Annotated in this window: 47 protein-coding genes, 1 tRNA gene and 1 pseudogene (1 of these 49 running past the window's edge); 25 read left to right on the forward strand and 24 right to left on the reverse strand. The window is 64.5% G+C overall.

The features are described from left to right. Positions 1-2: 2 nt before the first annotated feature. The 5 genes from cmaX to HU772_RS08035 all read left to right on the forward strand — a co-directional run bounded on the left by cmaX (position 3) and on the right by HU772_RS08035 (position 4,082). The gene (gene cmaX, locus HU772_RS08015) at positions 3-998 is read left to right on the forward strand and encodes a divalent cation transporter CmaX (RefSeq protein ID WP_186661899.1); all 996 of its coding nucleotides are present in this window, start codon (positions 3-5) and stop codon (positions 996-998) included. 168 nt (positions 999-1,166) lie between these two features. Beyond that, a complete protein-coding gene (locus HU772_RS08020; protein ID WP_186661898.1) occupies positions 1,167-1,430 on the forward strand; it encodes a CrfX protein in 264 nt (87 codons plus the stop codon). A 2-nt stretch (positions 1,431-1,432) separates the two neighbouring features. Beyond that, a complete protein-coding gene (locus HU772_RS08025; protein WP_186661897.1) occupies positions 1,433-2,257 on the forward strand; it encodes a mechanosensitive ion channel family protein in 825 nt (274 codons plus the stop codon). Between the two features lie 113 nt (positions 2,258-2,370). After that, the gene (sigX, locus tag HU772_RS08030) at positions 2,371-2,937 is read left to right on the forward strand and encodes an RNA polymerase sigma factor SigX (protein WP_036986838.1); all 567 of its coding nucleotides are present in this window, start codon (positions 2,371-2,373) and stop codon (positions 2,935-2,937) included. 110 nt (positions 2,938-3,047) lie between these two features. Continuing rightward, a complete protein-coding gene (locus HU772_RS08035) occupies positions 3,048-4,082 on the forward strand; it encodes an OmpA family protein (protein WP_186661896.1) in 1,035 nt (344 codons plus the stop codon). Between the two features lie 219 nt (positions 4,083-4,301). On the opposite strand, the gene HU772_RS08040 is transcribed toward HU772_RS08035, so the two are convergent. From HU772_RS08040 to HU772_RS08055, 4 genes are all read right to left on the reverse strand, one after another. Further along, positions 4,302-5,972, reverse strand: coding sequence for a bifunctional protein-serine/threonine kinase/phosphatase (locus HU772_RS08040; RefSeq protein ID WP_186661895.1), 1,671 nt, complete (start codon positions 5,970-5,972; stop codon positions 4,302-4,304). Further along, positions 5,972-7,183 carry a nitrate/nitrite transporter gene (locus HU772_RS08045; RefSeq protein ID WP_186661894.1) on the reverse strand — a complete coding sequence of 404 codons (1,212 nt, stop codon included), beginning with the start codon at positions 7,181-7,183 and terminating at the stop codon, positions 5,972-5,974. The genes HU772_RS08040 and HU772_RS08045 overlap by 1 nt, the downstream gene beginning before the upstream one ends. Before the next feature lie 237 nt (positions 7,184-7,420). Then, complete coding sequence (locus HU772_RS08050; RefSeq protein WP_186661893.1) at positions 7,421-7,996, reverse strand: ANTAR domain-containing response regulator; 576 nt, start codon at positions 7,994-7,996, stop codon at positions 7,421-7,423. Positions 7,997-8,006: 10 nt separating this feature from the next. Beyond that, positions 8,007-9,221 carry a CmpA/NrtA family ABC transporter substrate-binding protein gene (locus HU772_RS08055; protein ID WP_186661892.1) on the reverse strand — a complete coding sequence of 405 codons (1,215 nt, stop codon included), beginning with the start codon at positions 9,219-9,221 and terminating at the stop codon, positions 8,007-8,009. Positions 9,222-9,348: 127 nt separating this feature from the next. Between HU772_RS08055 and HU772_RS08060 the strand changes: the two genes are divergently transcribed. After that, the gene (locus tag HU772_RS08060; RefSeq protein ID WP_186661891.1) at positions 9,349-10,374 is read left to right on the forward strand and encodes a quinone-dependent dihydroorotate dehydrogenase; all 1,026 of its coding nucleotides are present in this window, start codon (positions 9,349-9,351) and stop codon (positions 10,372-10,374) included. Positions 10,375-10,471: 97 nt separating this feature from the next. On the opposite strand, the gene rmf is transcribed toward HU772_RS08060, so the two are convergent. Beyond that, complete coding sequence (gene rmf / locus HU772_RS08065; protein ID WP_003248687.1) at positions 10,472-10,687, reverse strand: ribosome modulation factor; 216 nt, start codon at positions 10,685-10,687, stop codon at positions 10,472-10,474. Positions 10,688-11,236: 549 nt separating this feature from the next. On the opposite strand from rmf, the gene rlmKL reads away from it, so the two are divergent. Continuing rightward, on the forward strand, positions 11,237-13,435 hold the full coding sequence (rlmKL, locus tag HU772_RS08070) for a bifunctional 23S rRNA (guanine(2069)-N(7))-methyltransferase RlmK/23S rRNA (guanine(2445)-N(2))-methyltransferase RlmL (protein ID WP_186661890.1): 2,199 nt from the start codon (positions 11,237-11,239) through the stop codon (positions 13,433-13,435). Between the two features lie 95 nt (positions 13,436-13,530). Continuing rightward, positions 13,531-15,927, forward strand: a complete 2,397-nt coding sequence (locus tag HU772_RS08075) for a sensor domain-containing diguanylate cyclase (protein ID WP_186661888.1) — start codon at positions 13,531-13,533, stop codon at positions 15,925-15,927. A 215-nt stretch (positions 15,928-16,142) separates the two neighbouring features. Here the strand turns inward: HU772_RS08075 and dacB are convergent, their stop codons facing one another. Further along, a complete protein-coding gene (gene dacB / locus HU772_RS08080) occupies positions 16,143-17,606 on the reverse strand; it encodes a D-alanyl-D-alanine carboxypeptidase/D-alanyl-D-alanine endopeptidase (RefSeq protein ID WP_186661887.1) in 1,464 nt (487 codons plus the stop codon). Positions 17,607-17,790: 184 nt separating this feature from the next. On the opposite strand from dacB, the gene HU772_RS08085 reads away from it, so the two are divergent. Further along, positions 17,791-18,135, forward strand: coding sequence for a YggL family protein (locus HU772_RS08085; RefSeq protein ID WP_186661886.1), 345 nt, complete (start codon positions 17,791-17,793; stop codon positions 18,133-18,135). Between the two features lie 22 nt (positions 18,136-18,157). On the opposite strand, the gene HU772_RS08090 is transcribed toward HU772_RS08085, so the two are convergent. From HU772_RS08090 to HU772_RS08115, 6 genes are all read right to left on the reverse strand, one after another. Beyond that, positions 18,158-21,796 (reverse strand): transporter substrate-binding domain-containing protein, encoded by a 3,639-nt coding sequence (locus HU772_RS08090; RefSeq protein ID WP_186661885.1) that lies wholly within the window; start codon positions 21,794-21,796, stop codon positions 18,158-18,160. A 7-nt stretch (positions 21,797-21,803) separates the two neighbouring features. After that, a complete protein-coding gene (locus HU772_RS08095) occupies positions 21,804-22,424 on the reverse strand; it encodes a response regulator transcription factor (RefSeq protein ID WP_186661884.1) in 621 nt (206 codons plus the stop codon). 278 nt (positions 22,425-22,702) lie between these two features. Next, on the reverse strand, positions 22,703-24,034 hold the full coding sequence (locus HU772_RS08100) for a deoxyguanosinetriphosphate triphosphohydrolase (protein ID WP_186661883.1): 1,332 nt from the start codon (positions 24,032-24,034) through the stop codon (positions 22,703-22,705). A 77-nt stretch (positions 24,035-24,111) separates the two neighbouring features. Further along, on the reverse strand, positions 24,112-24,438 hold the full coding sequence (locus HU772_RS08105; protein WP_186661882.1) for a hypothetical protein: 327 nt from the start codon (positions 24,436-24,438) through the stop codon (positions 24,112-24,114). Then, complete coding sequence (locus HU772_RS08110) at positions 24,435-24,809, reverse strand: phage holin family protein (protein ID WP_186661880.1); 375 nt, start codon at positions 24,807-24,809, stop codon at positions 24,435-24,437. Before HU772_RS08110 ends, HU772_RS08105 begins: the two co-directional genes overlap by 4 nt. A gap of 9 nt (positions 24,810-24,818) precedes the next feature. Further along, positions 24,819-25,130, reverse strand: a complete 312-nt coding sequence (locus HU772_RS08115; RefSeq protein WP_186661879.1) for an ElaB/YgaM/YqjD family protein — start codon at positions 25,128-25,130, stop codon at positions 24,819-24,821. 293 nt (positions 25,131-25,423) lie between these two features. Between HU772_RS08115 and HU772_RS08120 the strand changes: the two genes are divergently transcribed. The 4 genes from HU772_RS08120 to HU772_RS08135 all read left to right on the forward strand — a co-directional run bounded on the left by HU772_RS08120 (position 25,424) and on the right by HU772_RS08135 (position 28,252). After that, complete coding sequence (locus tag HU772_RS08120; RefSeq protein ID WP_186661877.1) at positions 25,424-26,632, forward strand: ammonium transporter; 1,209 nt, start codon at positions 25,424-25,426, stop codon at positions 26,630-26,632. Between the two features lie 72 nt (positions 26,633-26,704). Beyond that, entirely contained in the window at positions 26,705-26,941 is a 237-nt protein-coding gene (locus tag HU772_RS08125) for a glutaredoxin family protein (protein ID WP_134693163.1), read from the forward strand. Positions 26,942-27,008: 67 nt separating this feature from the next. Next, positions 27,009-27,317 carry a transcriptional regulator gene (locus tag HU772_RS08130; protein ID WP_186661874.1) on the forward strand — a complete coding sequence of 103 codons (309 nt, stop codon included), beginning with the start codon at positions 27,009-27,011 and terminating at the stop codon, positions 27,315-27,317. A 50-nt stretch (positions 27,318-27,367) separates the two neighbouring features. Beyond that, a complete protein-coding gene (locus HU772_RS08135; RefSeq protein ID WP_186661911.1) occupies positions 27,368-28,252 on the forward strand; it encodes a pseudouridine synthase in 885 nt (294 codons plus the stop codon). 106 nt (positions 28,253-28,358) lie between these two features. Here HU772_RS08135 and HU772_RS08140 read toward each other — a convergent pair whose 3' ends face one another. The 3 genes from HU772_RS08140 to acnA form a co-directional block, all read right to left on the reverse strand. After that, a complete protein-coding gene (locus HU772_RS08140; protein WP_186661873.1) occupies positions 28,359-29,924 on the reverse strand; it encodes a methyl-accepting chemotaxis protein in 1,566 nt (521 codons plus the stop codon). Between the two features lie 195 nt (positions 29,925-30,119). After that, on the reverse strand, positions 30,120-30,896 hold the full coding sequence (locus HU772_RS08145) for a CPBP family intramembrane glutamic endopeptidase (protein WP_186661871.1): 777 nt from the start codon (positions 30,894-30,896) through the stop codon (positions 30,120-30,122). 228 nt (positions 30,897-31,124) lie between these two features. Next, positions 31,125-33,866: an aconitate hydratase AcnA gene (gene acnA, locus HU772_RS08150; RefSeq protein ID WP_186661869.1), complete on the reverse strand. Its 2,742-nt coding sequence runs from the start codon at positions 33,864-33,866 to the stop codon at positions 31,125-31,127. 219 nt (positions 33,867-34,085) lie between these two features. Between acnA and rlmM the strand changes: the two genes are divergently transcribed. From rlmM to pdxB, 3 genes are all read left to right on the forward strand, one after another. After that, on the forward strand, positions 34,086-35,144 hold the full coding sequence (gene rlmM, locus HU772_RS08155) for a 23S rRNA (cytidine(2498)-2'-O)-methyltransferase RlmM (protein ID WP_186661868.1): 1,059 nt from the start codon (positions 34,086-34,088) through the stop codon (positions 35,142-35,144). A gap of 87 nt (positions 35,145-35,231) precedes the next feature. Next, complete coding sequence (tusA, locus tag HU772_RS08160; RefSeq protein ID WP_186661867.1) at positions 35,232-35,474, forward strand: sulfurtransferase TusA; 243 nt, start codon at positions 35,232-35,234, stop codon at positions 35,472-35,474. 46 nt (positions 35,475-35,520) lie between these two features. Next, a complete protein-coding gene (gene pdxB / locus HU772_RS08165; protein WP_186661866.1) occupies positions 35,521-36,663 on the forward strand; it encodes a 4-phosphoerythronate dehydrogenase PdxB in 1,143 nt (380 codons plus the stop codon). A 105-nt stretch (positions 36,664-36,768) separates the two neighbouring features. Here the strand turns inward: pdxB and HU772_RS08170 are convergent, their stop codons facing one another. After that, positions 36,769-36,936 carry a PA1571 family protein gene (locus HU772_RS08170; RefSeq protein WP_186661865.1) on the reverse strand — a complete coding sequence of 56 codons (168 nt, stop codon included), beginning with the start codon at positions 36,934-36,936 and terminating at the stop codon, positions 36,769-36,771. A 250-nt stretch (positions 36,937-37,186) separates the two neighbouring features. Between HU772_RS08170 and HU772_RS08175 the strand changes: the two genes are divergently transcribed. The 4 genes and pseudogenes from HU772_RS08175 (at position 37,187) to mqo (ending at position 43,679) form a co-directional block, all read left to right on the forward strand. Next, complete coding sequence (locus tag HU772_RS08175) at positions 37,187-38,950, forward strand: ABC transporter transmembrane domain-containing protein (RefSeq protein WP_186661864.1); 1,764 nt, start codon at positions 37,187-37,189, stop codon at positions 38,948-38,950. An 875-nt stretch (positions 38,951-39,825) separates the two neighbouring features. Further along, a pseudogene (locus HU772_RS25215) lies at positions 39,826-39,936 on the forward strand (hypothetical protein); the annotation flags it as partial. Positions 39,937-40,164: 228 nt separating this feature from the next. Beyond that, positions 40,165-40,869 (forward strand): methyl-accepting chemotaxis protein, encoded by a 705-nt coding sequence (locus tag HU772_RS25220; protein ID WP_437182429.1) that lies wholly within the window; start codon positions 40,165-40,167, stop codon positions 40,867-40,869. 1,241 nt (positions 40,870-42,110) lie between these two features. Further along, positions 42,111-43,679, forward strand: a complete 1,569-nt coding sequence (gene mqo, locus HU772_RS08185; RefSeq protein ID WP_186659786.1) for a malate dehydrogenase (quinone) — start codon at positions 42,111-42,113, stop codon at positions 43,677-43,679. Positions 43,680-43,867: 188 nt separating this feature from the next. Here the strand turns inward: mqo and HU772_RS08190 are convergent. Beyond that, positions 43,868-43,944 (reverse strand) — tRNA-Pro (locus tag HU772_RS08190). A gap of 81 nt (positions 43,945-44,025) precedes the next feature. Further along, positions 44,026-44,247, reverse strand: a complete 222-nt coding sequence (locus HU772_RS08195) for a YgdI/YgdR family lipoprotein (RefSeq protein ID WP_166888784.1) — start codon at positions 44,245-44,247, stop codon at positions 44,026-44,028. Between the two features lie 178 nt (positions 44,248-44,425). On the opposite strand from HU772_RS08195, the gene moaB reads away from it, so the two are divergent. Both moaB and HU772_RS08205 read left to right on the forward strand, forming a co-directional pair. Then, a complete protein-coding gene (gene moaB, locus HU772_RS08200) occupies positions 44,426-44,965 on the forward strand; it encodes a molybdenum cofactor biosynthesis protein B (RefSeq protein WP_186659787.1) in 540 nt (179 codons plus the stop codon). Positions 44,966-44,981: 16 nt separating this feature from the next. After that, positions 44,982-46,169: a molybdopterin molybdotransferase MoeA gene (locus HU772_RS08205; protein WP_186659960.1), complete on the forward strand. Its 1,188-nt coding sequence runs from the start codon at positions 44,982-44,984 to the stop codon at positions 46,167-46,169. On the opposite strand, the gene HU772_RS08210 is transcribed toward HU772_RS08205, so the two are convergent. Further along, positions 46,158-47,393 (reverse strand): glycosyltransferase family 4 protein, encoded by a 1,236-nt coding sequence (locus HU772_RS08210; protein ID WP_186659788.1) that lies wholly within the window; start codon positions 47,391-47,393, stop codon positions 46,158-46,160. The genes HU772_RS08205 and HU772_RS08210 overlap by 12 nt on opposite strands. Before the next feature lie 63 nt (positions 47,394-47,456). Beyond that, complete coding sequence (locus HU772_RS08215; RefSeq protein ID WP_186659789.1) at positions 47,457-48,911, reverse strand: mannose-1-phosphate guanylyltransferase/mannose-6-phosphate isomerase; 1,455 nt, start codon at positions 48,909-48,911, stop codon at positions 47,457-47,459. Between the two features lie 272 nt (positions 48,912-49,183). Here HU772_RS08215 and yegS point away from each other — a divergent pair, with 272 nt between their 5' ends. Further along, positions 49,184-50,071, forward strand: a complete 888-nt coding sequence (yegS, locus tag HU772_RS08220) for a lipid kinase YegS (protein ID WP_186659790.1) — start codon at positions 49,184-49,186, stop codon at positions 50,069-50,071. Here the strand turns inward: yegS and HU772_RS08225 are convergent. The 3 genes from HU772_RS08225 to HU772_RS08235 form a co-directional block, all read right to left on the reverse strand. Continuing rightward, on the reverse strand, positions 50,055-50,714 hold the full coding sequence (locus tag HU772_RS08225) for a response regulator (RefSeq protein WP_186659791.1): 660 nt from the start codon (positions 50,712-50,714) through the stop codon (positions 50,055-50,057). The two genes, yegS and HU772_RS08225, sit on opposite strands and share 17 nt — an antisense overlap. Continuing rightward, positions 50,704-51,600 (reverse strand): sensor histidine kinase, encoded by an 897-nt coding sequence (locus tag HU772_RS08230; RefSeq protein WP_186659793.1) that lies wholly within the window; start codon positions 51,598-51,600, stop codon positions 50,704-50,706. The genes HU772_RS08225 and HU772_RS08230 overlap by 11 nt, the downstream gene beginning before the upstream one ends. A gap of 366 nt (positions 51,601-51,966) precedes the next feature. After that, a complete protein-coding gene (locus HU772_RS08235; RefSeq protein ID WP_186659795.1) occupies positions 51,967-52,479 on the reverse strand; it encodes a histidine kinase in 513 nt (170 codons plus the stop codon). 337 nt (positions 52,480-52,816) lie between these two features. Here HU772_RS08235 and HU772_RS08240 point away from each other — a divergent pair, with 337 nt between their 5' ends. Next, a complete protein-coding gene (locus HU772_RS08240; RefSeq protein WP_186659797.1) occupies positions 52,817-53,752 on the forward strand; it encodes a chemotaxis protein CheV in 936 nt (311 codons plus the stop codon). A 55-nt stretch (positions 53,753-53,807) separates the two neighbouring features. After that, positions 53,808-54,611 carry an MOSC domain-containing protein gene (locus HU772_RS08245; protein ID WP_186659799.1) on the forward strand — a complete coding sequence of 268 codons (804 nt, stop codon included), beginning with the start codon at positions 53,808-53,810 and terminating at the stop codon, positions 54,609-54,611. Between the two features lie 117 nt (positions 54,612-54,728). Here HU772_RS08245 and HU772_RS08250 read toward each other — a convergent pair whose 3' ends face one another. Next, on the reverse strand, positions 54,729-56,431 hold the 3' portion of the coding sequence (locus HU772_RS08250) for a transglycosylase SLT domain-containing protein (RefSeq protein ID WP_186659801.1). The gene runs 226 nt beyond the window's last position; the window shows 1,703 of its 1,929 coding nt (coding positions 227-1,929); its start codon lies beyond the right edge, outside the window — the gene reads right to left on this strand; the stop codon is at positions 54,729-54,731.

Genomic DNA, 56,431 nt, shown 5'->3' on the forward strand with positions numbered 1-56,431 from the left:
TGATGTTCGAGGAAGACAACGCGCAATGGGGGCTGGTGCATGCCCTGGTGCTCGACGGCAAGGGCGGCGCGCGTTCGATCGCCCGTACCGAGCTGGATGGCTTGCAGCTGCAGGCCGACGAAAGCCTGTGGTTGCACTGGGATCGCAGCCATCCGCAGACCCGCACCTGGCTGCTGCATGACAGTGGCCTGAGCGAGTTCGCCTGCGAACTGCTGCTGGAGGAAAACACCCGTCCGCGCCTGTTGCAGATGGCCAACGAGCAGATGCTGCTGTTCCTGCGCGGAGTCAACCTCAACCCCGGCGCCGAGCCAGAAGACATGGTTTCGGTGCGTATTTTCGCCGAGGCGCGCCGGGTCATTTCCCTGCGCCTGCGGCCCCTGCGCGCCAGTGACGAGATTCTCCAGCAGCTCGATGAAGGCCGCGGGCCGAAATCGGCTGCCGAATTGCTGTTGCTGATGGGCGAACTGCTCACCGAAAAGGTCCAGGCGCTGGTCAGCGACCTGTCGGAAGCGGTGGATATAGAAGAAGAGAAGGTAGAATCCGACGAACGGTATACCCCAGAACAAGGCAGCCTGCAGCAGATCCGCCGCCGCGCCGCCGGCTTGCGTCGTTTTCTCGCCCCGCAGCGTGACATCTATGCCCAGCTGTCGCGTAACAAGTGCAGCTGGTTTGCCGATCCCGACAGCGATTACTGGAACGAGCTGAACAACAGCCTGATCCGCTACCTCGAAGAACTCGAACTGGCTCGTGAGCGCGCTGCGCTGGTGCTGGAAAGCGAGGACCGGCGCCGCAGCGAGCGGATGAACCGGACCATGTACCGCTTCGGCATCATCACTTGCATCTTCCTGCCCATGAGCTTCATCACCGGGCTGCTGGGCATCAACGTCGGTGGTATTCCAGGGTCGAACAGCCCCTATGGCTTCCTGTTCGCCAGCCTGATCGTGCTGGGTTTGGCGGTGGGGCAGTGGTTGCTGTTCCGGCGGTTGCGATGGGTGTGAAATCGAGGGGGGCGCTGCGCAGTCCATCGCGACACAAGGCCGCTCCCACAGGGATCGCGCTTGCCTGTGCGAGTGGCCTGCTGAGGCAATTTGAAACATTCGTCCCAGTGGCAGGTGTGACCCATCGTCGCCAGCCCTCGTCTTTGACTCACATTGCGCGAGGTGCCCATGCACGATCCGTTTGAAGAATCCTTGCGCGACCTGCTCAAGGCGTCGCCGTCCGGCGAGGACCGGGATGACGCCGCCTGCCTGGGTCGCGTGCTGAAAACCGCCAACCGCCAGGTTGGCGCGGGTGATCTGTTCAGCTTGCTTGGCCGTTGGAGCCAGGCGCTGCTGATCGCCGTGAACAATGGCTCGGCGCATGTCGCGCCGGTGCGCCGCAACTCTACCCGCAAACCTGCCGCCGGCAGCAACGCAGATAAGGCCGATTGAATATGGAACTCGATCTCTGGACCCAGAGCCTGGTCACCGCCATGACAGCCCTTTGGACCAAGGTGGCGAACTTCATCCCCAACCTGTTCGGCGCGCTGGTCGTGGTGCTGCTTGGTTTCGTCGTGGCCAAGCTGCTCGACACCTTGCTGTCCAAGGTGCTGGCCAAGTTCGGCCTGGACCGCCTGATGAGCGGCACCGGGCTGACCAAGATGCTCGCCCGGGTCGGCATCCAGGTGCCGATCTCGACCCTGATCGGCAAGATCGTCTACTGGTTCGTGCTGTTGATTTTCCTGGTTTCGGCCGCGGAATCCCTGGGCCTTGAGCGAGTCTCTGCGACCCTCGACATGCTCGCCCTGTACCTGCCCAAGGTGTTCGGCGCGGCGCTGGTGCTGCTGGCCGGCGTATTGCTGGCGCAGTTGGCCAATGGCCTGGTGCGCGGCGCCGCCGAGGGGATCGGCCTGGAGTACGCCGCTGGCGTTGGGCGCATTGTCCAGGGCCTGGTGATCATCATCAGCATCTCGGTGGCGATCAGCCAGCTGGAGGTCAAGACCGACCTGCTGAACCACGTGATCGTCATCGGTTTGATTACCGTTGGTCTGGCCGTTGCCTTGGCCATGGGCCTGGGTAGCCGGGAAATCGCCGGGCAGATTCTGGCCGGGATCTATGTCCGCGAACTCTACCAAGTCGGCCAGCAGGTGCGCATTGGCGAGGTCGAAGGGCACATCGAGGAGATCGGGACGGTCAAGACGACCGTGCTGACCGATGATGGCGAATTGGTGTCGCTGTCTAATCGCGAGCTGCTCGAGCAGCGCGTGAATAGCCGCTAACCGCACAAAAGCTGTTAATGTATGCCGCCGCGAAAATCGGCCCACGGGGCCGAGCGGCGACATTGACCTGACTGTCGGCCAGATCCGTTTTGAATAAAGTTCATTCGCCGCCCATGCGCTATGACCCCCGAGAGCTCACCGACGAGGAGTTGGTGGCGCGTTCGCATGAGGAGCTGTTTCACGTTACCCGCGCCTATGAGGAGCTCATGCGGCGCTACCAGCGCACGCTGTTCAACGTCTGCGCGCGGTACCTGGGGAACGACCGGGATGCCGACGATGTCTGTCAGGAGGTGATGCTCAAGGTGCTCTACGGGTTGAAGAACTTCGAGGGCAAGTCCAAGTTCAAGACCTGGCTCTATAGCATCACCTACAACGAATGCATCACCCAGTACCGCAAGGAACGGCGTAAGCGCCGGCTGATGGATGCCCTGAGCCTGGACCCTGTCGAAGAGGCGTCTGAGGACAAGGCACCGAAGCCGGAAGAGAAAGGCGGGCTGGACAGGTGGCTCGTGCATGTGAACCCGATCGACCGGGAAATCCTGGTGCTGCGATTTGTCGCAGAGCTGGAATTCCAGGAGATCGCCGACATCATGCACATGGGCCTGAGCGCCACGAAAATGCGTTACAAGCGTGCGCTCGACAAGCTTAGAGAGAAATTTGCAGGGTTGGCTGAAACTTAGTCGCCTGCAAATACCTCTAACCAACCGGCAAGTTCTGCTAGACTTGCCGTCGAGTTGTCCCCCGGATGTTGGTGGGACCGCTTAACTATCACCAGATGGGGATTTAACGGATGAAATTGAAAAACACCTTGGGCCTTGCCATTGGTTCGCTCGTAGCCGCCACCTCGATTGGCGCTATGGCACAAGGCACTGGCGCTGTAGAAGTCGAAGGCTTCTACAAGAAAGAATTCTTCGACAGCCAGCGCGACTTCAAGAACGACGGCAACCTGTTCGGTGGCTCGATCGGTTACTTCCTGACCGACGACGTTGAACTGCGTCTGGGTTACGACGAAGTCCACAACGCTCGTGGCGACGATGGCAAGAACATCAAGGGCTCGAACACCGCCCTGGACGCCGTTTACCACTTCAACAACCCGTACGACGCTATCCGTCCGTACGTGTCGGCTGGTTTCTCCCACCAGTCCCTGGGCCAGACCGGCCGTGGTGGTCGTAACCAGTCCACCTTCGCCAACGTTGGCGCTGGCGCCAAGTGGTACATCACCGACATGTTCTACGCCCGTGCCGGCGTCGAAGCTCAGTACAACATCGACCAGGGCGACACCGAGTGGGCCCCGAGCGTTGGTATCGGCCTGAACTTCGGCGGTAGCCCGAAGCAAGCCGAAGCCGCTCCGGCTCCTGTTGCCGAAGTCTGCTCCGACAGCGACAACGATGGCGTCTGCGACAACGTCGACAAGTGCCCTGACACCCCAGCCAACGTTACCGTTGACGCTGATGGCTGCCCGGCTGTTGCCGAAGTCGTTCGCGTTGAGCTGGACGTCAAGTTCGACTTCGACAAGTCGGTCGTCAAGCCAAACAGCTACGGCGACATCAAGAACCTGGCTGACTTCATGAAGCAGTACCCACAGACCACCACCACCGTGGAAGGTCACACTGACTCCGTCGGCCCAGACGCTTACAACCAGAAGCTGTCCGAGCGTCGTGCCAACGCTGTCAAGCAAGTCCTGACCCAGCAGTACGGCATCGAATCCAGCCGTGTTGACTCGGTTGGCTACGGTGAGACCCGTCCGGTCGCCGACAACGCCACCGAAGCTGGCCGCGCCGTTAACCGTCGCGTAGAAGCTCAGGTAGAAGCCCAGGCCAAGTAATTGGTTTGAAGCTTCACGAAAAACCCGGCCTTGGCCGGGTTTTTCTTTGCCTGGATTTCTTAGGGTAAACCTCGTACCCCTTTGTAGGAGCGGCCTTGTGTCGCGAAAGGGGTGCGTAGCAGCCCCGGCAATCTTGCGTGATGCCGAAATCCTGGGGGCGCTACGCACCCCTTTCGCGACACAAGGCCGCTCCTACACGAAACGTGAATGCCTGCGCGCTCAGCGTTTGAGCAGCACCAGCCATAACACCAGGTTCAACAGCAGCGACACCAACCCAATCGTGCGCCATACCTTCAACGGCTCGCGCTCCAGCAGCGGCCGTGGCCGTTCGGCCAGCTCCTGGCGATCTCCCCGCTCCAGCAACAGCAACCACTGCTCGGCGGTCTCGAAGCGCTGCGCCGGGTCTGCCGCCACCGCTTGCAATACGTTGCGCTGCAACCACTCCGGCAAGTCCGGACGGTAACGCGCCGGGTTCACTGGCGTGCCGAAGCGCGGTCGCTGGAACGCCTCGACCTCGCCATAGGGGTAGTGGCCGGTCAGCAGGTGATAAAGCGTCACGCCGACGGCATACAAGTCTTGGCGTGGGCTCGGCGATGAGCCTTCGAAAGCCTCCGGCGCCAGGTATGAGGGCGTGCCGGGGAGGGTATTGGGTTGATCTTCGGACAGGCCCGGGCAGTAGGCCAGGCCGAAGTCCAGCAGACGCAACTGACCATCGTCGCCCAGGTGCAGGTTGTCCGGCTTGATGTCGCGGTGCAGCAGGTTGCGCCGGTGCAACACGCCAACGGCCTGCAGCAGCTGGCGAGCCATTTCCAGCCACTGCGGCAAGGGCAGCGGGCCATCGGCCTTGAGCTGGGCGCCAAGGGTCGTGCCGGCATACGCACGCATCAGGTAGTACAAGTGCTGGCGCTGACTCGCCGGATGGACTTCGGGGAAATGGCGGCCAGCGACACGGCGCAGGAACCACTCTTCCAGCAGCAAGGCTTGGGCGGCCCCGGACTCCAGGTCGCGCGACTGCGGCAGGGTCTTTAGCAGCCAGGGCAGGCCATGCGGGTCGCGGACCTGGTACAGCAGCGATTGTCGGCTCTGGGCCAGCAAGCCATCGACCTGCCAGCCATCGATCAGTTGGCCGTCACGCAGCGCGCCAGGCAGCGGCCATTGCTGAAGTTGCGCGAGGGTGTCGCCCAGGCTGCTCGTGCCCAGTTGCTCGACCTGCACCAGCAGGGCGCTGGCGTTGTCCTGGCTGCCTGCGTGGTGGGCGGTGGCCACCAGGGTGTCGGCGGCGTCCTGCAGGTCGCTTTGCTCGCGCAGGATCGCCTGGATGCGCTGATCGCCGACGCTGGCCCAGACGCCATCGCTGAGCAGCAGGTAGCATTCACCCTCGTGCAGCTCACCCTCCAGGTAGTCGACCAGCACCTGTTGGTCCAGGCCCAGCGCGCGCTTGAGCACATGCTGCATGCCGGGTTGGTCCCAGACATGGTCTTGGCTCAGGCACTGCAACTGCCCGGCATGCCAGCGGTAGACCCGGCAATCGCCGATATGGGCGAGGGTGAAGCGCCGGCCGCGCAGTACCAGGGCGCTGAGGGTGGTCAGCAATGGCTGGCCGTTGCCCTGGGCGCGCAGCCAGCGGTTCTGCGCGCTCAGCAGGCGGTCCAGGGCCTGGGCCACGCTCCAGGTGGCAGGGGTGGCGTAGTAGTCCAGGGCCAGGGCCTGCAAGCTGGCCCGTGCCGCCAGGCCACCGTCGGCGCACTGGCTGACGCCGTCGGCGAGGGCGCACAGGTAGCCCTTGCTGGCGGCCAGTTCCGGCGCGGGGGTGACCAGGCGCAAGGCATCCTGGTTCTCCGCGCGCGGCCCGATGGCGCTGGCCTGGGCGAATAGCAGGCGCAAGCTCATCAGACCCGCGCCGCGGTGACGGCCGCCGAGCCCCAGGTGGTGCGCCAGCGTTGCTTCACGCCGTGCAGGCCGAACCAGGCCAGCAGGCCCAGGCTGGCGAACAACCAAAGGCCGAGCTGATAGTCGCCGCTATGCTGCTTGATGGCCCCCAGGCCGGCGGCGAGCAGGAAGCCGCCAATGCCGCCGGCCATGCCGATCAGCCCGGTCATCACGCCGATTTCCCCGCGAAAGCGTTGCGGGACCAGCTGGAACACTGCGCCATTACCAGCGCCCAGGCCCAGCATGGCACTGACGAACAGGGCCAGTGCCGCCACCGCGCTGGGCAGGTTGAAGCCGACGGCGGCTATGCCCACGGCGGCCACACCGTACATGGCCAGCAGGGTGCGGATACCGCCGAAACGATCGGCCAGGGCGCCGCCCAGCGGGCGCATCAGGCTGCCAGCGAACACGCACGCGGCGGTGTAGTAGCCGGCGGTGACCGGGCTCAGGCCGTACTGGTCGCTGAAGTAGCCGGGCAGGGCGCTGGCCAGGCCGATGAAGCCGCCGAAGGTGACGCTGTAGAAGAACATGAACCACCAGCTGTCACGGTCGCCGAGGGCCTTGAGATAATCGGCCATGGCCTTGGGCTTGGGCCGTTGTGGGGCGTTGCGCGCCAGCAGGGCGAACAGTGCCAGGGTCAGCAGCAACGGCAGCAGGGCGAAGCCGAACACGTTGTTCCAGCCAAAGCCGGCGGCCAGGGCCGGGGCGAGCAGGGCGGCGAATACCGTGCCGGAGTTGCCCGCCCCGGCAATGCCCATGGCCTTGCCCTGGTGCTGCGGCGGGTACCACTGTGAGGCTAGCGGCAAGGATACGGCGAACGAGGCCCCGGCGAAGCCGAGGAACACGCCCAGCAGTAGCGCCTGTTCATAGCTGTGCACGCCCAGGTACCAGGCGCAGGCCAGGGCGACGATCACCACCACCTGGCCGATCAGCCCGGCAGTCTTGGGCGACAGACGATCGACCAGCAGGCCCATGGCAAAGCGCAGTACGGCGCCGGCGAGGATCGGCGTGGCCACCATCAGGCCCCGTTGCTGGGCGCTCAGTTGCAGGTCGGCGGCAATTTGCACCGCCAGGGGGCCGAGCAGGTACCAGACCATGAAGCTCAGGTCGAAGTACAGGAAAGCGGCGAACAGGGTGGGCACATGCCCGGATTTCCAGAAGCTCGTATTCATTGAACACCTCGTTGGGCGCGGAAACGAAAAGACGCCGCTGCCCGATCCACGACCGTGGAAGGGGCGAGCGACGTCTTTGTCGGAGGATGGGGCAGCCGCCGTTGGCTGCCGAAGTTTTCAAGGCAAGAGGCGGGCCAATGCTGCCTGGATTTCTCCCGGCCATGTGCAGTCCCTGTAGCAGGGGCCTTGCCGGGGCGCCCCTTGCAAGGATATTCCGCCGGCACGATGGCGTGACAGCTACCCCAGCATCTGCGCCATGGCGATGATCTGCTCCGCCACCTGGATCAGCTTCTGCTGGCGACTCATGGCCTGGCGGCGCATCAAGGTATAGGCCTGTTCCTCGTTACAGTCCTTCATCTTCATCAGCAGGCCCTTGGCCTGCTCGATACGCTTGCGCTCGGCCATCTGTTGGTCGCGGGCCAGTAACTGAGCCCTGAGCGCCTGGTCGCTTTCGAAACGGGCCATGGCCACCTCGAGGATCGGCCGCAACCGCGCGGCGTGAATACCCTCGACGATGTAGGCGCTGACCCCGGCCTGGATCGCCTGGCGCATGATCCCGGGGTCGTGTTCATCGGTGAACAGGACGATCGGTCGGGGGTGATCGCGGCTGACCAGCACCACGTGCTCCATCACGTCGCGGCCCGGGGACTCGGTATCGATCAGCACCACGTCCGGGCGCACCTTGTCGACGCAGGCGGGCAGGTCGATGCTCAGGTTGCCGGTCTCGATCACCTCGAAGCCGGCTTCGCTCAACGCGGCTTTCAGGCGACCGACCTTCTTTTCGGTGTCGTCGATCAGCAGGATGCGCAACATGTCCGAGCCCTCAGTGCCCGGCCCGCTGGCCAGGTGGGGTGTCCAGTGCGTGCAGCGCGAAGCTGCGCGCATAACCCTGGGGGTCGCTGCCATCCCAGCGGCTGCCGTCGAGCAACTGGCTGCTGCGCAAGGGCGGGTCGGCGCAGGGCACGCCCAAGGCCTGGGCGGCTTCGCGGTACAGCGCCAGTTGCTGGACCTGGCGGGCGACGCCGAGGTAGTCCGGGTCGTCGCGCAGGATCCCCCAGCGGCGGAACTGGGTCATGAACCACATGCCATCGGAAAGATACGGCAAGTTGGCCCGGCCCTGGTCGAACAGGCGCAACCCGTGGGGGTCGTGCCAGCGGTTGCCCAGGCCATCTTGATAGTCGCCGAGCAGGCGCGGTTCGATGCTCTCCAGTGGGCTGTCCAGGTAGGCGCCAGCACTGAGCAGGTGGGCGGTGCCGCGGCGGTTGTCCAGGCTCTGCTCGATGAAGCGGGCGGCGGCCAGTACCGCGCGGATCAACGCCCGGGCGGTATTGGGATAGTGCGTGACGAAGTCCTGGGTGCAGGCCAGGACCTTCTCGGGGTGGTCGGGCCAGATCGACTGGCTGGTCGCCAAGGTGAAGCCCTGGCCCTGGGCGATGGCGTCGGCCGCCCATGGCTCGCCCGCGCAGAATCCGTCGATGCGCCCGGCCTGCAAGTGGGCGCGCATCTGCGCCGGCGGTACCACCACGCTGTTGACATCGTGCAGTGGATGGATGCCCTGGCTGGCCAGCCAGTAATACAGCCACATGGCGTGGGTGCCGGTGGGGAAGGTCTGGGCGAAGGTCAGGCGTGCGCCAGCTTGGTGCACCCGTCGCGCCAATGCTTCAGGGGTGGTCACGCCCTGGCGTTGCAGGGCCGAGGAAAGGTTGATGGCCTGGGCGTTCTGGTTCAGCCCCATGAGTACTGCCATGGCACGCGTCGGTCCGCCGCCAACACCCAGGTGCATGGCATACGTCAACCCATACAGGCAGTGGGCGGCGTCCAGTTCGCCAGTGAGCAGGCGATCGCGCAGGCCGGCCCAGGAGGCCTGGCGGCGCAGGTTGAGGGTCAGGCCCTGCTGCTGGGCGAAGCCTTGGGTGGCGGCGACCACCACCGAGGCGCTGTCGGTCAGGGCCATGAAGCCGATATCCAGGCAGGGCTTTTCCGGGGCATCGCTACCGTTGACCCAGGCCAGTGGCAGTGTCGTTGGGGGCGTGTTCAAGGCATTCCTCGGGCGTTGGCGGGAGAGTGGCACGATGGTGATGTAGCAACCCATGTGCCATGGCCCTGTCACCCAGGCGACGCGCTGGCTATAATCGCCCCCTCACACACCGCGAGTCCGCCCGCCCATGTATACCCTGGCCCGCCAGATGCTGTTCAAGCTCTCCCCGGAAACCTCCCACGACCTGTCGCTGGACCTGATCGGCGCCGGTGGCCGCCTGGGGCTCAATGGCTTGCTGTGCAAGCAGCCGGCAGCGTTGCCGGTGACCGTCATGGGCTTGAACTTCGCCAACCCGGTGGGCCTGGCTGCGGGCCTGGACAAGAACGGCGCGGCCATCGACGGCTTTGCCCAGCTGGGTTTCGGTTTTGTCGAGATCGGCACCGTGACTCCGCGCCCGCAACCAGGTAATCCGAAGCCGCGCTTGTTCCGCCTGCCAGAGGCGACCGCGATCATCAACCGCATGGGCTTCAACAACCTGGGCGTCGATCACTTGCTGGGCCGGGTGCGCGCCGCGAACTACAGCGGCGTGCTGGGCATCAACATCGGCAAGAACTTCGACACCCCGGTCGAGCGCGCCCAGGACGACTACCTGATCTGCCTCGAGAAGGTCTACAACGACGCCAGCTACATCACCGTCAACGTCAGTTCACCCAATACTCCTGGCCTGCGCTCGCTGCAGTTCGGCGACTCGCTCAAGCAACTGCTCGATGCCCTGGCCGAGCGCCGCGAGCAGCTTGCTCAGGCGAACGGCAAGCGTGTGCCATTGGCAATCAAGATCGCCCCGGACATGAGTGACGAAGAAACCGCCCTGGTGGCTGCGGCGCTGCTTGAATCGGGCATGGACGCGGTAATCGCCACCAACACCACCCTGGGCCGCGAAGGGGTCGAAGGACTGCCGTTCGGTGGCGAGGCGGGCGGTCTGTCGGGCGCCCCGGTGCTGACCAAGAGCACCCATACGGTGAAGGTGCTGGCGGGCGAGCTGGGCGGCAAGTTGCCGATCATCGCCGCCGGCGGCATCACCGAAGGTCGCCATGCCGCCGAAAAGATCGCCGCGGGTGCCAGCCTGGTGCAAATCTACTCGGGCTTCATCTATAAGGGGCCAGCGTTGATCCGCGAGGCGGTGGATGCGATTGCGGCGATGCCGCGGCAGTAACCGGCAGACATAAAAAAGGGGTCCCTCAAGGGACCCCCTGGGCCGCAGCCCGCCGCCCGGATGGGGCGCGCATGGTGCTCGAATTCAGTGTCCTCGTTCAGCCAACGGCGTGATTTTCGTTGAGTCTGTGGATGCCAGCGGTGCCGGTCATGCCGTCCCAGTTATCACCGCGGCCCTCGCGCCAGCCGTTGATCCAGGCTTGACGGACGGACGGCAGGTTGAATGGGCAAAGTTCGCGGGATTTGCCGGTGACTCCATACTGGTAGCCACGTGAATATGCTCTTTCCAACGGATCACGCTTAAGTCTTCTCATAGGGTGTTGCCCTCACTTGTTGACTGTAATGTCCCGTCGGCCTCTCCGAGGCCGGGCAGAATCGTTCTGCCGGTATGCGCCCGCTGCCGGCGTGGCGGGCTGGAAGTGTCGCCTCGTTGCGAGACGACCTGAGGTCAGTTCTATCGAATGCGGGTCACAGTGTGAATGATCGATTTGTCATAAGGACGTAACCTTTCATAGGTTGAAAGGATAAGTAAATAAATGCGACTCAACCTTGTTTGCCGTTGAGCCCGCTATGATCAGGGTTTAGCCAGCACTGAAGTCATATGGCCAGTGTTGCTGCTTGATGACTGAAATATTCAGTAATGCGACGAAGGGTCACATCTGTGCCTAGCGTCGAGGAAATTTTCATACTGCCCGGCGATCAAAGCCACTTTCGCCCCTGGCGAAGGGGCTATCCGCCGGGCGGCCCGGCCTGGCGAGAAGACTCGCCGGGCCACCCGGACGCTTGCTGGAAGGGCGTGCGGGCAAACATCGACCGCCGATGCGTCGGCGGCCATCTACCTAGCCCAAGGCTCTGGATTGCACATGTCGGACCGTTTCGAACTTTACCTTACCTGCCCCAAAGGCCTCGAAGGCCTGCTCGCCGAGGAGGCCCGCCAACTGGGCCTGAAAGAGGTGCGTGAACACACCTCGGCCATTCGCGGCGATGCCGACATGGAAACCGCCTATCGCCTGTGCCTCTGGTCGCGTCTGGCCAACCGTGTGCTGCTGGTGCTCAAGCGCTTCCCGATGAAGAACGCCGACGATCTGTACGACGGCGTGCACGCGGTCGACTGGGCCGACCACCTGGCTGCCGATGGCACCCTGGCCGTGGAGTTCAGCGGCCACGGCTCGGGCATCGACAACACCCACTTCGGCGCGCTCAAGGTCAAGGACGCCATTGTCGACAAACTGCGCAACCGCGAGGGCCTGCGTCCGTCGGTGGAAAAAGTCGACCCGGATGTGCGCGTGCACCTGCGCCTGGACCGTGGCGAGGCGATCCTGTCCCTGGACCTGTCCGGGCACAGCCTGCACCAACGTGGCTACCGTCTGCAGCAGGGCGCCGCGCCGCTGAAGGAAAACCTGGCGGCGGCGGTGTTGATCCGCGCCGGCTGGCCGCGTATCGCCGCCGAGGGCGGCGCCCTGGCCGACCCGATGTGCGGTGTGGGTACGTTCCTGGTCGAGGCGGCGATGATCGCCGCCGACATGGCCCCCAACCTCAAGCGCGAGCGCTGGGGCTTCAGCGCCTGGCTCGGCCATGTGCCGGCCCTGTGGCGCAAGGTGCACGACGAGGCCCAGGCCCGAGCCGAGGCAGGCCTGGCCAAGCCGCCGTTGTGGATCCGTGGCTACGAGGCCGACCCACGCCTGATCCAGCCGGGGCGCAACAACGTCGAGCGTGCAGGCCTGGGTGACTGGGTGAAGATCTACCAGGGCGAAGTGGCCAGCTTCGAGCCGCGTCCGGACCAGAACCAGAAAGGCCTGGTGATCAGCAACCCGCCCTACGGCGAGCGCCTGGGTGACGAGGCCAGCCTGCTGTACCTCTACCAGAACCTCGGCGAGCGCCTGCGCCAGGCCTGTATGGGCTGGGAGGCGGCGGTATTCACCGGTGCGCCCGAGCTGGGCAAGCGCATGGGGATTCGCAGCCACAAGCAGTACGCCTTCTGGAACGGCGCGCTGCCGTGCAAGTTGCTGCTGTTCAAGGTCCAGCCCGACCAGTTCGTCACCGGCGAGCGCCGCCAGGGTCCTGTCGAGGCGGTGGAAGGTGAGTTTCGTCGTCCGCAGCCGGTGGCCAGCGAGCCAGCACGCCTGTCCGAAGGCGCGCAGATGTTCGCCAACCGCCTGCAGAAGAACTTCAAGCAGTTGGGTAAGTGGGCCCGCCGCGAGAAGATCGATTGCTACCGGGTCTACGATGCCGACATGCCTGAGTACGCCCTGGCGGTCGACCTGTATCACGATTGGGTGCATGTTCAGGAATACGCCGCACCGCGTTCGGTCGATCCGGAAAAAGCCCAGGCGCGCCTGCTCGATGCGCTGACTGCGATCCCACAAGCCTTGGGCGTCGACCCGCAGCGCGTGGTGCTCAAGCGCCGCGAGCGTCAGAGTGGCACCCGTCAGTACGAGCGCCAGGCGACCGAAGGGCGTTTCATGGAAGTCGAGGAGGGCGGCGTCAAGCTGCTGGTCAACCTCACCGACTACCTGGACACCGGGCTGTTCCTCGACCACCGCCCAATGCGCCTGCGCATCCAGCGCGAGGCCGCCGGCAAGCGCTTCCTCAACCTGTTCTGCTACACCGCCACGGCCAGCGTGCACGCAGCCAAGGGCGGCGCGCGCAGCACCACCAGCGTCGACCTGTCCAAGACTTACCTGGACTGGGCGCGGCGTAACCTGTCGCTGAACGGTTTCTCCGAGCGTAACCGCCTGGAGCAGGGCGATGTGATGGCCTGGTTGCAGGCGGCGACAGAGAGCTATGACCTGATCTTCATCGACCCGCCGACTTTCTCCAACTCCAAGCGCATGGAAGGTGTATTCGATGTGCAGCGCGACCATGTCGAGCTGCTTGACCTGGCCATGGCGCGTCTGGCGCCGGGCGGCGTGCTGTATTTCTCCAACAACTTCCGCAAGTTCCAGCTCGACGAGCACCTGGCGACGCGCTATGCGGTGGAGGAAATCAGCGCCCAGACCCTGGACCAGGACTTCGCCCGCAACAACCGCATCCACCGTGCCTGGCAGTTGCGTTTGAAGTAAGCCGACGAGGTACATGGCGCCGCTGCTGGCCAGTGGCTATAAAACAGTACAGGGCGGGACAATTCGCAGGACGCTGACGTTGTAGAGAGTCCTCTATGTCGAACCCAGGCGTACCTGCGAAGCTGCCGGGCCTGCTCGGCGACGAGCTGTCGGCCTGGGTTGTGGCCTTGGCGGCGCTGGTCGCCGGGTGCCTGCTCAGCGCCGTGCTGGCCACCGCCACCCACGCCTACCACAAGCAGCAGTTGCGCCAGCGCTTCGAGCTGCTGGCCAGTGAGCGCTATAGCCGTATCGCCGAACGGTTCGAGGAACAGGAGCAGCGCCTGGACGGCTTGCGCCGCTTCTTCAGCTATTCCAGCGAGATCACCCCCCGCGAATTCGACGGCTATGCCCGGCCCTTGCTGCATCGCACCCAGGCCTATTCGTGGGCGCCGCGGGTCGAGGCCGCGCAGCGCGAAGCCTTCGAGCAGCGTGCCAGTGCCTGGCTTGGGCAGCCCTACCAGATCCGCGATCGCGATGCCCAGGGCGCTTGGCATCGAGCGCCCGCGCGCGACTACTACTATCCGGTGCTGTTCACCCAGGCGGCGAGCAGGCAGGGTCAGCCCTATGGCCTGGACCTGCGCGGCCAAGCGCTGCGCGAGGCGACCCTGGCCAGGGCCTTGAGCCCTGGCAGCATGGCGGTGTCCGCGCCGTTGGACATGCTCAGCGTCGAACCGGCCTATACTCGCGGCCTGCTGATCGTCGCTCCGGTGTTCGCCGATACGGCGGTCGCCGACGCGCCGCCCAGTGGCTATGTCATGGCGTTGCTGAGCCTGCGCCAACTGATCGCTGAAAGCCTGCCCACCGTGGCCGACGATAATCTGGTGGTGCGCATCCTCGACCTGTCCGGCGCGGATGGGCATGAGGTGCTGTTCGACTCGGGCAATCCGCCAGCGCCCATGGACCTGGCCAGCAACCACCTGTTGCATCTGGCCGATCATCACTACCAATTGGATATCCGCGCCAGCCAGAACTTCCTCGCGGCCAACCGCTCCTCGGCAGTGACGGTGGTCAGTGTGCTGGGCGTTCTGCTCAGCCTGATGTTGGCAGCCTTGCTGTACAGCCTGTTCAACCAGCGCCAGCGCGCCTTGGGGCTGGTCGCCCGGCGCACGGCGCAACTGCGGGTCAGTGAGCAGTCGTTGCGAGAGACCCACAATCAGCTGCGCAGCGTGCTCGATGCCGCGACCCAGGTGGCGATCATCGCCACCAGCCTGCGTGGGGTGATCGGCACCTTCAACGCTGGCGCCGAACGCATGCTGGGCTATTCAGCCGACGAGGCCCTGGGTCGCCTGACCCTGGAGGACCTGGTGCAGCCCGAGGAGCTGCATCGGCGCGGCCATGCCTTGAGCCAGCGCTACGGTCGCGAGGTCGGTGCCGGGCAGGCGATGTTCGCCGAAACGGTGCAAGAGGGCGCGGGCGAGCCGGCCGATTGGACCCTGGTGCGCAAGGATGGCAGCCACTTGCTGGCCAACATGCTGGTGACGGCGGTGCTCGACGAGCAGGGCTTGTGGGTGGGCTACCTGGCGATCTGTATCGACGTTACCGAGCGTCGTCGGGTGCATGAGGCGCTGGCGGCGCGTGATCGCCTGCTGGAAAAGCTCAGCGACGAGGTGCCGGGGGGGATTTATCAGTACCGCCTGGATGCTGACGGTCATTCCTGTTTCCCCTACGCCAGCCGGGGTTTGCACGATATCTACGAGGTCGACCTGGCGTTGCTGCACCAGGACGCCGCGGCGGTATTCGAGCGCATTCATCCCGACGACCTGGAGCGGGTGCGGCGCTCGGTGCGTTATTCCGCCGAGCAGTTGACGCCCTGGCGGGAGGAGTATCGGGTGTGCCTGCCACGTGCCGGGCTGCGCTGGGTGCGGGGCGAGGCGACGCCAGAGCTCGGTGACCATGGCTGCACGCTCTGGCACGGCTATCTCACCGATATTACCGACCTCAAGCGGGTGGAAGAGGAATTGCGCACCTTGTCGGTCACCGATGCCCTGACAGGCATCCACAATCGTCGGTATTTCCAGGAACGCCTGCGCGGCGAGTTGGATCGGGCGCAGCGCGATGGGCTGGATTTGGCGGTGATCATGCTGGACATCGATCATTTCAAACGGATCAACGACCAGTTCGGCCACGCGGTGGGGGACCATGTGCTACGCAGTCTGTGCCAGCGGATCGGCCACCGGCTGCGGCGCACGGATGTGTTCTGCCGCTTGGGCGGCGAGGAGTTCATGGTGCTGTGCCCCGGGAGCAACGCCGGGCAGGCGCGGGTGTTGGCGATGGAGCTGTGGCAGGGGGTACGTAGCGTGCCGGTGGAGGGTGTCGGGCGGGTGACGGCGAGCTTTGGTGTAGCGGGGTGGCGGCCCGGAGAGGGCGCCGATGCGCTGCTGTTGCGAGCGGATGCGGGGGTCTACACAGCCAAGCAGGCGGGGCGGGATCGGGTTGAGGGCGAGGTGCCTTGAGAGAAGGGCGTCAAGTATTCGCCGAGGGATCGTGCTGGGGGCAAGTCATTAGGAGTCAGCTTTGCAGGCGAGCCAGGCAACGCGGTGCCTGGCACCGGCTGCGCCGGTGTTCGCGGCTGAAGCCGCTCCCACAGGGATAGCGCCGACCTTAAGCCATGCGCTGCGCCTGTGGGAGCGGACCGAGGTGCAGAAAGTTTATCGGCAAGCCCCTCGGCTCAGGGCATCACGCCAACCGTGCCATTACCCACCTTCGGCTGCCGGTAGAGGTCCAGCAATACCTGATCCAGCACCTGCGAGGCGCCCCAAGGCTTGGGGTCGTTGAGGATCGCCGCCACGGCCCAGGTGTGGCCATTACTGTCGCGGCTGAATCCGGCAATCGCCCGCACGGTGTTCAGGGTGCCGGTCTTGATATGCCCCTCGCCAGTCATGGCCGTGCGCTTGAGGCGCTTGCGCATGGTGCCGTCCATGCCCACCAGCGGCATCGAACTGATGAACTCGGCGGCGTACGGGCTCTTCCACGCGGCCTGCAGCAACGCCGCCATTTCCCGGGTGCTGACCCGTTCGGCGCGGGACAGCCCCGAGCCGTTCTCCATCACCAGGTGCGGCGAGGTGATGCCTTTCTTGGCCATCCACTGCCGTACCACGCGCTGGGCGGCGCGGGCATCGTCGCCGTCGGCGTCGGTGCGGAACTGCGCGCCGAGGCTGAGGAACAGCTGCTGGGCCATGGTGTTGTTGCTGTACTTGTTAATGTCGCGGATCACTTCCACCAGGTCCGGCGAGAAGGCCCGAGCCAGCAGGCGCGCGCTCTTGGGCACGTTCTCGAAGCGGTCGCGGCCCTGGATGCTGCCGCCCAGCTCGTTCCAGATGGCGCGCACCGCGCCAGCGGCGTAGGTCGGGTGGTCGAGCAGCGCCAGGTAGGTCTGCGAGTTACAGCCATCGGCCAGTTGTCCGCTGACGGTCACGCTGACGCCATCGGGCTGCACCACGGGGTTGTAGCGGACCTCACCGGTGCATTGCTTGCCCGACAACGCCTTCACCTGGTTGTCGATGCGGATGCTGGCGATCGGTGGCTCGACCGAGACCGTCACCTTGCCGCCGTCGTTGCGGGCAACGAAGCGCAGGGCCTTGAGGTTGACCAGCAGCGAATCCGGCTTGACCAGGAACGGCTTGTTGTCGTCGCCGCCATCGTCATTGAACTGTGGCAGGTTGGGTTGCACGAAATGACTGCGGTCCAGCACCAGGTCGCCGGTCACGGTACGCACGCCGTTGGCGCGCAGGTCGCGCATCAGCAACCAGAGTTTTTCCATGTTCAGCTTGGGATCGCCGCCGCCCTTGAGGTAGAGGTTGCCGTTGAGCACGCCATTGCTCAGGGTGCCGTCGGTGTAGAACTCGGTCTTCCATTGGAAGGTCGGCCCCAGCAGCTCCAGCGCAGCGTAGGTGGTCACCAGCTTCATGGTCGAGGCAGGGTTCACCGACACATCGGCGTTGAACACGGTCGCGGTGCCCGGCCCGTCAAGTGGCAGCATCACCAGGGACAGGGCCGAGTCTTGCAGTTTGTTGGTCTTGAGTGCCTGCTGCACCTTAGGTGGCAGGCTGGTGTTGACGGCGGCGGCCTGGACGGACAGCGAGAATGGCAGGAACAGGCCGGCGAGCAGTAGTGGGCGGAGCGTCTTGATCATGAGTGCGCGAACCCTGCGGGCGAGGGAAAAGACAACGGGGCTGTAAAAATGATGGCCCCAGGACGAAATATAGTGCGCATTATGCCCCAAGCGTGGTGAACATGGGCTGTGTTCGACGGAAAAGCGCCGTTACCGTGTGGAAACTGGTAAAGTGCCGCGCGTAATTAATTGAGAGGATTGTTTCATGGCTACCAACCGTTCCCGTCGTCTGCGCAAGAAACTGTGCGTGGACGAATTCCAGGAGCTGGGTTTTGAACTGAACCTGGGCTTCAAGGAAGACCTGTCCGATGAAGCCATCGATGCCTTCCTCGACGCCTTCCTGGCTGAAGCCATGGATGCCAACGGCCTGGATTATGTCGGCGGCGACGACTTCGGCCTGGTCTGCAAGGCAACCCGTGGTTCGGTCAGCGAAGAGCAGCGTGCGGCTGTCGAATCCTGGCTCAAAGGCCGCAGCGAACTGACCAATATCGAAGTCAGCCCACTGCTGGACGCCTGGTACCCGGAAAAACCGATCAACTCGGCTTCCTGATCGGCGCAGGCGGCGCCCGTTGTCAGTGCGCCGCCTCACCTGCCTCGGCCAGGCGCAACTGCCTGGCCAGGGCCTTCTCCGCGCGCCGCATGTGCCGCGCCAGCGCCTGACGGCGTTTCTTTCGTTCGTCCACGGCTAGACCGGGCGTCTCCAGGGCTTCACACGCCTGCATCAATGACCTTGCCTCCAGCATGCGAGCCGCGCTGAGGATCTTGTGCGCCTGCGCGCAAAGCGTCGCCTCATCCTCGCTCGGGTCAATGAGCATGAGGGTTTCCAAGTCTTCGCGAAGGCTTTGGCGCAGGGCACCGAGCAGGCGTTGGCGGTCGCCGGCATTGTCGCCGACGATGGCCGACAGGCCGGCGAGCGCGATGGGCGAGGGCGATACCGGGCAGTAGCTGCATTGCCGGGATAGGTGTGCAACCTGTGTGAGGCGCTGACCGAGGGCTTGCAAACCGATGGGCTTGAGCAGGCAGTCGTCCATGCCGGCGTCGAGGCATTGCTGGCGCACCTCGGGCTGGGCATTGGCGGTATAACCGAGCAGGCAGCAAGGTGGTCGGCCTTGCTGGCGTTCCTCGGCGCGCACCGCCCTGGCCAGTTCATAGCCATTCATCAAGGGCATGTTGCAGTCGATGATCAGCACGTCGAAACAACCTTCGCGCCATTTGCGCAGCCCGTCGCGGCCATCACTGGCGGACTCCTGGCCCAAGCCCAGGTAACTCAACTGTTGGGCCATCAACAGCAGGTTCGCGGGGTGGTCGTCGACCACCAGGATGCGCAGGTGTGAGTCGGGGCGGGCGATATCGCTGTCGAGCAGCGTTACGGTTTCGCTCGGGTCGATGCAGTGCAGCGGCATCACCAGGCGTACCCGGGTCCCCACGCCGTGCAAGCTCTGCAAGTCGAGCTCGCCGCCCATCATGGTGCACAGGTTACGGCTGATGACCAGGCCCAGCCCGGTGCCGGCGCGGGCACCGTCGCTGTAGGGGTTGGCCTGCACGAAAGGCGAGAACAGGCGCTGCAGGTCATGCGCATGGATACCGATGCCGCTGTCGCGGACTTCGAGATCGAGCGTCGGTGTGGCGGACGCGTCGTCATGCCGCAGGTCGACGGTGATGCGCACCTGGCCCTGTTCGGTGAACTTGATGGCGTTGCTTACCAGGTTCGACAGCACTTGCTTGAAACGCACCGGATCGAGCATCGCATGGCAGCGCGCCTGATCGGCGATCACCACATCCAGCGCCAGGCCCTTGTGACGGGCCAGGCCCTCGAACACCCGCCCGACCGACTCGACCAATGCTGCCAGGTCCACAGGTTCTGGAGCCAGGGACAGGTGCCCGGATTCGATCCGGGCGATATCCAGGATGTCGCCGATAAGCCCCAGCAGATCCTTGGCCGAATGATGGGCGACCTCCAGGGCTGGGCGGTCGAGCCGGCCCTGGTCAGCACGTCTTAGCGCCAGCTCGAGCATGCCGATCAAGGCGTTCATCGGCGTGCGGATCTCATGGCTGATGGTGGCCAGGAAGGTGCTTTTGGCGCGGTTGGCGTCGTCGGCTTGTTGCTTGGCCAGGCGCAGGTCCTGAACCAGGGCGCGGCGCTCGCTGATATCGATCCAGCCACCGATGATGCCTTGCATCTCGCCCAGCGAGTCGCGGTAGGGCAGGATCCAGTGATAGATCGTCAGTTGCCTGCCATTCAGGCGCAGGGGGCGATCGAGGATCAGTGGCCTGCCTTGGGCCATGACCTGGCGGTAGTCGTCCTGCACCTGGCGGGTGTAGTCATCATCGCTGACGGGGCTATCGTCGAGACACTTGCCGATGACCTGGTCGAGGTCGGCGCCCAGGGCCTGAAGGTAGCTGTCATTGCAGCTCTGCAGGCGGCCTTCGCGGTCGCGCACGTACATGGGGTGAGGCGTGCCGTTGAGCAGCGCGCCCATGAATTCCAACTGGTCGTTCAGGGCCCGTTCGGCGCGCTGGCGCTGCCTGATCTGACGGCGCAGCCGGGCGTTCCAGACCAATGCGACCACCAGTAGGATGCCAATCACGCCCACCACTTGCAGGATGATGCGGCGATAGTTGCGCCAGTAGGCATCGTCCATGCCGTGGTCGCGCCAGCGGCTGTTGATCACGCCCAGCTCTTCCGGCGAGATGCTCAGCAACGCCTTGTCGAGTATCGAGGCCAGTTCACCGGCCATGGCAGTAGTCGCCATCGAGAAGGTCGCCGGTTCCGTGCCGACGGTGCTGCGGATGACCAGGTCGTTGCTGTTGGCGAGCATGTGGTTGGCGTCGATCAGGGTGGCGATCGCCGCGTCCACCGCGCCGCTGCTGAGCAGGGCCATGGAGTAGTAGGTACTTTCGGTGGCGACCTGGTGGACCTGTGGGTGATGGGTACTGAGCAGACCAGCCACGGTGCTGTCGCGGGGCACGGCGACACGTTTGCCTTTCAGTTGCTTGAGGCTGGCCGGATGGTCGGTGCCGGTATGGCCGACCAGCACGTAGGCGCTTTCGAGGTAGGGTCTGCTGACTAGCAATGGGTCGCCCTGGCGGGTATCGGTGGAAAGGCTGGCGATGATGTCGGCGCGTCCAGACTCGAGTTGGTCGAGCATGTCGCCATCACCGCTGGCGCGGCGAATCTCGAAGCGCAGGCCGGTGCGTAGGCGGATGAGTTCGAGCAGGTCGGCGACGATACCGCGCAGGCGCCCGTTGCTGTCGAAGAAGGTCAGGGGGGCGGCGGTCTCGTTGACCACCACGCGCATGACCGGATGATTGCGTAGCCAGGTTTCTTCCCGTGGCGACAGTTGCAGCTTGCGGTCGGTCAACAGGCGGCCGCTGCTGGCGCTCCAACGTTTGAAAATGTCGTTGCGGGTGGCGGTGGGCTGGGCGTCCAGGGCGGCATCGATCAGCGTGCGCAGCATTGGGTCGTCCGCGCGCAGGGCGAAGCTGAAGCCCACTGCTTCATGTTTGCCAAAGTTGGCCATGCGCAGGTGAGGCAAATGCCCTTGGCTGATCAAGTAGTGGGTGGAGACGGTGTCGCCGATGAACACGTCGGCTTGTTCGAAGGCCACGGCATTCAGTGCCTGGGTGGAGGACTCGAATGTCAGCAGTTCGGCCTTGGGGTAGCTGGCATGGATTTCCTCGGGCGGCAGGTAGTGATAAAGCATGCTCAGGCGCATGCCTTCCAGGCCGGTGTCCAGCGCCCGCGTCTCGTCTTCACGAGTCACCAGTACAGGTTGGTCGATGGCATAGGGGCGCGACAGTGCCAGCCCTTCGGTGGCAGCTTCATAGCCATTGGCGCTACCGAGCAGGTCGATTTGGCCTTTTTTCAGCGCAGCAACTGCTTCCGGCCGGTTCGGGAAGCGCACTACCCGTACCTTCAACCCCAGGGCATTGCCGATCAGGCCTGCGTAGTCGGCGGTGAAACCTTGGTACTCACGTCCTCCGGTGGAGATGTCGAAGGGGGGATAGTCGGGGGCCGATGTCCCGAGTATCAGTTCGCGGCGTGTGGCGAGCCAGCGCTCTTGGCCTGGACTCAGGTCTGGCCGCACCACCGCAGGCGACGAGCGGCTGAGCAGGGTGTAGGTGCGACCGGTTTCGGGGGCGACACAAGCGCCATGCAGGGGGGTGCCCAGGCTCAGGCACAGCAGCGACGTATAGACGTACCTCCACATGCCAACCTCAGACCAGTGCGTTGCGCTTGGCGACTTCGATGAGTTCCACCAACGTATTGGCCCGCAACTTGTACATCAGGCGTTTCTTGTAGGTACTGACGGTTTTGCTGCTGAGGAACATACCCTTGGCGATTTCCTTGTTGCTGCGCCCTTGGGCGAAGAGTTGCAGGACCATGAGTTCACGGTCGTTGACCTGGCGGAACAGTTCGAGCTCCTGGCTGCTGCTCGATGGCAGTGGGCTAAATGCCTGGCTGGGGAAATAGTTGTAGCCGGAGAGCACAGCTTTTATCGCACTGAGCAGTTCGCTGAGGTCTTCCTGCTTGCACACATAGCCTGCCGCGCCGGAATGCATGCAGCGCACGGCGAACAATGCCGGTGACTGCGCCGTGAGCACCAGGATCTTGAGGGGAGTGGCCATGGCCTGGAAGCGGGACAGCACTTCCAGGCCATCGAGCTTGGGAATACTGATATCGAGCACCACCAGGTCTGGCATGGTTTCGCGAATCATCTGCATGGCGTCCACACCATTGTCAGATTCACCTGCGATCGCATACCCCTGATTTTCCAGCAACATCCGTATGGCCAGGCGAATGACGGGATGATCATCGACAATAAAGACGGTTTGCATGTTCAACATTCCCTGCTGTTCGGTGAAATCAGCAGGCACATTAACGCAGTTGAATCACTGTCGGCAGGCGATACGTTGCCAAAACATAGATATAGGAATTGGCTTACAGGGTATGAGAGGTATTGCTACGAGTTGTGTGGAAGTTGGATGTTTTAACTAAGGAATTTATGCGTGTGGCGTATTGTTTAAGTGGTGATGTTTAAATTTTATATGGATATGTAGGAACATTCCTTTCAAGCGCATACGTGGTGGCGAAGTGATCGCCACCACGACGGTGTTCATTTCGGGCTTGAACGGCCGGTCATCTCCAGGGCCATCTCGCTGGCAAAGCTGTCGGTCATGCCGGCGATGAAGTCGATCATCCGCAGGAAGGCACAGTGTAACGAGCCATGAGGATCGGGGGCATTGTTGCCGATCAGGTCGAGCACGCGCCTGCTCTTGAACGAGGGCGTGCGGCCGCCGTGTTGCTCCAGGGCCGCGCCACAGAAGGTGTTGAGCAGAATTTCAAGGGTGGTGTAGGCGCCGATCTCGTGCAGGGTCTTGCGCTTGTCCTGGAAGATCTTCTTGCGCGCCATGTCCTTGGCCTGCAACACACAGCGTTGCGCCGGGCCATGCATGTGCTCGACCAGATCACCTGGCAGGCGGCCGCTGAGCAGTGCCTGCTGTTGCTCGACGAAGGCTTGCGCGGCGGCGTTGGTCAGGTGCTCGATGGCCTTGCCGCGCAGAATCGCCAGCTTGCGCCGGCGTGACTCGCCGGGGCCGAGCTGGCGGTAGGTCTCCGGCAGGTCGTCACCCACCAGGTCGAGCAACAGTGCCTCGACTTCGCCATAGTGCAGCAGGTCCATTTCCAGCCCGTCCTCAAGGTCGATCAGGGCGTAGCAGATATCATCGGCGGCCTCCATCAGGTACACCAGCGGGTGGCGTGCCCAGCGCTGGTGTTCGAGTTGCGGCAGGCCAAGCTTGCCGGCGATCTGCTCGAGCAGGCCCAGTTCGCTCTGGTAGCAGCCGAACTTGTGTTTCTTGTAGCCCAGCGCGTCGGCATGGCGGGCTGTCCACGGGTACTTGAGATAAGCGCCGAGGGTGGCGTAGGTCAGGCGCATGCCGCCGTCGAACTGGTGATACTCCAGCTGGGTGAGCACGCGAAAACCCTGGGCATTGCCTTCGAAATTGAGGAAGTCGGCGCGTTGGTCGTCGCTCATGTCGTCCAGCCAGCCACGCCCGGCGGCCTGTTGGAACCAGTGACGGATGGCGTCTTCGCCGGAGTGGCCGAACGGCGGGTTGCCGATGTCGTGGGCCAGGCAGGCCGACTGCACGATCATCCCCAGGTCGCTGGGCTCGCACCAGTCCGGCAGGCTGGCGCGCAGGGTTTCGCCGACGCGCATGCCAAGGGAGCGGCCGACGCAACTGACTTCCAGTGAGTGGGTGAGGCGGGTGTGGATATGGTCGTTGCTGGACACGGGGTGGACCTGGGTCTTGCGTCCCAGGCGGCGGAAGGCGCCGGAGAAGATCACCCGGTCGTGGTCCTTGTGAAAGGGGCTGCGGCCAAGCTCTTCGGGGCTGTAGAGGGCCTTGCCGAGGCGTTCGCGGGTCAGCAGGGTGTGCCAGTCCAAGGCGTGTTCTCCCATCGTTGAGTCGGCATAGCTTCCGGTGTCCGGCGCGTGCGCGCAAGCGCCGCGCGCCGGCTTGTTCAGGGGCGGCGGCCGTTGAGGAACAGGCGGATCAGCGGCACCAGGCTGGTGCCTAGCCGGACCAGGCGCGTGAGGTTGCCGCTGCGCACGCCCTTGCCGGTGAGAAAGCCCAGCGCGACCACCGCGCCGATGCCCCACAACGAGCCGTGCTTGACCCCGAGTCCTTCGCCGAACGAGCTGCCCATGCCGCGCAGGCGGCGGACCGGTTCGAGCATCTGCCCGGATTCGTGGCGGATTTCCTGGCGATGCATTTCCATGCGCAGGCGCAGCAGGGCCTTGCGCAGCTCCCGTGGGTTACGGGTGTTGGGGAGTTCGGGCAGGCTCATGGCAGCAGGCGCTCCCGGTCCTTGGCCAGCTCTTCGAGCGTGGCGTTGAAGGGCGAGGACTCATCGAATACCGCAGCTTTCAGGCGCAGCGCGCAGTACAGCGCGGCAACGCCATAGAACACGCACAGGCCGATGATCCCGGCCAGCCGGTAGCTGTCCCACAGCAACACCAGCACCAGGCCGGAAAGGGCGGTCAGCAGCAGCAGGGCGAACACCAGTGCCAGCCCCGCGAACAGCAGCAGGCTCAGGGTGCGCGCCTTTTGCTCCTGCAGCTCGATGCCGAACAGCTCGATATGACTGTGCAGCAGGCCAAGCATCGCCGCGCCCAGGCGCCTGCCGGAAGCACCGGCGCCGATGGCGTCGTTATCCATGAAGGCTCCTCAGCGCTTGGCCAGCAGGCCGATCAGCAGGCCGACACCGGCGGCGATGCCGATGGCCTGCCAGGGGTTGTCCTGCACGTACTGCTCGGCGCCGCCGAGGGCGGCCTGACCGCGCTGGCGCACGGAGTCCTGGGTGAGCTGCAGGGTTTCACGGGCCTGCACCAGACGCTCGTGGATCTGCTCGCGCAGCTCGTCGGCCTGGTCGCCGGCCAGGTTGGCGGTGTCAGCGAGCAGTTTCTCGGTGTCGCGGACCAGGGCCTGGAAGTCAGCCATCAAAATGTCTTGTGCAGTCTTTGCCGATTTGCTGGCCATGGATGGGCCTCTCCCTGTGGATGTGTGTGGCTATTTCGAGTGAGCGAGTGCGCCGAAGGTTCAGCGCGATGTGCTGGTACAGCGCTTGCTAATAGCTCTGCGCTGAATGTGCCGCATGTCGTGCGCCACCTCGGCGGATACCGATAAACCTTAACCCAATCCACGACAAACCCAAGAAAAAACCACGCAGGCGCCGCCCGGTTCAGCGAAACGGGGCAGGGGCCTGGCACTGATTCGGTGCAAGGATGCCGGCTCTTGAACTGTCCTGGTGCCTTTTTGCAGGTCTGCCTTTTATGGAAAACACGCTCAGCGCGATGGACTCCCTGGTCCATGGCTCCAACACCTTGTTCATCCTCATGGGGGCGATCCTGGTCCTGGCCATGCACGCCGGCTTCGCCTTTCTGGAAGTCGGGACCGTGCGCCATAAGAATCAGGTAAACGCCCTGTCGAAGATCCTCAGCGACTTTGCCGTCTCGGCGTTGGTGTACTTCTTCGTCGGCTACTGGATCGCCTACGGCGTGAGCTTCCTGCAGCCGGCCGCGGTGCTGGCCGGCGACCATGGCTATGCGCTGGTCAAGTGCTTCTTTTTGCTGACCTTTGCCGCGGCAATCCCGGCGATCATTTCCGGTGGCATCGCCGAGCGGGCGCGTTTCGTCCCGCAGTTGTGCGCGACGGCGCTGATCGTGGCGTTCATCTACCCGTTCTACGAGGGGGTGGTGTGGAACGGCAACCTGGGCTTGCAAGCCTGGTTGCAGGCGCGCTTCGGTGCACCGTTCCATGATTTCGCCGGCTCCGTGGTGGTGCACGCCATGGGCGGCTGGTTGGCGTTGGCGGCAGTGTTGCTGCTGGGCGCGCGCCGTGGCCGTTATCGTGACGGACGCCTGGTGGCGTTCGCGCCGTCGAGCATTCCGTTCCTGGCGCTGGGTTCGTGGATCCTGATCATTGGCTGGTTCGGCTTCAACGTCATGAGCGCGCAGACTTTGCAGGGGGTAAGCGGACTGGTGGCGATCAATTCGCTGATGGCCATGGTCGGAGGCACCTTGTCGGCGCTGGTGGCCGGGCGCAACGACCCGGGCTTCCTGCACAACGGCCCGCTGGCCGGGTTGGTGGCGGTGTGCGCGGGCTCCGATCTGATGCACCCGATTGGCGCGTTGGCAACTGGTCTGGTGGCCGGTGGGTTGTTCGTCTGGTGCTTCACCGCGGCGCAGAACCGCTGGAAGATCGACGATGTGCTTGGTGTGTGGCCGCTGCACGGCCTGTGTGGCGTGTGGGGCGGTATCGCCTGTGGCGTGTTTGGCCAGGCAGCCCTTGGCGGGTTGGGCGGCGTCAGCCTGGTCAGCCAGTTGCTGGGTAGCCTGGCCGGGGTGTTGCTGGCACTGGCCGGTGGCTTTGTCGTGTACGGCCTGATCAGGGCGTTGTTTGGCCTGCGTTTGAATCACGAGCAGGAATTCCAGGGCGCGGACCTGGCACTGCACCGGATTGGCGCCACCAGCCAGGATTGAGGCAGGTCAGGTGCGCGATGGCGGGGGCAGGCCTAGAATGAGCATCCATTCATGCGATTGACGGATATCGGCATGCTCCCCGAAACCCAACTGTTCGGCACCCTGGGGTGCCACCTGTGCGAAGTGGCCGAAGCCCTGCTGATGCCGTTCGTCGAGCACGGCCTGCTGGTCGAACTGGTCGATATCGCCGACAGCGAGGCGTTGTTCGAGCGCTACGGCCTGAGCATCCCGGTGTTGCGTCGCTGCGACACCGGCGCTGAGCTGGGCTGGCCGTTCGACGCCGAGCAGGTGGTGGCTTTTCTTCGTTGAACCGCACATTGACGGCAGGGTGGATCGCTCCGTATGCTGTATATAAATACAGTATCGAGGTGACGCCATGCTCAATGTCGAGCAACTCAAGTACAGCATCAACCACATGTCTCCCGAGCGTGTGTGCGACGCCGTGCTGGAACTGCGCCTCGACGGCATCGTCACCGACGAGCGCACGCCCTTCGGCAAGGTCCACTTCAACACCTGCTTTGCTGAAATCGAAGCGCTGTTCCAGCGCGCCGGGTTTCATCGTCCGCTGGACGTAGTGGGCTACCAGGGGCTGAGCTACGCGCTCTACGATCCTGGCCGCTGGGATGCGGTGCAGGTGCTGCGCTGGCTCAAGGCGCGCTGCGAGCCGGCCTGCGAGGCTGGTTGAGGCACGCAGGGTGGGGGATAATGCCCGCCCCTGAAGAGCCGAGCCCGCCGATGACCACGCCTTTCGATCCTGCCCGCCAGCAAGCCAGTACCGTATGCCTGCCGCCGGGGGTCTGGGCGACGGTGCTCGATTGCCTGTGTGATCACTTCAAGGGTATTTCCCGCGAACAGTGGCTCGACCGCTTTGCCCGGGGCCGGGTGCTCGATGCCCAAGGCCAGGCCATCGTGGCCGAACTGCCGTATCGACGCGGCATGCGCCTGCATTATTTTCGTGAAGTGGCCAACGAGAAGGTGATACCGGTGCAGGAGGAGATTCTGCACATCGACGAGCACCTGGTGGTGGCGGACAAGCCGCATTTTCTGCCAGTCACACCCACTGGCGAGTATGTCGAGCACACGCTGCTGCGCCGCCTGATCCGACGTCTGGACAACCCACACTTGGTGCCACTGCACCGCATCGACCGACACACAGCCGGGCTGGTGTTGTTCTCGGCCAACCCGCACAGCCGTAGCGCCTACCAGCGGCTGTTCCCCGAACGGCGCATCGACAAGCATTACCAGGCCATTGCCGCGGCCCTGCCGGAGCGGGCGTTTCCGCTGGTGCATCGCAGCCGTCTGGTGCATGGCGAGCCGTTCTTTCGCATGCATGAGGTCGAGGGGGCGGACAACAGCGAGACTCACGCCTGCGTGCTGGAGAAAAATGGCGAGCTGTGGCGCTACGGCCTGTCGCCGGTGACCGGCAAGACCCATCAGTTGCGAGTGCATATGGCGGCGCTGGGCGCGGGGATCTGCAATGACCCGTTTTACCCGCAGTTGCTCAACGAGCAGGACGATTATGCGAAGCCTTTGAAGTTGCTGGCCCAGAGCCTGCGTTTCGAGGATCCGTTGACGGGCGAGATGCGCTATTTCGAAAGCCGCTTGAAGTTGGACTGGTAAAGGCCAGTTCCACGTCCTTGCCAGGCTTCGCAGCAGGGGATGGTGACTACCAACTCGGTCGTTGTGGGCGCCAGCAAGGCTGGCGCCTACAGTCTGTCACCGCTGTTCAGCGGTTGAAGCGTTCCACCAGCGAGTACTGGGTACCCGCGGTGCTGGTCAGCTCCTCGCTGAGCAGCGCCGAGCGCTGGGCCTGGCCGGAAGTCTGGTCGGCCAGGTCGGCGATGGTGCTGATGTTGCGGCTGATCTCCTCGGCCACCGCGGACTGCTCCTCGGTGGCGGCGGCGATCTGGGTCGCCATGTCGGTGATATTGGCCACCGCTTCGCTGATACCCACCAGCGCCTGATCCGCCTCCATCACCCGCTCGACACCTTCCTGGGCCTGGCGATGACCGGTTTCCATGGTCTGCACTGCGTTGTTGGCGGTTTGTTGCAGCTTGGCGATCAGGGTGTGGATCTGCCCGGTGGACTCGGCGGTGCGTTGCGCCAACTGGCGAACCTCGTCGGCGACCACGGCGAAGCCACGGCCCATCTCGCCGGCCCGTGCCGCCTCGATGGCGGCGTTGAGCGCCAGCAGGTTGGTCTGGTCGGCGATGCCCTTGATCACATCGACCACGCCGCCGATTTCGTCGCTGTCCTTGGCCAGTTGGGTGACGGTCAGCCCGGTCTCGCCCACGGCGGCGGACAGCCGCTCGATGGCGTCACGGGTCTCGCCGGCGATGTTGCGGCCCTGGCTGGTCAGGCGATTGGCTTCCTGGGTGGCGTCGGCGGTGCGCTGGACGTGGTTGGCCACTTCCTGGGTAGTGGCGGCCATCTGGTTGACGGCGGCGGCAACCTGTTCGGTTTCCACGCGCTGGCGCTCCAGGCCCGAGGAACTCTGGTGGGCGAGGGCATCGGACTGGCGCGCCTGGTCGCTGAGCTGCTCGGCGCTGTCCTGCAGGCGGGTCAGGCAGGTCTTCATCCGCGCGTCCTGGCTGAGCATGGCCATTTCCAGGCGCGCCTGGACGCCGCGGCTGTCGGTGTACATCTGCGCGATCAGCGGGTCGGAGGTGGTCTGCTCGGCCAGGCGCAGCAGGCGCTTGAGCCCGCGTTGCTGCCAGCTCAGGCCCAGCAGGCCCAGCGGTACCGACAGGCCGGCGGCCAGGGCGAAGCCCCAGGAGTGGCCCAGCCAGTTGCCAATCAGGAAGCCGACCTGGCTGATCAGGATGAACGGCAGCCAGTCCTGCAGCACCGGCAGCCACTTGTCGCGCTTGGGAATCGCCGACTTGCCCTGGTTGATACGCTGGTACAGCGCCTCGGCGCGGCGAATCTGCTCGGCGGTGGGCTTGACCCGCACCGACTCGTAGCCGACCACCTGGTTGTTGTCGAAAATCGGCGTGACGTAGGCATTGACCCAGTAATGGTCGCCCGACTTGCAGCGGTTCTTGACGATGCCCATCCACGGCAGGCCCTGCTTGAGGGTCTGCCACATGTGGGCGAACACCGCTGGCGGCACGTCAGGGTGGCGCACCAGATTGTGGGGGGCGCCCATCAGGTCCTCGCGGGAAAAACCGCTGATTTCGATGAAGGCATCGTTGCAGTAGGTGATCACGCCTTTGGCGTTGGTGGTGGAGATCAACCGCTGCTGGGCAGGGAAAGTCCGTTCTCTCTGGGTAATCGGCTGGTTGTTACGCATTGGCTGTTCAATCCGCAAGGCTTTCGACAGGTATCGGCAAGCCTCTGGTTTTATTGAATGAATAATTAACTGCCTTTGATCTGGCGCAACAGGCACGAGTCACGCCTGGGGTAGCGCGTCAATCGCGTAAGTTGCCGCCAATATTGCAGTTTTCTTTATAGATGATGACGAATAGGTCCGATCATGACCGATTGTTCAATTCGGGGCCAGCATCGGGTAGCTGAAAGCAGCGAAGTGCGCCAGGTTGACGCAGGTGTGGCACAGCACGGCGGCGGTAAGGCCACCATGGCGATAGGCCAGACCATACCCCACCCCGGCCAGGGTGGCCAGGTAGAACCATTGCCAGCCACCGGCCAGGTGCGCCAGGCCGAACACCAGTGCGGCCACCAGCAACGCCAGCCCTTCATGCTTGAACAGACGTTGCAGGCCGCCCTGGATATAGCCCCGGAACAGCAATTCCTCGGTCAGGCTCACCAGCAGCAGGTTGTTGGCCAGCCATAGCCAGGCCTGTTCCGGCCACTTCGGCGCCCAAGCGACCAGGCCCAGAGCCCAGGCGCCGCCGAGGCAGGCGAGCAGGGTCAGTGGCAGGATCAGCGTCAGGCTCATGACCAGGCCGCGCCCGCGCAGCATCACCAGCCAGGGGCAGGCCAGCAGCAGCCACAGGCCGATCAGCGGTTTGTCGAGGTTCAGGTACATCGAGAAAGGCACCGCGCCTTCGCTGAGCACCGCCTTGTCGATCACCCGGGCGCCGTGGAAGCCGGGTAGCCAGTGCAATGCCAGGGCGATGGCGAGGACGATGAACAGCAGGTGGCCGAGGGTCTGTTGCCAGCGTACCTGGCGCCGGGCCAGTAGGGCGCAGCAGAACAGGGTCAACAAGGCGGGCAGGGCGGCCAGGCCGAGGCTGCCGTGGGTCAGTGCGAGGGTGTAGCCGAGGCCGAGCAGGAGCAGGGCGATCCAGTGGGGAAGAGGCATGAGGTGTCCTTGAGCCGGTGAGTCCGTGGAGGGTAGGACTTACCCCATGGCCTTCAGGACACTTGGATGTTTGCGCGCCTGGGCGGGTAATGCCGGGACCGCGATGCGGTCCTTTCGCGGCACAAGTCCGCTCCAGGACGACGCGGTCCCTGTAGGAGCGGCCTTGTGCCGCGAAAGGACCGTAACGCGACCCCGGCAATCTTGAATTGGAAAGGGATGGGCCCAGCCTTATCCTGCGATCAATTGCCGCAGCACATAATGCAGGATCCCCCCCGACTTGAAGTATTCCACCTCATTGAGGGTATCGATCCGGCACAGCACCTCGATCTGCTCCTGACGCCCGTCCTCGCGGGTAATGCGCAGCGGCAGGCTCATGCCCGGACGAATCTGCCCGTCGCCAAGTCCCAGCACATCGATACGCTCCTTGCCGGTCAGCCCCAGGCGCTTGCGATCATTCCCGGCTTTGAACTGCAAGGGCAACACGCCCATGCCGACCAGGTTGGAGCGGTGGATACGCTCGAAACTTTCCGCCAGCACCGCCTTGACCCCCAGCAGGTTGGTGCCCTTGGCCGCCCAGTCGCGGCTGGAGCCGGTGCCGTACTCCTGCCCGGCGATCACCACCAGCGGCGTGCCGTCCTGTTGGTAGCGCATGGCGGCGTCGTAGATCGACAGCTTCTCGCCCGTGGGTACATACAGGGTGTTGCCGCCTTCCTCGCCGCCGAGCATTTCGTTGCGGATGCGGATGTTGGCGAAGGTGCCGCGCATCATCACTTCGTGGTTGCCACGGCGCGAGCCGTAGGAGTTGAAGTCGCGCGGTTCCACGCCCTTGCCGCGCAGGTAGCGGCCGGCCGGGCTGTCGGCCTTGATGTTGCCCGCCGGGGAGATATGGTCGGTGGTCACCGAGTCGCCGAGCAGGGCGAGGATGCGCGCGCCCTGGATATCGGCGATCTCTGGCAGCGGCCCGCCTATGTCGTCGAAGAACGGCGGGTGCTGGATATAGGTGGAGTCGTCCTGCCAGACATAGGTGGCCGCCTGCGGCACCGCGATGGCCTGCCACTGCGCGTCGCCGGCGAAGACCTCGGCGTATTCCTTGTGGAACATGCCGGTGGCGACTTTGCCAACCGCCTCGGCGATCTCCTGCTGGCTTGGCCAGATATCGCGTAGATACACGGGCTTGCCGTCCTTGCCGGTGCCCAGGGCATCCTGGGTCAGGTCGACGCGCACGCTGCCGGCCAGGGCGTAGGCCACCACCAGCGGTGGCGAGGCCAACCAGTTGGTCTTGACCAGCGGGTGCACCCGGCCTTCGAAGTTGCGGTTGCCCGACAACACCGAGGCGACAGTCAGGTCGGCGCTGCCGATGGCCTTTTCGATCGCTTCGTCCAGCGGCCCGGAGTTGCCGATGCAGGTGGTGCAGCCATAACCGACCAGGTCGAAGCCGAGCTGGTCGAGGTATGGAGTAAGGCCCGCGGCCTTGTAGTAGTCAGTGACGACCTTGGAGCCGGGAGCGAGCGAGCTCTTCACCCAGGGCTTGCGTTGCAGGCCTTTTTCCACGGCTTTCTTCGCCAGCAGCCCGGCAGCCATCATCACGCTGGGGTTGGAGGTGTTGGTGCAGGACGTAATGGCGGCGATCACCACGGCGCCGTCGCGCAAGGTGTGGGTCTGGCCGGCATGGCTGTAGTCGATTTCGCCGGCCTGGTCGGCATTGCCCACCGCCACGCCACCGCCGCCTTCGCTTTCGAGGCGGCTGACGTCCTTGGCCAGCGGCTTGGGCTGCAGTTCGATGAAGTTGGCGAAGGCCTGGCGCACCTCGCCGAGGGCGACCCGGTCTTGCGGACGTTTGGGCCCGGCGAGGCTGGCTTCGACCTCGTGCATGTCCAGCGCCAGGGTGTCGCTGAACAGCGGCTCCTGGCCAGGCAGGCGCCATAGCCCCTGCGCTTTGCAGTAGGCCTCCACCAACTGCACGGCCTCTTCGGGACGACCGGACAGGCGCAGGTAGTCGAGAGTCACTTGGTCCACCGGGAAGAAGCCGCAGGTGGCGCCGTATTCAGGCGCCATGTTGGCGATGGTGGCGCGGTCGGCCAGCGGCAGGTCGGCCAGGCCGTCGCCATAGAACTCGACGAACTTGCCCACCACACCCTTCTTGCGCAGCATCTGGGTGACGGTCAGCACCAGGTCGGTGGCGGTGATGCCTTCGCGCAGCTTGCCGGTGAGCTTGAAGCCGATCACCTCGGGGATCAGCATCGACACCGGCTGGCCAAGCATCGCCGCCTCGGCCTCGATGCCGCCGACGCCCCAGCCGAGCACGCCGAGGCCGTTGATCATGGTGGTGTGCGAGTCGGTGCCGACCAGGGTGTCGGGGAAGGCGTAGGTGCGGCCGCCTTCTTCGCGGGTCCACACCGTGCGCCCCAGGTACTCGAGGTTGACCTGGTGGCAGATGCCGGTGCCCGGCGGTACCACGCGGAAGTTGTCGAAGGCGCTCTGGCCCCAGCGCAGGAAGGCGTAGCGTTCGCCGTTGCGCTGCATCTCGATGTCAACGTTCTGGGTGAAGGCGCTGGGGCTGGCGTAGCGGTCGACCATCACCGAGTGGTCGATCACCAGGTCCACCGGCGACAACGGGTTGATCCGTTGAGGGTCGCCGCCGGCCTTGGCCATGGCCGCGCGCATGGCCGCCAGGTCGACCACCGCCGGCACGCCGGTGAAGTCCTGCATCAGCACCCGTGCCGGGCGGTACTGGATCTCGCGGTCAGAGCGACGTGCCTGCAGCCACTGGGCGAGGGCGCGCAGGTCGTCGCCGGTGACGGTCTTGCCGTCTTCCCAGCGCAGCAGGTTTTCCAGCAGGACCTTCAGCGACATGGGCAGGCGCTGCAGGTCGCCGAGCTGGCGCGCGGCATCGGGCAGGCTGAAATAGTGGTAGGCGCGGTCGGCCACCTGGAGGGTCTTGAGGGTTTTCAGGCTATCGAGCGAGGGCATTTACTACTCCTTGTGCTCCGGTGCCCGGCGATTGCGGGGCGCTCGCCGGTGTCACCGCTCTGGACCGGTCCGCACGGCACGGACCTGGCTGAACAGTCAGGTTAGACCGGTTTGCCCGACCTGACCCTTTTCTGGACCGATGGGGCGTGTCGCAGGTTCCGATCTTCCTTTATCATTCGCCGCCCTGGCGCCACCTGCGCCAGTGATGTGGAGTGAGAAATGAATACCCTGTTCATGCATTGCCGGCCCGGCTTCGAGGGCGAGGTCTGCGCCGAAATCAGCGAACATGCCGCTCACCTGGGCGTGGCTGGCTATGCCAAGGGCAAGCCGCAGAGCGCTTGCGCCGAGTTCGTCTGCACCGAGCCCGACGGGGCCGAGCGCCTGATGCGTGAGCTGCGCTTCGGCCAACTGATCTTCCCGCGCCAGTGGGCGCGGGGCGCCTTCGTCGAGCTGCCCGAGAGCGACCGTATCAGCGTGCTGCTCGAGCACCTGGCCGAGCTGCCGGTGTGCGGCAGCCTGTGGCTGGAGGTGCTCGACAGCAACGAAGGCAAGGAACTGTCGACCTTCTGCCGCAAGTTCGAGGTGCCACTGCGCAAGGCGCTGGAGAAGGCCGGCCGGCTGGTGGATGACGCCCGTCGTCCGCGCCTGCTGCTGAGCTTCATCAGCGGTCGTCGGGTGTTCCTCGGCCTGGCCGAAGCTGACAATTCGGCACTGTGGCCGATGGGCATCCCGCGCCTGAAGTTTCCCCGCGAGGCGCCCAGCCGTTCGACCCTCAAACTCGAGGAGGCCTGGCACCAGTTCATTCCGCGCGAACAATGGGATGCGCGCCTGAACGACGACATGACCGGTGTCGACCTCGGCGCCTCGCCGGGTGGCTGGACCTACCAGCTGGTCAAGCGTGGCATGCTGGTGACGGCCATCGACAACGGCCCGATGGCCGAGAGCCTGATGGACACCGGGTTGGTCACCCACCTGATGGCTGACGGTTTCACCTGGCAGCCGAAGCGCACCGTGGACTGGATGGTCTGCGACATCGTCGAGAAGCCCGCGCGCACCGCGTCGCTGATCGAGACCTGGCTGGGCGAGGGGCTGTGCCGCGAGGCGGTGGTCAACCTTAAGTTGCCGATGAAGCAGCGCCATGCCGAGGTGCGCAAGTTGCTCGACCGTATCGAGGCGGGGTTCAAGGCACGCAAGGTGAAGGTATCGATTGCCTGCAAGCAGCTGTACCACGACCGTGAGGAAGTGACCTGCCACCTGCGTCGGCTCGACCTGAAATAACCCCCGGCAGGCGCCGGCAACGCTGGCGCCCTGGGAGACGTGGGCTTGCCGATACGGCACAATGACGATCATTTTGCGGAGTTTTTCATGACCGATTTCACCCACGACGCGATCCTCGACGCCACCGGCCTGAACTGCCCGGAGCCGGTGATGATGCTGCACAAGCATGTGCGCGAGCTGGCCGGCGGTGGCGTGCTCAAGGTGATCGCCACCGACCCCTCGACCCGCCGCGACATCCCCAAGTTCTGTGTCTTCCTCGGCCACGAGTTGCTCGGCCAGCAGGAAGAAGCCGGTACTTACCTGTACTGGATCCGCAAGAAGGCCGACTGAGCCGCGGCGATCGCGCTACACTGCGCTCCCCAGACAGGAGAGCGCCATGCTGATCGTTGCCGACGAAAATATCCCGCTGCTCGATGCCTTCTTTGCAGGCTTCGGCGAGGTTCGCCGTTATCCTGGGCGAGCCATCGACGCCGCCTGTGTGAAGGATGCCGATGTCTTGCTGGTGCGCTCGGTGACTCGCGTCGACCGGCAACTGCTCGAAGGCAGCCGAGTGCGCTTTGTCGGCACGTGCACCATCGGCACCGATCACCTCGATCTTGAGTATTTTGCCCAGGCAGGCATCCACTGGAGCAGCGCGCCGGGTTGCAACGCCCGTGGCGTGGTCGACTACGTACTGGGCAGCCTGCTGACCCTGGCCGAGCTCGAAGGCGCCGACTTGAGCCGCAAGGTCTATGGCGTGGTGGGTGCCGGCGAGGTGGGTGGGCGCCTGGTGCGGGTGCTGCATGGCCTGGGCTGGAAGGTGCTGGTGTGCGACCCGGTGCGCCAGGCGAGCGAGGGGGGTGATTTTGTCGATCTGGAGACGATCCTCGCGCAGTGCGATGTGATCAGCCTGCACACGCCGCTGCAACGCGGCGGCGAACACCCGACCTGGCACCTGCTCGACGCGTCGCGCCTGGCGCGGCTGCGTGCCGGGGCCTGGCTGATCAACGCCAGCCGCGGCCCGGTGGTCGACAATGCGGCGCTGCGCGAACTGCTGCTCGACCGCGAAGACCTGCATGCGGTGCTCGATGTGTGGGAGGACGAGCCCCGGGTCGACCTGCAACTGGCCGACCTGTGCACCTTGGCCACGCCGCATATCGCTGGCTACAGCCTGGACGGCAAGCAGCGGGGCACGGCGCAGATCTATCAGGCGTTCTGTCGTTGGCGTGGTGAAGCCGAGCAGGTGAAGTTGGCCGATCTGTTGCCGATGCCATCGTTGGCGCAGATCGAGTTCGATGCCGGCGCGGAACCGGCCTGGGCATTGGCCACCTTGTGTCGGGCGGTGTACGACCCGCGGCGTGACGATGCCGACTTCCGACGCAGCCTGAGTGAGGAGGTCGCCGAGCAGCGCGCCGCGTTCGACCGCCTGCGCAAGCATTATCCAGTGCGCCGGGAGATCGAAGGGCTGGCAGTGCGCGTGCGCGGTGAAGCGCCGCAGCTGGCGCAAGTGGTCAGCGCCTTGGGTGCGGTCCTGGCGTAGCCCCGTCCCTCGACCCTGTTGCCTGGTTCGCCGGCAAGCCGGCTCATGCAGATACCCATCGACAAAAAACCCGGCACCAGGCCGGGTTTTGCTGAATAGGGGGTTTCAGCCCTGCTTGACCTTCTCGACCCGACTTTGCTCCAGATCCTTGCAGGCCTTCTGGATCATCTGCTCGGTGATCGGGATCTCGCGCCCCTGGGCGTCGATGATCGAGCCGCATACCTGAGGCTGCTTTTGGGTTTTGGGCTGATCGGTGCTGCGTTGCAAGCTCATGTCCTGTCTCCTCATCAGGTTCAAGCTCAAAGGTACCGCCGCGTCGTGACTGGCCTGTGACAGCTCCTGCGGCATCACGACAGCCACAGTCCACCAGAAAGCGCGGCAAAGCTCCAGTGACGCATTAGACCGAATGGGCATAGGTACCGCGGCACTGGCCTTAGCTGCGACGGCGTCGCATTCCGGGGAGTTCCGCCTGGGTGGACGAGTGGTAGGCTTGGCAGGGTCTTCCTGCCAAAAGCTGAGCGCCATGCCTGATCCGATGTCCTCCCGCCAGCGCCGCGCCCTGCACCTGGGCTGGCGATTCATCCGCCCCTATCGCCAGCGGGCCTTGCTGGCCCTGCTGGCGCTGGTGGTCACCGCCGCCATTACCTTGTCCATGGGCCAGGGCATCCGCCTGCTGGTCGACCAAGGCTTCATGACCGGCTCGGCACATCAGCTCAACCAGACCATCGGCCTGTTCCTGCTGCTGGTCATGGCCCTGGCGGTGGGTACTTTCGCGCGCTTTTACCTGGTGTCGTGGATCGGCGAGCGCTGCGTGGCCGATATCCGTCGCGCGGTGTTCGACCACCTGATCGGCTTGCATCCGGGCTTTTTCGAAGACAACCGCAGCTCGGAAATCCAGTCGCGGCTGACCGCCGACACCACCTTGCTGCAGGCGGTGATCGGTTCATCGCTGTCGATGTTCCTGCGCAACGCCTTGATGGTGATCGGCGGGGTGGTTCTGTTGTTCGTCACCAACCCCAAGCTGACCAGCATCGTGGTGCTGGCGCTGCCCCTGGTGCTGGCGCCGATCCTGCTGTTCGGGCGCCGGGTGCGCAGCCTGTCGCGGCAAAGCCAGGACCGGGTGGCCGATGTCGGCAGCTATGTGGCCGAAACCCTGGGGCAGATCAAGACGGTGCAGGCTTACAACCATGAGGCGCGCGACCGTGCGTTGTTCGGCGAGACGGTTGAGGCGGCGTTTGCCGTGGCGCGTCGGCGCATCGCCCAGCGGGCCTGGTTGATCACCCTGGTGATCGTGCTGGTGCTGGGGGCGGTGGGGGTGATGCTGTGGGTCGGCGGCATGGATGTGATTGCCGGGCGCATCTCTGGCGGCGAATTGGCTGCCTTCGTGTTCTACAGCCTGATCGTCGGCAGCGCTTTCGGTACCCTGAGCGAGGTGATTGGCGAACTGCAGCGGGCCGCCGGTGCCGCCGAGCGTATCGCCGAGCTGTTGGCCGCGCGCACGGCGATCCTGCCGCCCGCGCAGCCGGTGTCGTTGCCGGGCGCCCGCAGCCTGGGCGCGATCGAACTGCGCGAGGTGCGCTTTGCCTATCCGTCGCGACTGGGCACGGCGGCCATTGACGGGCTGAGCCTGCAGGTGCAGCCGGGGCAGACCGTGGCGTTGGTCGGGCCCTCGGGGGCGGGCAAGTCGACGTTGTTCGATCTGCTGCTGCGTTTTCATGACCCGCAGACTGGGGAGATCCTGCTCGATGGCCAGCCCATCACTGGGCTCGACCCTGCCGAGTTGCGCCGTCAGTTTGCCCTGGTGGCGCAGCAGCCGGCGCTGTTTCGCGGCACGGTGGCGGCCAATATTCGCTACGGCCGCCCCGAAGCCAGCCAGGCCGAGGTCGAGGCGGCGGCGCGCAGCGCATATGCCCATGAATTCATCGTGCAACTGCCCGAGGGCTATGAGACCCCGCTGGGCGAGGGCGGTGTCGGCTTGTCCGGCGGCCAGCGCCAGCGCCTGGCGATTGCCCGGGCCCTGCTACTGGATGCGCCGATCCTGTTGCTGGACGAAGCCACCAGCGCGCTTGATGCGCAGAGCGAGCATCTGATCCAGCAGGCACTGCCGCCACTCATGGCCGGGCGTACCACCCTGGTGATCGCCCACCGCCTGGCGACCGTGCAGCATGCCGAGCGCATCGCCGTGATTGATCAAGGGCGCTTGGTCGCGGTGGGCACGCACCGCCAGTTGATCGACGAAAGCCCGTTGTATGCGCGCTTGGCGGCGTTGCAGTTCACCAGCGGCTGAGAGCTGACTAGCTCCGATTCGCCAAGCTGGCGCACCTCCCATAGGTTTGCAGATCGACATCGTCGGCGTTCGCCAGCAAGGCTGGCTCCTACGGCGTTAGGATCGGCCAGGAGTGTTGTCTTCGATTTGTAACAATTTTGTAGCAATTGCCTGAGAGTATGGCTTTCAACTGTTGTGCAAGTGCTCTACCTGGCTGCTATCGATCGATGGCAGCTTTTTTTTGGCCAGCGAACGAGGACAAGGATGTCTGCCGGCGGCGTGGTTGTGCGCCGTTTCCTTCCCTCCTTGTTCCGAGACCCGCGATGTTGCGTAAATCCCTCAGAGTGCAAATCCTCACCTTGCTCGGTGCCAGCCTGGCGGCGATCCTGCTGATCGCCCTGGTGTGCTTCCAATTCCTGTCGTCCAGTGTGCGCGGCTATGCCGAGCTGGTGGATGGCCCGTTGCGAGCCTCGCAACTGATCGACGAGGCCAACCTGCAGTTCAAGATCCAGGTGCAGGAATGGAAGAACGTGCTGTTGCGTGGGCGCCAACCGGCGGAGCTGGACAAATACTGGCAGCAGTTCCAGGCCCGCGAGCAACAGGTGCAGCAGTTGCTGGGGCAGTTGGCCGAGGGTAGCGAGCCGGCGCTCAAGGCACGCCTGGAGCAGCTCAAGGCCAGCCACCGGCAGTTGGGGGCGGCTTACGAGCAGGGCCGCCAGGCATTCCTGGCGGCGGGGGGCGATCCTGTGGCTGGCGACTTGGCGGTAAAAGGTGTGGATCGCGCCACCAGTGACCAGATGAGCGCGCTGGTCGAGCAGTTGCGCGGCGATGCCCAAGTGCGCGCCGAGGTCATCAGTGCCACCGCCGAGCGCACGGTGTGGTTGGGTGTGCTGGTGATGCTGGCTTCGGCGGTGCTGGTCGGGTTGTTCAGCCTGTGGTTGGTCAACCGCAGCCTGGTCGAGCCGATCCGTGAGTTGATCGATTATGTCGCCCAGCTCAGTCAGGGCCGTTTCGGCGCGCGGGTCGACAGCCGTCGCGAGGACGAGCTGGGCCGGCTGGCACTTGCCGCCAACACCCTGCGCGATTTCCTCGCCGATACTGTTGGCCGGCTCAAGGACAACGCCGATGAGCTGGAGAACGCCAGCGGCAAGCTGCGAGGCGTTGCCAGCGACATGGCCCATGGCACCCAGGACCAGTTCCAGCGCACCGACCAGGTGGCCACGGCGATGCACGAGATGTCCGCCACCGCGCAGGAAGTCGCCCGTCATGCCGCTGACGCCGCAAGGGCGGCGGATGAGGCAGACCACAGTGCTCAGGTGGGTGAGCAGGTGATGCAGCAGACCATCGACATCATCGCCGTGGTCAACCGCGAAATCGCCGGCACCGCGGTGGTGATCCGCCACCTGGAGAATGACAGCACGCGTATTGGCAAGGTGCTCGAGGTGATTCGCGGGATTGCCGAGCAGACCAACCTGCTGGCGCTTAACGCCGCCATCGAGGCGGCCCGGGCCGGCGAGGCCGGGCGTGGGTTCGCGGTGGTGGCCGATGAAGTACGTAGCCTGGCTCAGCGTACGGCGGCGTCGATCGCCGAGATTCACCAGATCATCGAGGCGGTGCAGTCGGGGGCGGTGGAGGCGGTCAAGGCTATCGAGAGCGGCCAGCAGCGTAGTGAGGAGGGGGGCGAGCAGGTGCAGCAGGCTGGGCTTATGCTGGGGCGTATCACCACGGCGGTGGAGGCGATTCGCGACATGAATCGACAGATTGCCACGGCGGCGGAGGAGCAGACCAGTGTGGCGGAGGACATTTCGCGTAACCTGGTCGAGATTACCCGGATCGCCACGGCCAACCAGGAGGCGGTGCGGCATACCGAGGAGGCTGGGCAGCGATTGCATGGGCTTTCGGGGCAGCTTGGGGAGGTGACTTCGCGGTTGAGTGCTTGAAGGGGGCTCTTTGATCTCTGATCTGGTGTGGTTGGTTTTGAAAGTCGTATGCGCATTCATTTGCGATGTCGACGCATAGTCACCTTTCTGCCCTTACGGCCAGCCCTTTCAAGGTGTTGAGAATTGGCGTCCGACTTAGAATTTCGCGACACAAGGCCGCTCCTACAGGGCGGCACGGTCACCTGTAGGAGCGGCCTTGTGTCGCGAAAGGGCTGCAACGCAGCCCCGGCAATCTTGAATTGAAGCGGCCACATCCGAAAAAACGCAAAGACCTTGAAAGGGCTGGCCCTTACGGCGGGTTACTTTGGTCGTAACTCACCGTCCGCGGCCAAAGTAACCAAAGCCGTGGCGCTCCATTCATCCGTCCCGCTCGTGGCGGGATTCCCTCACTCCGGTCTTGCTCCCGGGAGGACCGCGCTGTAGGGCCTATCCTGGGCCCCAGCGCTTGACGGGCATCCATGCCCGTCACCTCCCTCCGCAAGGCCTGCGTTCGGCCTCCTGAAGTCGCGAAGTTAGGGGCGGCGCCTGGACTGGCGCAGCTGTCGCTAGTTGCATGTCTGTGATCTTCAGGGCCCTTTCGCGGGCAAGCCCGCTCCCACAGGAGAGTGGTGGAAGTTGAACATCTGCATAACCCTGTGGGAGCGGGCTTGCCCGCGAAAGGGCCGGAACAGTCAATATTCAAATAACTGCCAGAAATCAATTTAAAGCTTCCGCTCTTGCTCTTGCTTCTAAGCGCGCAATAGTTCAGGCGCCACCAATTGCGACTTCAGGAGGCCGAGCGGAGTTCTTGCGAAGGGAGGTGACGGGCATGGATGCCCGTCAAGCGCTGCGCCCCAGGATGGGGCGTTCAGCGCGGTCCTCCCGGGAGCAAGAACGTAGCGAGGGGACCCCGGAGCGCAGCGTAGGGGCCGGATGAACGGAGCGGAACGGTTTTGCCTACTTTTGCCAAGACAAAAGTAGGCCGCCGTAAGGGCGGAAAGGTGCCTAAAAGTCGCTATCGTCTATGAATGAGCATACAAAAATAAAAACAATAGCCCCAGCCCCAGCCCCAGCCCCAAATCCCAAACCCACAAACCTCAGGCAGGGGGAAACCCGCCATCAACCCCACGCCCTTCCAGCCCCCTGTGGCGGTTTGTCGCCATGCTCCGATCACCTCCCACCCATGAACACGGCCCCAACCCCAGTTGGCACGCTCTTCGCTATCGCCCCCGGCGCCAACACCTCATAACCGGATAGACCCAATGAAGAAATTCCTGCTGACGCTCCTGTGCCTGGGCGTCATCGGTTGCTCCAAACCCACCGAACCCGAGAAGACCGTCGACGTCCTGCTGATCGGCGGCGGTATCATGAGCGCCAGCCTCGGTACCTACCTCACCGAGCTGGAGCCCGGCTGGAAGGTAGACGTCTACGAACGCATGGACCAGGTCGCTGAGGAAAGCTCCAACGCCTGGAACAACGCCGGCACCGGCCACTCTGCTTTCTGCGAGCTGAACTACACCAGCGAAGGCCAGGACGGCAGCATGGATATCAGCAAGGCAGTCAACGTCAACGAACAATTCGAGGTGTCCAAGCAGTTCTGGGCCTATCAGGTCGAACAGGGCGTGCTCAGCAACCCGCCTTCGTTCATCAACAACGTGCCGCACATGAGCTTTGTCTGGGGCGAGGAGAACATCGCCTTCCTGCACAAGCGTGTGGATGCGCTGCAACACAGCGCGTTGTTCCGCGGCATGGAGATTTCCGAGGACCACGAACAGATCCGCAAATGGGTACCGCTGGTGATGGAAGGCCGTGACCCGGGGCAGAAGGTCGCCGCCACGCGCATGGCCATCGGCACCGACGTCAATTTCGGCGAGATCACCCGGCAGCTGTTCGCCTCGATGACCCGTAACCCCAACGTCTCACTCCACCTGCGCCATGACGTGCGCGATATCAAGCGCAACGACGACGGCACCTGGAATGTGGTGGTAGCGGACTTGGCCAACGGCGGTCGCGAATCCGTGGTGAAGAGTCGCTTCGTGTTCATCGGCGCCGGTGGCGGCGCCCTCAAGTTGCTGCAGAAGTCCGGCATCCCGGAGGCCGAGGGGTATGCCGGCTTCCCTGTTGGTGGCCAGTTCCTGATGACCGCCAACCCGGACCTGGTGGCCCGCCACACCGCCAAGCTGTACGGCAAGGCCTCGGTCGGCGCGCCGCCGATGTCGGTGCCGCACCTGGATACGCGGGTAATCGATGGCAAACAGGTGCTGCTGTTCGGGCCGTTCGCGACCTTCTCCACCCAATACCTCAAGCACGGTTCGCTGCTGGACATGTTCGCCGCGCTGACCACCCACAACATCAGCCCGCTGCTGCACGCCGGTCTCGACAATATTGACCTCAGCACCTACCTGATGGGCCAGCTGATGCTCAGCTTCGACGACCGCATGGCGGCGTTGCGCGAATATTTCCCCAACGCCAAGGGCGAGGACTGGACGCTGTTGCAGGCCGGCCAGCGCGTGCAGGTGATCAAGAAGGATCCCGAGCACGGCGGTGTGTTGCAGTTCGGTACCGAAGTGGTGGCCGCGCAGGATGGCAGCATTGCCGCGCTGCTGGGGGCCTCGCCTGGCGCCTCGACCGCTGCGCCAATCATGCTGAGCGTGCTGGAGAAGACCTTCAAGGACCGCATCAACAGCCCTGAGTGGCAGGCCAAGCTCAAACAGATCGTGCCGAGCTACGGCCAGAAGCTGAACAATGACCTGGCGCTGACTAACCAGATCCGCGAGTGGAGCAGCGCGCGCCTGCAGTTGCTGTACGTGCCGGTGCCGCCGCAGGCCTGACCCTGCAAGAACCGGTCACGCTGATGTGCAAACCTGTGGGGGCGAGTTCGCCCGCGAAGGGCTGCAAAGCAGCCCCAATTGGCTTAACTGACCGGCATTAGGGTCAGCCCGCCGCCACAGGCATCGCGGCAAAGCCAGGTTTATCGCAGGCAACAAAAAGCCCGCGCAAGGCGGGCTTTTTTTGGATTTGGTCGGAGAGACAGGATTCGAACCTGCGGCCTTCTCGTCCCGAACGAGACGCGCTACCTGGCTGCGCTACACTCCGATTGCCGAAATGTACTGCATCGTTTTTTTCAACGCAACCCCTTGTTGCAAAAAGGAGTTGCGCTGAAATGCAGGGCCTGGATCACAGCTCCTTGACGGTACGGATCTGGTCCTTGTTGATACGGGTGCGCTTGCCGTCAAGCTGCTCGAATTCGTAGAAACCGGAGTCGTCGTCGTACTTCGGCGTGTCCACCGCCTGGATTTCGCGGCCGTCGTTCAGGGTGATGACGGTGGGCGAGGCGCAGCCGGCGAGGGCGCCCAGGCCCAGGGCAAGCAGAAAGGCGGGAAGGGTCCGTTGGATCATCGTGTTTCTCCAGTGCAATGGTGCTAGATGACATTAAGACGCAGGGCGTCCACGCAAGTTCCTTGCAAAGTGCAGCATAGCGCCATCGCCGGGACATTGACCAAGAACAACGGCGGGCGCCGTCGCCAGTGCCCTGTGATATAACAGCGCACATTCCCCTCCCGCGTGACGGACCCCTATGAAAGCCAAGGCTGATACCCCCTTCGTGCCGTTGAACATCGCCGTGCTCACGGTCAGCGACACCCGTACCTTCGATACCGACACCTCTGGCCAGCTGTTCGTCGATCGCCTGGGCGCGGCCGGCCACCGCCTGGCTGCACGGGTACTGCTCAAGGACGACCTGTACAAGATCCGCGCCCAGGTCGCCACCTGGATCGCCGACGAGCAGGTGCAGGTGGTGCTGATCACTGGCGGCACCGGTTTCACCGGGCGCGACAGCACGCCGGAAGCGGTCGCCTGCCTGCTGGACAAGCAGGTCGAGGGCTTCGGCGAGCTGTTCCGGCAGATCTCGGTGGCCGATATCGGCACCTCCACCGTGCAGTCTCGCGCCCTGGCCGGCCTGGCCAACGGCACCTTGGTCTGCTGCCTGCCAGGCTCGACCAACGCTGTGCGCACTGGCTGGGATGGCATCCTCGCCGAACAGCTGGACAGCCGCCATCGTCCGTGCAACTTCGTGCCGCACTTGAAGCAGGCGGCGGCCTGTGACAGCCGTGGCTGAGGCAGGCCGGCCACTGATGCCGGTGGAAGAGGCCCTGGAGCGACTGCTGGCGTTGGCTGACGCGGCACCTATTACAGCGACCGAGAAGGTGGCCCTGGCCGCTGCCGAAGGTCGGGTGCTGGCCTGCGACCTGGTCGCCGGGCTAGACCTGCCGCCATGGCCGAACAGCGCGATGGACGGCTATGCGCTGCGCCTGGCCGATTGGCAGGGCGAGCCGCTGGCGGTCAGCCAGCGCATCTTTGCCGGGCATGCGCCCCAGCCCCTGCAGTCGGGAACCTGCGCGCGGATCTTCACCGGCGCGCCACTGCCCGAAGGCGCCGACTGTGTCGAGATGCAGGAGAATGCTCAGGTGATGGACGATGGCCGGGTGCATTTCCTCGAGCCGTTGGCCCTTGGCCAGAACGTGCGTCCCAAAGGCCAGGAGACCCGCGTCGGCGAGTTGGTGATCGGCGCCGGCACACGCTTGGGGCCGATCCAGTTGGGGTTGGCGGCAACCCTGGGCTTTGCTGAGCTCGAAGTGGTGCGCCGGCCACGGGTCGCGGTGTTGTCGACCGGGGACGAACTGGTCGAGCCCGGGCTGCCGTTGGGTCCAGGGCAAATCTACAACAGCAACCGCCGCCTGTTGGTCAGCTGGCTGCAACGCCTGGGTTGCGAGGTGGTGGATGCCGGCATCCTGCCGGATGACCTTGCGCGCACCCGGCAATGCCTGGGTGGCCTGGGCGATGTCGACCTGATTCTCTCCACTGGCGGTGTCTCGGTGGGCGAGGCCGACTACCTTGGCCTGGCCCTGCGCGAGGCGGGCGAGCTGGCGCTGTGGAAGCTGGCGATCAAACCGGGCAAGCCACTGACCTTCGGGCATTACCAGGGCGTGCCGGTGATCGGCCTGCCGGGTAACCCGGCCTCGACCCTGGTGACCTTCGGTCTGCTGACCCGTCCCTACCTGCTGCGTCGCCAGGGCGTGGCCAAGGTCGAGCCCCTGCGTTTCAGCGTGCCAGCGGGTTTCGACTGGCCCAAGGCCGGAACCCGCCGCGAGTACCTGCGGGCGCGCATCGAGGACGGCCAGGTGCACATCTACAAGAACCAGAGCTCCGGGGTACTGCGCAGCGCGGCATGGGCCGACGGGGTGGTGGAAGTGCTCGAAGGCACCACGCCGCAACAGGGCGATGTGGTGACGTTCATCCCGTTCAGCGAGTTACTTGGCTAGCACGCCACCCAGGGGGCTGCTGCCCGCCGGGGCTAGCTGGGTCAGGCGCATGTGCACGTTTTCCAGTTGCTGGGCGGCGACGCTCCAGTCGTGACGCTGGCGGGCGAATGCCCGCCCGGCCTCGCCCAGCTGGCCCATGCGCGCGGGCTGGTTGAGCAGTTGGGTGATCAGCAGTGCCAACTGGCCGCTGTCGTCGCTGCCCAGGTAATGCTCGCCATTGTTCACCGCCAGCCCCGACACGCCCTTGCTGGTGGTGATCACTGGCAAGCCTGCGGCCATGGCCTCGAGGATCTTCACTTTGGAGCCACCGGCGTGGCGCAGCGGCGCGAAGAACAGCGCGGCGCGGCGCTGCAGTTCGCGTAGATCGGGGCGATAGCCCACCCATTCGATGCGTGGGTCGTTCCAGTGCAGCTTCCAGCTGGCTGGCAGGGCGTGGCCGGCGATGGCCAGGCGCACCGCCGGGTTGCTTTGCCACACCTGCGGCAGTATCTCTTCCAGTGCCCACTCGATTGCTTCGAGATTGGCGCCGTACTCGAAGTTGCCGACGAACAGCAGGCGTTGACTGTGCGGCGCGGGGCGTACAGCCTCGTAGTGATCACAATCCACGCCGTTGACCACCACGTTTACCGAGCGGCCACTGATCTGGCCGATCAGCTCGGCGTCGTGGGCGCTGACCGCCACCACCTCGCTGGGTTGGCGCAGCACCCGCTGCTCCCAGCGCCGGTAGCGCCAGCGGTCGAAGGCGTTGAGTGGGCGCAACCACAGGGGCAGGCGGTCATGGCAGGCCGCGCCCATGACCGATTCGAGGTAGTGCTCGCTGAGCATGTAGGGCAGGCCGCGGGCCTGCAGGGCCTTCTCGAAGGGCTGGAAACTGTAGCTGTGCTCGATCTGGATCACGTCCCAGGGTTCGTCCAGCAGTTGCTCGAAGCGATGCCGCAGGCAGGGCGCCAAGCCGTTGATGATGGCGCGCATGGGGTAGTCGATGATCGGCGAAGCCAGCAGGTTGAGCGGGCTGTGCAGCGGGCGCCGGGGCAACACGATCAGGCGCTCGACAAGCGGTTCCAGGGCCTCGCGCGCCGCGTCGGCCAACGGCACCTTGGACTGCACCAGCAAGGTGATGCGATGGCCGTGCTGGGCCAGGGCGCGCAGCAGGTGGTATTGCCGGGTCTTGCTGCCGCTGGTGGTCGGCCAGGGCAGGTAGGGCAGGGTCCAGAGTATGCGCATGAGCCCGAATCCTCGCGGTTGGCCGGCTGTCGGCCCTGGATGGCACGACGCGCCCGCTGGCTGTCACCCGAGGGCGGCGGCCGGGGCGCGTCCATAGATATCAGTAAAGCGCACGATGTCGTCTTCGCCCAGGTACTCGCCGCTCTGCACCTCGATCATCACCAGGTCGATGACCCCGGGGTTGGTCAGGCGGTGCGTGCGCCCGGGTTTGATGAAGGTGGACTCGTTGGTGTCGAGCAGGAACTCTTCTTCGCCGTTGGTCACGCAGGCCATGCCGCTGACCACGATCCAGTGCTCGCTGCGGTGGTGATGCATCTGCAGCGACAGCGATTCGCCGGGGCGTACCATGATGCGCTTGATCTTGAACCGCGGGCCTTCCTCGAGCACCGTGTACAGGCCCCAGGGGCGGGTCACGGTGCGATGCAGGCGGTAGGCGTCGTGGCCCTGGCGCTTGAGCTGCTGGGCGATCACCTTGACCTCCTGGCTGCGCGCGGCATCGGCGATCAGCAGGGCGTCGGGGGTGTCGATGACGATCAGGTTGTCCAGCCCCACCGCGCCCACCAGCCGGCGCGGCGAGTCGATGTAGCAATTGCTCACATCATGCAACACGGTTTCGCCGTTGCAGTGATTGCCCTGCTGGTCTGTCGGGCGCAAATCGCGCACCGCCTCCCAACTGCCGATATCGCTCCAGCCGATGTCGCAGGGCACCACGGCTACCTGGGTGGAGGGCTCCATCAGGGCGTAGTCGATGGAAATGTCGGTGACCTGCGCGAAACTGTCGGCGTCGAGCTCGACCTGCAGGCCGCCCGTTCCCGCCTTGACCTGGCTCTGCGCCAGGCACTGGGTCACGCTGTGCAGTATCTCGGGGGCGTGGGTCTGCAGCTCTTCCAGCACGGTGCCCGCGCGCAGGCAGAACATGCCGGCGTTCCACAGGTGGCGAGCCCCGTCCAGGTAAGCCTGGGCGGTATCGGCGTCAGGCTTTTCGACGAAGCGGGCGACCTGATAGCCGTCCTCGCCCAGCGCCGGCCCTTGCTCGATGTAGCCGAAGCCGGTTTCGGCGCGTGTCGGCAGCAGGCCGAAGGTGGTCAGCCAGCCTTGCCTGGCCAGTACCGTGGCCTGTTGGACGGCCGCCTCGAACGCGCCCTGGTCCTGGATCAGGTGGTCGGCGGGCAATATCAGCAACAGGCAGTCGTCGCCATACAGGCGGGCGCAGTGCAGCGCCGCGGCCGCGATGGCGGGGGCGGTGTTGCGGCCGAAGGGTTCGAGGATGAAGTCGAGATCGATGCGCGGGGTGCCGACCTGGCGATACTCGTCCTGGGTGCGGAACACCACTTCGCGGTTGGTCACCGTAAGCACCCGTTCGACGCCGGGGAGGGTGCTGGCGCGGCTGAAGGTCTTTTGCAGCAGGCTCATGCCATCGGGCAAACGCATGAAGGGCTTGGGCATGGCCTCGCGAGAGACCGGCCACAATCGGGTGCCGGCGCCGCCAGCGATGATGCAGGGGATCAGGACGCTCATAGTCACAACCTCGAATCGGGGCGCTGGGATGCAGCGCGCTTGCAAGGAAATCACGACCTGTCAGGTGTCTGGCGGCAGAAAGTCAATAAAATGACTTTTATGAGCGGCATCGTCCGTGAAGGCCAAATATTTGTCGAATGATGCACCCGTGCGGATTTGCTTTCAATGTCTATTGCGTGAAATTGGCTAGTTTGGTGTAGGCCGGGGAGCAATTTGAAAGCCTCGATGGTCGAGATTTCGATAGGACTTTTCCATAACTGTGGAGCGTGACAATGCAGCACTCCAAGGCAATGCTGATCCTGCACGGCAAGCAGGCCAGCAACGATGAGGTCCGCCAGGCGGTCGGGCGGATGCGCGAGCGTGGCTGGTCGTTGGGCGTGCGCCTTACCTGGGAAGCCGGCGATGCCCAGCGCCTGGTCGACGAGGCGCTGGCGGCCGGCTGCACGCATATAGTGGCCGGCGGTGGGGATGGCACCTTGCGCGATGTGGCCGAGGCCATGGGGTTGGCGAAGACAGCAGCTAGCCTGGCGCTGTTGCCATTGGGCACGGCCAACGACTTTGCCAGGGCGGCAGGCGTCCCGCTTGAGCCGCAGGCGGCTCTGGACCTGCTGGCATCGCCGACGCATGGCATCGACCTTGGACGGGTAGGTGACCAGTTGTTCCTCAACATGGCCACGGGCGGTTTTGGCAGCCAGGTCACCGCCAACACCTCGGAGGACTTGAAAAAGGTGTTGGGTGCCGCCGCCTACCTGTTTACCGGCCTGTCGCGCTTCAGCGAATTGCAGGCCGCGTCAGTGACGCTGCACGGCCCGGACTTCCAGTGGCAAGGCGAGTTGCTGGCCTTGGGTATAGGCAACGGTCGTCAGGCCGGAGGCGGGCATGTGCTGTGCCCGCAGGCCAAGGCCGATGATGGCCTGCTGGATATCGGCATCCTGCCGGCTCCGCAGGAGATGGTCGGGGCGCTGCGCGACCTGCTGGCCGGCGACGACCTGTTCGTGCGCGCCAGGCTACCTTGGGTGGAGATCAAGAGCGCCCAGGGCCTGGATATCAATCTCGATGGCGAGCCGCTGCAGGCCGACAGCATGCGCTTCGAGGCTCTGCCCCAGGCCTTGCGCGTGCACCTGCCAGCGGATTCGCCGTTGCTCAGTCGTCCAGGCTGATGATCTTTTCGCGCACGGCGAACAGCACCAGGCCCGCCACGTCATAGATCTGCAGGCGCTTCATGATCTGCGAGCGGTGGGTCTCCACGGTCTTGATCGACAGGCCCAGGCCGGCGGCGATCTCCCGGGTCGATTTGCCGCGCACGATCAGGCGCAGGATCTCCAGTTGACGCGCCGTCAGGTTGTGCCTGTCGTCGTTGGGTTGCTTGCCGCTCTGCGCGCGCAGCAATGCCTGGTTGATCACGGTATGGGCGATGGCCGGGCTCAGGTAGCGCTCGTCGCCGCGCAGCGCGGTGAGGGCCTGCTCCAGCTCGGTGGCGGTGGTGTCCTTGAGCAGGTAGCCATGGGCGCCGCTTTCCAGGGCGCGCATGATCAGGTCTGGGTCGGTGTGCATCGACAGGATCAGCACCTTGCACTGGCAACCGTTTGCGCGCAGTTGCGTCAGGGCGTCCAGGCCGCTGGTGGTGCGCATGGAAATATCCAACAGGACGATGTCCGGGTTCAGGCGCAGGACATGCTCGAGCAACTGGCTGCCATCATCGGCCTCGCCGATCACGGTGTAGCCCGGTATGTCCGAGACCAGCGCCCGTACGCCTGCGCGGATCAGGGAGTGGTCGTCCACCAGCAGTAATCTACAGGTCATCGGGGGCGGGAGTCCTGGCGCGTTCCTGGCTGCGGGGAGGCCAGGGGAAAAGTGCATCGATACGGGTGCCCTGGCCGGGCTGGCTGGTGATGCTCAGGTTGCCCTGCAGGGCTGTCGCCCGCTCCTGCATGCCGGCCATGCCGCGCTGGCCGGCATCGGCCGGGGCGGGATCGGGCACGAAACCGTCGCCATCGTCCTGGATCGACAGGGCAAGGCCTGCGGGGGTGCGTTGCAGGCGCACCAGCAGGTTGCGCGCGCTGGCATGGCGCAGCATGTTGGTCACGGCTTCCTGGGTGATGCGGAAGGCGGCCATGGCCACCTCGTCGCTGATGCCGCCCAGGCGCTGCTGGCACTCCAGGCTCCAGTGCACATCGCTGTTTTCCAGGGTTCGCAGCAGGTGGGCGCGAAGGCTCGCTTCCAGGCCCAGGCTAGCCAGTTGGCGCGGATTGAGGATGGCCGAGACGTCGCGCACGTTGCCCAGGGTCTGGTCCAGCGTGCTGCGCAAGGTGCCGCAGTGGGCTTGCAGCTCGGGCGGGACCCGTCGTTGCAGCCAGTCGACCTGGAGTTTGGCGGCGGTCAGCAATTGGCCGATGTCGTCGTGCAGTTCACGGCTCAGGCGCTGGCGCTCACTCTCCTGGACCTGCAGCATGCGGGTGGCCAGCTCCGCCGGGCGCAGGCTGATCGAGCGCGCCCAATGCCGCAGGTGCCAGCCCGCTCCGAGCATGGCCAGCAGTTGCAGCAGCAACAGGCTGGCCGTAAGCGGCTGGGTGTACAGGTAGCACAGCAGGTTCGCCACCAGCGATGCGACGCACAGCAACACCGTCGTCCAGCGCAGCAGGGCAACTCTGGAGCGGCAACGCTGGAGAAACTTCAAGCGTGGGAGCATAGATAGGGAAGCCACTGAATTATTGCCGATGAAAGCATTGCACATGCCCAGTCCGGGTTATTGGCGTCCCGTTATGCATAAAGCGAAGGGGTTTCGGCCAATCGCCCACGCTGCACGCTGCGCATGTTCGAAGGCGCGCATATTATCACTTTGAATGAGTTTGTCGCGCGGGGATAACGGCTTGAAACCTAGGAATTTCCGGGCTTTGGCGGGATGGGCGGGTAGCTGCTCGACTAGCAGAGTGCCATTATTAAATGATGTTTCCAAATTGCCTGAACCAACTAAGCACGATCTGAGCAAAAACATTTGGCAAAACTTGATCAACTTGGCAAGTTGCGCTGACCTAGTTGCCGTATGTCAACACGTTTAGTGTGGGCGTCCAGGTGTGCTGTGGGCACGGGGCGCCTGCGCGTCGCCGGGGTGAGGGTGGGCACAAAGGCTGCCCGTGGCATGGCACGGCGCGCACATTTGTCCGCTCGGTTGGCCAAGCAGGCTGGCCAGTTCGCCCAGCAATTGCTGCTGCTCCTCGGTGTCCATGTCCAGGCGGCCGCTGTGGGTGTCGACCAGTTCCAGTTGCCAGGCCAGCAAGGTCAGGCAGGCAGTCACCGCCGGCAGGGCCTCGCCGTGCAGGTGGCGCTGGCCACAGGCAGGTGCCAGCAATTGTTGCAGGGTGCGTGTGTAGTGGGCCACTTCGACAAGGCCGAGCGCGTCAGCCCGTTGCGCCAGGGTATCGAGGGTCTCGTTGAGGCAGTGGCAGGCGTCGGCGTCGTTGTCGATCAGTTCCAGGTGCTGCAGGCACTCTTGGGACCTGGCCAACAGGACCTGCGCATCTTGCAGGAAGTCCTGCACGGCGCCGTTGTGCAGTGGCGTGCTATCCATCATGGCTCCCCGGCGTCAGGGACTGGCCACACCAAGATGATTGCTAGCAAAAGCCTGACTCCGTTCATGCATTGAGAATGGCGTCACATTAATGGCTAATGGATATCGCGAACATCAGGTTGCACCCGATTGCCACTAGGGGTTTCCCTGATGGAGATTTCAGTGGGCTGTTCGTGGGGGCAAAAGGGGGGGGAGGGCGTGGCAGCAGTAAAGCATGATGGTAAAGTGATATCAATCACCCTGCATGGCTTTTTCCATCAGGGGTCAAGCTAGGCGAGCATCCGCCGATACAGGGCTGATGCAATCACTTTTTCGACTCAAGCCTGGGGGCTGTCCAATGGCTGGCATTCTCGACACGGTAGACCAACGTACGCAGCTGGTGGGTGAGAACCGCCTGGAAATCCTCATGTTCCGCCTGGCCGGCCGCCAGCTGTTCGCCATCAACGTGTTCAAGGTTCAGGAGGTGCTGCAACTGCCCAAGCTGACCTTGATGCCGCAACGCCACGCGTTCGTCTGTGGGGTGGTCAACCTGCGCGGGCAGACCTTGCCGGTGATCGACCTGTCCCAAGCGATCGGCATGCGCCCGCTGCAACCAGGGCCGGACAGCACCATCATCGTCACCGAGTACAACCGCTCGGTGCAGGCCTTCCTGGTGGGCGGCGTCGACCGCATCGTCAACATGAACTGGGAAGCCATCATGCCGCCGCCGACCAGCGCCGGCCGTCAACACTACCTCACGGCGATTACCAAGGTCGACGAGAAGCTGGTGGAGATCATCGATGTGGAGAAGGTCCTGGCCGAGATCGTGCCCTACAGCGCCAAGGTCTCCCGCGACAAGCTCGAGGATCCGCTGCTGGCCCGTGCCCGTGGCCGCGAAGTCTTGCTGGTGGACGACTCCAGCGTGGCCCTGGCGCAGTTGCGCGAGACCCTGTCGCAACTGGGCGTGAAGCTGCACACGGCCAGCGACGGCCTCAAGGCGCTGCGCCTGCTCAAGGGTTGGGCCGATGCCGGCGAGGATGTCTGCGAAAAACTGCTGATGGTCTTCACCGATGCGGAAATGCCCGAGATGGACGGTTACCGATTGACCACCGAGATTCGCAACGATCCGCGCCTGCGCGGCTTGTACGTGGTGCTGCACACCTCGCTGTCGGGCAGTTTCAACGAATCGATGGTGAAGAAGGTTGGTTGCGACAACTTCCTCTCCAAGTTCCAGCCGGATCGCCTGGTGGACGTGGTGCGCCAGCGCTTGGGCCTGGATCACGCCGCGGTGTAATCGCAGCCCGCCTGCGTATAAGCTTGGCGTTTCGACTGGCGCAAGGCGGGCAAGGATGATTCTGAGTGCGTTGTATCGTTATCCGGTGAAGTCGGCACAGGCCCAGAGCCTGTTGGCATCTCCCGTGGGCAACCTGGGGTTGCAGGGAGATCGGCGCTGGCTGGTGGTGGAGGCGGAGAATGGCCGTTTTCTCACGCAGCGGGCCTGGCCGCAGCTCGGGCAGATCAGTGCCGATTATGCTGCCCAGGGTCAGTTGCTGCTGGCTGCGCCGGGGTGGCCAGTGCTGGAAGTGCCGGTGCCGGGCGCCGATGATGAGCTGCGGGGCGTCACCATCTGGCGTGACACCTTGCGCGTGCCTGATGCCGGCGATGCCGCTGCGGCCTGGCTCAGTGAGCTGCTGGGTAAATCGGTCAGGCTGGTGTACTGCCCCGAACAGCGCGCCCGTTACCTGCCCAGCGGCTACGGCTTGAACAGTGACCGGGCGGCCTTCCCAGATGGTTTTCCGCTGCTGCTGATTGGCCAGGCCTCGCTGGATGAGCTGAGCCGCCGGGTGGGGCGCTCCATGGAGATGTTGCGTTTTCGCCCGAACCTGGTGGTCGAAGGCGCCGAGCCTTTCGCTGAAGACGGTTGGAAACGCATCCGCATCGGCGCCATGACCTTCCGTGTGCTCAAGCCCAGTGTGCGCTGCATTCTCACCACTCTCGACCCCGCCACTGGCGAACGCAGCCCGGACCGGGAGCCGCTGACGACCCTTAAGACATTCCGCGAACGGGAAGGGGATGTGCTGTTTGGCCAGAACCTGGCGGTGGATGGCGAGGGCGAACTGAAGGTGGGGATGGCGGTTGAAGTGCTGGAGTAGTTCGCCGGACAGCCTCAAGCCGTGCAAGGTGTCGATGTTCGCGAGTAAACCCGCTCCCACAGGCGTTGCGCCATGCGCCGTTGTTGTGGGGGCGGGTGTACCCGGTAATGCAGATACTTACATGTCGTCGAAATAACGCTCGTGCCAATCCACCAGCGGCTGCGGTGAATTGAGCTTCTGCCCGTAGATGACCGAATACGACAGCACGTTCTGCACGTACTGGCGGGTCTCATCGAACGGGATCGATTCCACCCACACATCGAAGCTCAGGTGCTTGGCGCCCTTGAGCCACTGGCGCACGCGGCCGGGGCCGGCGTTGTAGGCCGCCGAGGCCAGCACGCGGTTGCCGTTGAACTGGCTGTGCACCTGGCTCAGGTAGGCGGCGCCAAGCTGGATGTTCTTGTCTGGGTTGAGCACCTGGGCCGGCGAGGCTAGCGGAATGCTGAACTTGCGCGCGGTCTCCTTGGCCGTGCCCGGCATCAATTGCATCAGGCCGCTGGCGCCGACGCTGGAGCGGGCGTCCTCCATGAACGCGCTCTCCTGGCGGGTAATGGCGAATACCCAGCTCGAATGCAGGCCACGGACCTTGGCCTCGCGCACCAGGGTGTCGCGGTGGGCCATGGGGAAGCGAATATCCAGGTCGTCCCAGTACTGGGCCTGGCTGATGGTGCGGATGGCCGGGAAGTACCAGCGCATGTCATAGGCCAGGCGTGCCTGGGCGACCATTTCGTCACGGTTGAAGTGGCGGCTGACGTGGTACCACTCGCGGCGGCCCTCGACGATCTGGCCGCGGGCGTGGAACTCCAGGGCGCGACGCACGCCCGGGGTGTTGCGCACCTTGTTGATCACCGCCTGGCTCAGTGCCAGTGGCTTGTTGTTCAGATGGTAAGGGGTCTGCGCCCGGTCGGCGGCGAGGAAACCGTAGAAGTCGCGCTCGCGGGCAACGGTCTTGTACAGCAGCGGGATTTGCGGATTGTTCGGCTGCGCCAGCTCAAGGCTGCGCGCCTGCCAGTATTTCCAGCGGTTGCTGCTGGCCAGGTCCTGGGGCAGGCGTTTGGTCAGCTCATAGGCATCTTCCCAGCGGCCCAGGCGCAGCAGCAGGCGCAGGCGCCATTCGCTGACGGTGTTGTCGCGTAGTTCGGGGTCGTAGCGGGTCATCAGGTCGAGGGCGCGCGGGTCGTAGCGGCGCGCCAGGGTCAGGCCGATTTCGCGGGCGATGGCGACTTTCTCGTCGCGGGAGAAGTGCATGCGCTGGGCGTAGTCGTCGAGCAGCGCCATGGCCTGCTCGGGATCCTGGCGGGCCAGGCGGCGCAGGCCGAGGCTGACAACGTCCGACATGGCTTCGTTGACCGGAGTGAAGCGCGAAGGCTGGTTGAGCAGTTCGGGCTTTTGCGCCACGTCGATCAGCAACTTGCCCTGGGGGGCGAGGGTGGTGAGGGTCTTCACCAGGCTGGTGGCCAGGCCATAGTTGCGGGCCTGGGCCGCCAGCTTGGCGCGCTGCCAGCGCTTGGCCTCGGTCAGTTGGCCTTCGGCGGCCCACAGGGCAAACAGGGTGTCGCAGGCGGTGGGTTGCGACTTGCCGACGTTCCACAGTTTTTCGGCGCTGGCGAAGCCTTCGGCGCGCTGGCCGTGGCTGAGCTGGTACTGGCCGTTGAGGCAGTCCAGTTCGGTGAAGTTCAGCTTGGGGTCATAGTATTTATTGAAGGTGTTCCACTCGCCGCGTTCGGCCAGCCAGCGCAACCAGCGCAGTTTCATCCAGTTGGCCTGGGGCAGGTCGCCATGGGCGGCGAGGAAACCTTCGATTTCCTCGTTGCTGGCGG

This window comes from Pseudomonas xantholysinigenes, from assembly GCF_014268885.2.
GTDB classification, from domain to species: domain Bacteria; phylum Pseudomonadota; class Gammaproteobacteria; order Pseudomonadales; family Pseudomonadaceae; genus Aquipseudomonas; species Aquipseudomonas xantholysinigenes.

Bases quoted from the DNA above. Each gene is read 5' to 3' on its own strand.
- rmf (WP_003248687.1), bottom strand. From the start codon at position 10,687: ATGAGAAGACTTAAGCGTGATCCGTTGGAAAGAGCATATTCACGTGGC.
- cmaX (WP_186661899.1), top strand. From the start codon at position 3: ATGTTCGAGGAAGACAACGCGCAATGGGGGCTGGTGCATGCCCTGGTG.
- HU772_RS08110 (WP_186661880.1), bottom strand. From the start codon at position 24,809: ATGGATAACGACGCCATCGGCGCCGGTGCTTCCGGCAGGCGCCTGGGC.
- HU772_RS08145 (WP_186661871.1), bottom strand. From the start codon at position 30,896: ATGCCTCTTCCCCACTGGATCGCCCTGCTCCTGCTCGGCCTCGGCTAC.
- HU772_RS08240 (WP_186659797.1), top strand. From the start codon at position 52,817: ATGGCTGGCATTCTCGACACGGTAGACCAACGTACGCAGCTGGTGGGT.
- rlmKL (WP_186661890.1), top strand. From the start codon at position 11,237: ATGTCGGACCGTTTCGAACTTTACCTTACCTGCCCCAAAGGCCTCGAA.
- HU772_RS08195 (WP_166888784.1), bottom strand. From the start codon at position 44,247: ATGATCCAACGGACCCTTCCCGCCTTTCTGCTTGCCCTGGGCCTGGGC.
- HU772_RS08210 (WP_186659788.1), bottom strand. From the start codon at position 47,393: ATGCGCATACTCTGGACCCTGCCCTACCTGCCCTGGCCGACCACCAGC.
- mqo (WP_186659786.1), top strand. From the start codon at position 42,111: ATGAAGAAATTCCTGCTGACGCTCCTGTGCCTGGGCGTCATCGGTTGC.
- HU772_RS08215 (WP_186659789.1), bottom strand. From the start codon at position 48,911: ATGAGCGTCCTGATCCCCTGCATCATCGCTGGCGGCGCCGGCACCCGA.
- HU772_RS08050 (WP_186661893.1), bottom strand. From the start codon at position 7,996: ATGTTGCGCATCCTGCTGATCGACGACACCGAAAAGAAGGTCGGTCGC.
- HU772_RS08170 (WP_186661865.1), bottom strand. From the start codon at position 36,936: ATGAGCTTGCAACGCAGCACCGATCAGCCCAAAACCCAAAAGCAGCCT.
- HU772_RS08245 (WP_186659799.1), top strand. From the start codon at position 53,808: ATGATTCTGAGTGCGTTGTATCGTTATCCGGTGAAGTCGGCACAGGCC.
- pdxB (WP_186661866.1), top strand. From the start codon at position 35,521: ATGCTGATCGTTGCCGACGAAAATATCCCGCTGCTCGATGCCTTCTTT.
- HU772_RS08135 (WP_186661911.1), top strand. From the start codon at position 27,368: ATGACCACGCCTTTCGATCCTGCCCGCCAGCAAGCCAGTACCGTATGC.
- HU772_RS25220 (WP_437182429.1), top strand. From the start codon at position 40,165: ATGTCCGCCACCGCGCAGGAAGTCGCCCGTCATGCCGCTGACGCCGCA.
- HU772_RS08060 (WP_186661891.1), top strand. From the start codon at position 9,349: ATGTATACCCTGGCCCGCCAGATGCTGTTCAAGCTCTCCCCGGAAACC.
- HU772_RS08120 (WP_186661877.1), top strand. From the start codon at position 25,424: ATGGAAAACACGCTCAGCGCGATGGACTCCCTGGTCCATGGCTCCAAC.
- HU772_RS08225 (WP_186659791.1), bottom strand. From the start codon at position 50,714: ATGACCTGTAGATTACTGCTGGTGGACGACCACTCCCTGATCCGCGCA.
- HU772_RS08025 (WP_186661897.1), top strand. From the start codon at position 1,433: ATGGAACTCGATCTCTGGACCCAGAGCCTGGTCACCGCCATGACAGCC.
- HU772_RS08235 (WP_186659795.1), bottom strand. From the start codon at position 52,479: ATGGATAGCACGCCACTGCACAACGGCGCCGTGCAGGACTTCCTGCAA.
- HU772_RS08095 (WP_186661884.1), bottom strand. From the start codon at position 22,424: ATGCAAACCGTCTTTATTGTCGATGATCATCCCGTCATTCGCCTGGCC.
- dacB (WP_186661887.1), bottom strand. From the start codon at position 17,606: ATGATCAAGACGCTCCGCCCACTACTGCTCGCCGGCCTGTTCCTGCCA.
- HU772_RS08035 (WP_186661896.1), top strand. From the start codon at position 3,048: ATGAAATTGAAAAACACCTTGGGCCTTGCCATTGGTTCGCTCGTAGCC.
- HU772_RS08125 (WP_134693163.1), top strand. From the start codon at position 26,705: ATGCTCCCCGAAACCCAACTGTTCGGCACCCTGGGGTGCCACCTGTGC.
- HU772_RS08205 (WP_186659960.1), top strand. From the start codon at position 44,982: ATGCCGGTGGAAGAGGCCCTGGAGCGACTGCTGGCGTTGGCTGACGCG.
- HU772_RS08175 (WP_186661864.1), top strand. From the start codon at position 37,187: ATGCCTGATCCGATGTCCTCCCGCCAGCGCCGCGCCCTGCACCTGGGC.
- moaB (WP_186659787.1), top strand. From the start codon at position 44,426: ATGAAAGCCAAGGCTGATACCCCCTTCGTGCCGTTGAACATCGCCGTG.
- HU772_RS08115 (WP_186661879.1), bottom strand. From the start codon at position 25,130: ATGGCCAGCAAATCGGCAAAGACTGCACAAGACATTTTGATGGCTGAC.
- HU772_RS08085 (WP_186661886.1), top strand. From the start codon at position 17,791: ATGGCTACCAACCGTTCCCGTCGTCTGCGCAAGAAACTGTGCGTGGAC.
- HU772_RS08045 (WP_186661894.1), bottom strand. From the start codon at position 7,183: ATGAATACGAGCTTCTGGAAATCCGGGCATGTGCCCACCCTGTTCGCC.
- HU772_RS08230 (WP_186659793.1), bottom strand. From the start codon at position 51,600: ATGCTCCCACGCTTGAAGTTTCTCCAGCGTTGCCGCTCCAGAGTTGCC.
- rlmM (WP_186661868.1), top strand. From the start codon at position 34,086: ATGAATACCCTGTTCATGCATTGCCGGCCCGGCTTCGAGGGCGAGGTC.
- HU772_RS08140 (WP_186661873.1), bottom strand. From the start codon at position 29,924: ATGCGTAACAACCAGCCGATTACCCAGAGAGAACGGACTTTCCCTGCC.
- HU772_RS08020 (WP_186661898.1), top strand. From the start codon at position 1,167: ATGCACGATCCGTTTGAAGAATCCTTGCGCGACCTGCTCAAGGCGTCG.
- tusA (WP_186661867.1), top strand. From the start codon at position 35,232: ATGACCGATTTCACCCACGACGCGATCCTCGACGCCACCGGCCTGAAC.
- sigX (WP_036986838.1), top strand. From the start codon at position 2,371: ATGCGCTATGACCCCCGAGAGCTCACCGACGAGGAGTTGGTGGCGCGT.
- acnA (WP_186661869.1), bottom strand. From the start codon at position 33,866: ATGCCCTCGCTCGATAGCCTGAAAACCCTCAAGACCCTCCAGGTGGCC.
- HU772_RS08090 (WP_186661885.1), bottom strand. From the start codon at position 21,796: ATGTGGAGGTACGTCTATACGTCGCTGCTGTGCCTGAGCCTGGGCACC.
- HU772_RS08130 (WP_186661874.1), top strand. From the start codon at position 27,009: ATGCTCAATGTCGAGCAACTCAAGTACAGCATCAACCACATGTCTCCC.
- HU772_RS08105 (WP_186661882.1), bottom strand. From the start codon at position 24,438: ATGAGCCTGCCCGAACTCCCCAACACCCGTAACCCACGGGAGCTGCGC.
- HU772_RS08040 (WP_186661895.1), bottom strand. From the start codon at position 5,972: ATGAGCTTGCGCCTGCTATTCGCCCAGGCCAGCGCCATCGGGCCGCGC.
- HU772_RS08075 (WP_186661888.1), top strand. From the start codon at position 13,531: ATGTCGAACCCAGGCGTACCTGCGAAGCTGCCGGGCCTGCTCGGCGAC.
- yegS (WP_186659790.1), top strand. From the start codon at position 49,184: ATGCAGCACTCCAAGGCAATGCTGATCCTGCACGGCAAGCAGGCCAGC.